Raw genomic sequence first — 57671 nt, 5'->3', positions numbered from 1 at the left:
TGGTGAGTTCGACTTTTTCCTTAGGAACGCCGGGTAAATAGAGGTCTAAACGGAACTGATTGTTTTCAGTCACAACTCTGATCGTTTGTTCCTTATAATAAACCTGCGTGGGGTCTTCATTGCCATAGAGGGTTTCCTTTAAACGTTCCAGTGCCTGTAAACCACACATTTCTTCGGAATACAGAGGGATTTCTTTCACAGGTAAAGGATGGAAATCTCTATGAATCTGTTCGCAATATTGCTTTTGTGAATCTTTCCAAGCTTTAAAGAAGGGATCTGTAACCGAATCTGGAATGATGCGATTGGCGATTACCATATCTGTAGCGACATTATAGAGGCTGAGGTAAGAGTGCGCCCGTAGAGATTCATTAATCACCATTTTCTCAGGATTGGTCACCAATCGCACTGTCGTTGTGGTGTTATCAGTGAGAACCTTCTCCAATGCTTCTAGCTCTTCATAAAATTCATAGGGGGCATCCATCACATCTTTATTGGGTAAAGAGAAACCTGTCACCCGCTTAAAAATTGGATCGAACACAGGGCTGAGAATCTGTGCCATACCTTGAAGGGGTTTGTAAAATTTCCGCATGTACCAACCCGCTACTTCTGGCAAAGATAGGAGTCTCAAGGCTGTGCCTGTGGGGGCAGAATCAATAATCAGAACTTCATAGTCCTTTTCGTCGTAATGCCGTTTCACCCGCACCAGTCCAAAAATTTCATCCATCCCTGGGAGGATTGCCAGTTCTTCGGCTTGGACACCTTCTAATCCTCTTGCCTGTAGGACTTCACTGATATATCGCTTCACGGCTCCCCAGTTGCCCTCTAGTTCTCTGAGCGCATCTAGCTCGGCTCCCCATAGATTGGGTCTAACTTCTCTGGGGTCATGGCCTAGCTCGATGTCAAAGCTATCCGCAAGGGAGTGGGCAGGATCGGTACTCAGTACTAAGGTTTTGTAGCCTAACTCAGCACAACGCAACCCAGTGGCAGCCGCAACAGAAGTCTTACCAACTCCCCCCTTACCCGTCATTAAAATAATTCGCATAGCTTTGTATTCAGACCATCGGTCTGGAACTTTAAAAATCTTTACATTTTATTGAATTAATTCTAACACTGAGTTAGGGCGGACTTGCAGGGTAATCAAGAAAATCCACAACTACTCACTGTATGAGTAATTTCTCTATGATTTCTCTAGACTAATTGGGCAGGCACGGGGGCACTGCCCCTACATTCGGTGTTTTGTCGGGAGGTGTTTTGTCAGACTACTCTTCTACAATTCCAAATACCTGATTGAAGGTTTTTTGTACCTTGTAGCCCGAATCGATCGATTCTAGGGGGTCTTTACGCAGGCGGTGGCGCAAACAGAGCGGAATTACCCGTCTAATATCATCTACCGTGACTTCTTGATGACCTTCGAGGGCAGCGATCGCTTTGGCAGCGCGGTTGGTGACAATATCGCCTCGGAGACCATCGACATCGAGATCGGCACAAATTTGTGAAATATTTAACCGATATTCAGGCGAGATGGACACAGAACTGAGTAGGGTTTGCGCTCTGACGATTTGAGCTTGCAGTTCAACCTGACTGTCAAGACAGGTACTCAAAAACTCTTGAGGGTTCTGATCGAAATCGGTACGTTGCTCCACGATTTGCACGCGCAGTTCGGGTTTCTTTACCGTGCGGATTTCGGCGTACATGCCAAAACGATCTAATAACTGCGGACGTAGTTCGCCTTCTTCGGGGTTACCAGAGCCAACCAACACAAATCTTGCAGGGTGACGAATCGAAATCCCTTCGCGTTCTACGGTATTCCAACCCGATGCGGCTGAGTCTAGCAGTACATCGACCAGGTGATCGTCCAGCAGATTCACTTCATCAATATAGAGAATGCCTCGGTTTGCCTTTGCCAACAGACCGGGTTCAAAAGCTTTGACGCCTTCAGAGAGGGCTTTTTCGATATCGATCGTGCCGCAAACTCTGTCTTCGGTTGCACCCAGCGGCAAATCTACCATCGTCACCTGACGACTGGTAATGGCGACATGTTCGCCTCGCATTAAGCGTTGTCGTACTTCTTCACTTTGCAGGTCAGCATCGGTGGGGTGGCTACCAAAGGGATCGCCTGCCACAACTTCAATCTCAGGCAAGAGGTCGGTTAAGGCACGCACGGTGGTTGATTTGCCTGTGCCGCGATCGCCCATGATAATTACCCCACCAATTTTGGGGTCGATCACATTGAGTAGCAATGCCAGCTTCATTTCCTCTTGCCCAATGATGGCAGTAAACGGAAATACGGCACGTTTTTTGATCATTGGCTGGTTAGGCGATAGGGTTTGTGCTTGAAATTGAGTTGCAGTCAAGGTTCTAAACTTTAATAACGGTAAATATTATCCTAGCAATATAACGTAAAACGGGTAGCAATGAGCATTTAGGGCTCGGGGTGTGAGGTTTAAAGCCCAAGCGATCGCGAATTTATTGCCGCTCTCAATGCTGCATCAATCTGCTTTACCAGAAATAAGCCTGCTACCGAGTTACCGATCGCATCTAGGGTGGGGCTATACACCGCGATCGCGCCCCGATCTGGGATGAGGGATAAAATGATGCCACTTACGGCTGATTTAGAAGGCAATCCAACTTCTTGCATAAACTGAGCCGAGGCAGCATACATGCCGCAGGTTGTCACGATTTCAGCAACAATTTGACGATTTTTCTTGGAAATATCAGAAATTCGCCTAGATAAATTTTGCCCAGATAAATTTCGATTGGATGGGATGCGATCGCAGGCTAACAGCAAGCCTAAACGGGCACAGTCCTCAACGGTTGCCGATAAGCAGCAAACCTGTTCGTAAATCGCTAACGCAGCATCGGCATTTTCGATATAGCCAGAATCTTCTAAAACTTGGACAATTTCTTGATTGCGCCGATGGGAAAGCGATCGCACGGATGCCAACATCCTTTCGTCCAAATATAACTGCGTGCCTGCCTGCTGATTTAACCATTCACAAAAGCGATCGCAGGAGGGTAACAGAGAGGCGATTGTGATCGCGCCAGCATTGAGCATCGGGTTTTGCGGCTTACCCTGGGGGATGACATTAAATGGCTCCGTAGAAGCAACGCGATCGACGCGATCGAATACCCGTTCTGCACCCACAGTTTCTAACACATACAGCAAGATAAAAGGCTTCACCACACTCATAAGTGGAAACCTGCGATCGATATTCCCTGCCTGCAAAATTTCCCCATGAGAATCAGCGATCGCCACTGCCACCCAGTTGGAATCTGCTTGTGCCAATAGAGGAATATAGGTGGGAAGCTTGCCTTGAGAAGCGATCGATCTAACTTGCTCGACCCATGCCGCTAGCTGCGGGGTTGTAAATAAATTCAAAAAACTTTGCGATGACATTGATAAAAGGCTACTAATCTGACTACTGTTAATCCAACCAATAAAAGGTTATGAGGTAGATTAGCCTCTTAATTCGCAATAAAACAGAAGAGGCATATATTATCTATTGCCAAGGATTGACCAGAGTTAGCTGACAGTCGCAAAAATCTGAAATATTACGAGTTGCCAAAATAGCTTTTTGGGAACTCGTAATCGCTGCAATTTGAGCATCCGCTTGGGATATTGGCTTACCATTTTGTCTCCGCCATGCTGCCAAGTTTCCATACTCCATTGCCGCCGCACTATCGAACTGTAAAATCCGTTGCTGAAAATCCTGCTCGAATACTTGACGCACAGCCCTTTCCAAATTGGTGCGACGTTTCCCCACAGGCAACAGTGCCAAGCCATAATACATTTCTGCTTGGGTAATCGTCGTGACAAAAAGCTCCGATGTTTCTTGTTGTGCCACCCAAGCCATTACCACAGGATCAGGAAGTCCTCGCATAAACTCTGAGAGCACATTAGTATCGAGAATAATCACAGATCGTCAAATAAGGGGCGATCGCGAATCTCTTCCCGTGCGATCGGGGGCAAATCAAAACCACCCAGTACCGCAAACCGTTGATGAATAATCTCACCTAGATTTCGCGACGTATCTTCTTCCGCCAAAACAGTCCTGAGAATTGTACGCACCTCTTCCTCCATCGATCGCCCCAACCGCGCTGCCCTAATCCGCAGTTTTGACTTAAGCGCATCGTCTAAATTTCGAATTGTAATGCTAGCCATCTTTACAGCAATCATCTGATGCTACCAATGATAGCATTCATTGATAGCATCGATCAACAATCAATCTTTGTACGCTCGTTTCCTTTATTTGATTGACACGAATGGAAAAATGTATGAGAAGAAATGCGATCGCTCTAGATCGCTTTAGACATAGGCAATCGCGAATCTCTTCCCATGCGATCGCGATTAAACCGTAGCTGCCACCACTGGAACCGCATCCGTCGCCTCAGGACTATTTGCCTCAGAGGGCGGTACGACCTGCCAAAACAGGGGTAGATAGTACGACCAGTTACTGAGAATTTGCTTGGCTTTAGGACTACCCGTGCGATCGCTACTGGCTTGAATCAATTCCTTGAGTTGTCTTTCCCCAGCAGCAGTCGCAACCCGTTGTACCTTAAGGGTTTCCTTACTGAGCTTAGAAGTAAAACTAGAATCTTCATCTAAGAAGTAGGCAATTCCGCCAGTCATACCAGCGCCGACATTGCGACCCGTCTTGCCCAAAACCACGACAACGCCGCCAGTCATGTATTCGCAGCAGTGATCGCCCGTGCCTTCTACCACGGCTTTTGCGCCAGAGTTCCGCACGCCAAAGCGTTCGCCTGCCTGTCCGTTGACGAATAGGTAGCCACCCGTGGCTCCGTAGAGACAGGTGTTGCCCGCAATCACATTCTCCGCAGGGTCGTAACTGCATGTGGCATAGGGCTTGATACTGATTTCTCCGCCATGCATGCCCTTTCCAATGTAGTCATTCGCTTCACCCACGACGCTCAAATGCAGACCGCCAATGTTAAACGCGCCAAAGCTCTGTCCCGCAGCACCATGAAATTCCAAATTCAATTGACTGGCTAAGCCAGAGTTGCCGTATTGCTTGGCGATCGCGCCCGATAGCCGCGTGCAGACCGAGCGATCGGTATTCACGATGGGGAACGACTTCGACAGATCGGTTTGGTTGGCGATCGCCGCTTGAATCTCAGGATCGGCAAGAATCTCGTCATCCAGGACGGGCCCATTACTGTGCGCTTCGGTGGCATGATCTAACCAACTGCGATCGGTTTTGGTATCGGGTAGGTTAATCAGACAGCTCAAATCAATGGCTTGAGGTTTGGCGAGCTTGACATCCGTGCGTTGTACCAGCAGGTCAGAGCGTCCAATGATATCGGTGAGAGAGCTATAGCCTAACTTCGCTAATAGTTGACGAATCTCTTCGGCGACAAAGCAAAGGAAGTTCACCACATGTTCGGGCGTACCGGGGAAGCGTTTCCGCAGTTGCTCCTGTTGCGAAGTCACACCGACAGGACATTTATTCGTGTGGCAGACCCGCGCCATGATGCAGCCCTCAGCAATCATCGCTGCCGTACCAAAGCCATATTCTTCACCACCGAGCATGGCAGCGATCGCGATATCCCAGCCCGTTTTGAAGCCACCATCGACGCGCAATAGCACGCGATCGCGCAGTTTATTTTGCATCAAGACACTATGAACTTCTGTGAGACCGAGTTCCCAAGGCGAACCCGCATGTTTGATCGAACTTAGGGGCGATGCACCCGTACCACCATCGTGACCAGAGATTTGAATGATGTCGGCATTCGCTTTCGCTACCCCTGCGGCGATCGTACCGATACCAATCTCTGCCACCAGCTTCACCGAAACCTTGGCAGTGGGATTGATTTGATGCAGATCGTAAATTAATTGCGCGAGGTCTTCAATCGAGTAGATATCGTGGTGGGGTGGTGGTGAAATCAAAGATACACCGGGCTTAGAGTTCCGCAACATGGCGATATAAGAACTCACCTTGGGCCCGGGCAACTGTCCGCCTTCACCGGGCTTCGCCCCTTGAGCCATCTTAATTTCCAGTTGATTAGAACTGGTCAAGTAGGCAGGCGTGACGCCAAATCTTCCCGAGGCAATTTGTTTGATTGCTGAGTTTGCCGTATCGCCATTCCTTAAGCCCTTGAGATGGGGAAATGTGGGGGAAATGCCTGTGGAATTATCCACATCCTGAATTTGTAGATAGCGAATCGGATCTTCACCACCCTCACCACAGTTAGATTTTCCACCGAGTCGATTCATGGCAATCGCTAACACCTCATGGGCTTCGCGACTCAAAGCGCCCAAGGACATCGCTCCCGTACAGAAGCGTTTGACAATTTCGGAAATTGGTTCCACCTGTTCGATGGGAATGCTAGGGCGATCGCTTTTAAATTCCAACAGATCTCGCAGTGCTGTCGGCGTGCGGTTCTGCAACTGTTTCCGATAGACTTCGTAGTGGTCGTAGCCATCACCTGCTACCGCTTTGTGAAGTGCCTTCGCCATTTCGGGGCTATTCATGTGGTACTCACCACCGTTGCGATATTGCACGAAGCCGTAGTTCTCTAATTTTTTATGGTGCAGCTCAGGAAAAGCTTGTTTGTGGAACGCCACCACCTCGGAAGCGATATCCGCCAATTGCATGCCACCAATGCGCGAGGTCGTGCCTCGGAAGCATAGATCGACAACTTCCTTGCTAATCCCGATCGCTTCAAAAATCTGAGCGCCGTTATAACTCGACAAGAGCGAAATTCCCATTTTTGAGAGAATCTTTAACAGGCCGCCTTCTACGGCTTTGCGATAGCTATCCTGCACCTGAGTCATCGTCATTTTCTTAACCTTGCCCTGTTCCATTTGCATCTGGGTTTTGGCTTTACCCCACCATTGGCGCGTGGTTTCATAGGCAAGATAAGGACAAATCGCACTGGCTCCGTAACCAATCAAGCAAGCAAAATGGTGGGTGCTCCAGCATTGCGCCGTTTCCACGACAATGGAAGCTTTCATGCGCAGGTTCTCGCGGATCAAGCGATGGTGCACAGATCCCACTGCCAATAGAGGGGGTACGTAGGCACGATCGGCATCGAGCAAGCGATCGGATAAAATCAGGATTTCGCTACCTTGGCGCACTGCCTCGACGGCGGCATCGCAGAGGGAAGCGATCGCTTCCGCTAATCCGTTAGTACCACCACTTACAGAGAAAAGCATATCCAGCTTAGTTGATGCAAATCCCATCTGTTGAATTTGCTCCAACTCTGCATCGTTCAGCACGGGACTCTCGATCTTCAGTTGTCGTGCCGCTTCGGGATTTACTGCTAAAAGATTACCGCGCCCGCCCAAGCACATCGCCAGAGACATCACCATGCCTTCGCGCAGCGGATCGATGGGAGGATTGGTAACCTGAGCGAAGCGTTGTTTAAAGTAGTCGTAGAGCAAATGCGGACGGCTGGAAAGCACCGCCAAAGGCGCATCATCGCCCATGCAAAACACGGGTTCCTTCCCTTCTTGAGCCATTGACTCAATGACCATATCGACATCTTCGGAAGTGTAACCAAAGGCGGTTTGATATTTGAGAACGCTGGTTTCATCTAAAGCCGTAGCCGTATGGAAAGGCTGTGCGGTCAGGGTTTTACGGTATTGTTTTATCCATTCGCCATAGGGATGGGCTGATGCTATGCGCTGCTTGATTTCCCAGTTTTTGAGAATCTCTTGGCTCTCGAAATCTACGGCAATCATTTGCCCAGGACCAAGTCTGCCCTTTTCTAGAATTTCCGCTTCGGGGATATCTACGGTTCCTGCTTCGGAACTGACGATCACCATGCCACTGCGGGTAATTACATAACGAGCGGGGCGCAGACCATTGCGGTCTAAAACGGAACCGATCACCTTACCATCGCTAAAGGCAAGCAGCGCCGGCCCGTCCCATGCCTCTTGTAAGCCGCTGTAGTATTCGTAGAAATCAACGATTTCAGGATGATCCTTAAGGTCGGGTTGGTTATCGTATGCCTCAGGAACCAAAATCATCATGCTTTCCAAGGGGCTGCGACCTGATTCCACCAGTAATTCCATGACGTGATCGAGGGTGGCAGAATCGCTTTCATTGGGCTTCACCACAGGCATAATCTCGGGTAAGCGATCGCCCCAACTCGGATGAGCCAAATCGGCTTGACGAGCCAAAAACCAGTTGATATTGCCAAGCAACGTATTAATTTCGCCGTTATGTCCCAAAAATCGCATCGGTTGGGCGAGCGGCCATTTGGGCATGGTATTGGTGCTAAACCTACGGTGATAGATCGCAAAGTGGGAGACATAGGCAGGATTTCGGAGATCCTCATAAAATTCACCAAGAATTTCCGATCGCACCATGCCTTTATAAATAATCGTGCGCCTAGACAAGGAGGCAACATAAAATTCTTGCCGCCAGGAGTAATACAAGCGCTCAACTTCTAACTTAATCCGTCGGCGCGTCAGGTGAATCGCCCGTTCCACACTATCTAGCGCTGCGTCTGCATGAAAAACCACCTGCTCGATATGGGGTTGATTTTCCCTAGCCTGAGCTCCCAAAACCTGTGGCTGTACGGGAACTTTACGCCAACCTACGAGCGTTAGCCCTTCTCTAGCGGCACAACTTTCGGTAATTTGACGGCATAGCGCTTGACGCTCGGGTTGTTGGGGCAAAAACATCATGCCCACGGCTGCTTTTTTAGGCTCGATCGCAGGCAGATCCTGTTGTAACAATTGCCAAGGAATTGCGGTCATCAAGCCTGCACCATCCCCAGAGTCGCGATCGGCACTGCAACCACCACGATGTTCGACGCAGACTAAAGCTTTGAGGGCAGCGGTAATCAACTCATGGCTCGCCCGACTGGCGCGATCGGCCAACCATCCCACACCACAGGCATCCCGCTCTTCTACAAGCCAAGATGGACCAGGAATATGGGTAGATTGCTGGGTGGGTTGAGGATCGTTGGCGCGGCTATCTTCCATCAGAGTTAGGGATCGGGTTTAATAGGGGTTTTTTAATTTTAGGTCAAGCAAAACAATACCTTGCTCCTGAAATTATCCCGAAGGTAAGCAGAGGCTGTTACTTAATGTTTTTTTAAGTAAGTTTTTTAAGTATTGTTAACTTCGATCCCAATTATAGGCGATCGAAGAGGGTCAAGTGTCACTGTAGTTACACTTGACCGATCGTAAAATCATTAGCAAGGTATGCATTGCTGTTAACCAAGTTCTATTTCCCTATGCACCATAATCCCATTGATATCGAGAATCTTAGTTATACCTATGCAGATCGAACCCACGCCCTCCGAGGCGTGGACTTATCGATTCGGTCGGGGGAAAGCGTGGCACTCGTGGGTGCAAATGGTTCTGGGAAATCAACACTACTGCTGCACCTTAATGGAGTATTACTACCACAGCAGGGAACTGTAAGTATTGGTGAGAAATCAGTCAATTCCAAAAATCTGCGCTGGGTGAGGAACTTTGTGGGTTTGGTATTTCAAAATCCTGACGATCAGTTGTTTATGCCCACTGTTTGGGAAGATGTCGCCTTTGGCCCAATGAATCAGGGACATCGCGATCGCGAGCTCGAGCGCCGCGTGCACCAAGCTATGACAGCCGTTGGTTTAGATCTAGAAACCTATAGACATCGCCAGTCTCAAAATCTATCGGGGGGCGAAAAAAAGCGGGTAGCGATCGCAGGGGTAATCGCCATGCAGCCGCAAGTGTTGGTGTTTGATGAACCTTCTGCACAGCTCGATCCGCGATCGCGCCGCCAGTTGATCGAGCTATTACAGAGCTTGCCTGTGACCCAACTGATTGCAACCCACGATCTAGATTTAGCATTAGAGATATGCGAACGTACCGTTGTGCTGAGTCAAGGGCAGGTCGCCTATGATGGTCATACTGAAACTGTGCTGAGTAATGCTAAGTTTCTCGCCAGCCATGCCTTAGAGATGCCGCTCAGCTATAGCCGCCCCTATTGCCTCATCGAACATGCTCCAACTTAGGTTTACATAGGCGATCGCCATATAATGAAAACATGATTATGATTGAGGGAAATTGAATGGAGCCTATAACGACTCTTGGTACTGCGATCGCGACAGCATTTCTCACAAAAGTATTTGATAAGGCAAACGATAAATTGAGCAAGGCATTGATCGATAAGACTGGACAAGCTGCAAAAATCCGCGAACATTCTCCTGAGACAGCAAAGGCATTAGAGACAGGCAATGAGGGTGTGTTGAGTGTTGAGATTAAAGCGTTCAATATGTAAATTCAGGAAAACTTTATGAAATTATTCACAGCAGTGATTGAAAAAGATTCTGATACCAATCTATATGTGGGCTATGTTCCTGGATTTGTTGGGGCGCATTCTCAGGGGGAAACTCTCGATGAGTTGCGCGAAAATCTGCAAGAAGTGATTGAGATGCTTTTGGAGGATGAGGTAATTCCCCTCAAGTCAGAATTTGTCGGTACACAACAGATTGCGATCGCCTAAATCAAACTTATGGGTAACATTCCCGTTTTGAAGCCACTGGAAGTAGTGCGGCTATTAGAGAATCTGGGATTTGTGGAAGTGCGTCAAAGAGGTTCGCACAAGCAATTTCGCCATCAGGATGGTCGTGGCACTACAGTTCCATGTCATAAGGGGCGTGATATTTCGCCAACACTGTTGAGAAAGATCGCCAATGATATTCACTTGACCGTAGAAGAACTTTTAGGAGGCGATCGGTAATTGAGTTGAGCGATAATTTTCATGAAAGGACAATTTTATTTAACCCATGTGTCTGTCGCGAGTTTGCAGGGAATGAACCGTAGCTTTTTCTGTAGACACAAAAAGCGATCGCAAATCCTGCACTGGGCATATTTTGTGATCGCTTTTTGATGGAAGCCAAGTTTAGTTTTTTAGTTCTTTAAGCACAAGCTCTAGAAATCGTTTTTCGTCTAAAGTTCGCACTTCTTTGATTAGGTTTAGTCGATAGGCTTGTTTAGCTTGTAGCCTCTCAGTTTCAGCTCTATATTGGTTCGCGTTCGCATTCGTCTCATCTGAGCTACCGCCAAATCCAAATTGAAGTGTTCCTAACAGTTCTGTGCCTTGTGGTGTATGCCTGAACCCTATATTAAAGCAGCTATTGGTGCGACAGGTTTGTTGCTGGAGTGGCGAGTAGCCACTATTGTTAAATTGCTGCTGAATTCCTCCTTGCTGTTGCTGATCAAAGTTATTTGTGTTTACTGGATTTGTTTTGCCCAGTTCTTGACTGTTGCCTGTAGGCGAAAACGAACTAGCATCTGTAGGAATGGAAACTTCTTGGGCGATCGCTCTTCCATTAAGGCTCATACAACTTAGCAGAATACCTAGTGAAGCACCTTGAATAGTTGTTAAAATAATTTCTAAAGATTTTCTTCTCATATAAATTTCCCCGTGAGCCTAGAATTACAAATTGAATGTGAATTGTACGGGTGTCGCTCTTGAACCTCTCCCCAACTCCTCTCCTTGCAGGCTACGGTGTGCACACAAGTCCTGCCTGTCTGCATTTCAAGCTCCCTAAGTTCCCCATTCTGGGGGGCTTTGAAATCCCTTCCCATTGGGTGCTAAGGGGCGGATCGTCTGAAGCATGAATAGATTTCGATACTTGTGTACACGACAGCCTTTCAGGAGAGGGGCTAAGAATAAGAAACAACTTCTTGTTCCTCCCTCGCCTAAGAAGCGAGGTTGGGAGGGAGAGGTCAATTGGCGACTTCTCAAGTTCTTTGCCAAATTTTTTTATTGCAAATTTCTCCATCTCATGATTTTTAAGCAGAGCTAGCGACGGAAAACAAAAAAGCGCTTCCAATAGTCAGGCAAGTCTGAGTATTGGAAGCGCTTTGGTAATTCACTAACGGCGATAGTTAGTAGAGCGAAGCACTGTACCAACACGGAGGTTGGCGATGTTAACACCATCAACTACAGGAGAACTCGGGCTAACCCCAAAGTGCAAATGAGCACCCGTAGATTTCGCACAGTTATTCCATGGGCGATCGCCTGCGACAGTTCCGATCATCTGACCTTGCAAATAGGTTTTCCCAACGTAAATATTTGCTGTATTGACGTGGATCAGGGAAAAGTAACGTGTACCTGCTCGGAGCTTAATCGCTCGGTGGTTGTTGCCAGCGTTACAGGTTGAGATAACTACAGCATTTTCAGGTGCAAGCACAGGAGTCCCAGCAGGCAATCTAAAGTCAACAGCCTTAAGTCCATAACCATCGTTATGTGTTCCCTGTGAAGTGGAAGCACTTCCTTGAAATGGCATTTTAGGATTTGCAGAAGCTCCTTGAGCCAAACCTCCGCTAGAAAGGAGGGGCATGGCTACAAGTAAGGCAGCCCCGATAGCTTTATTGATATCAGTAGCTTTTCCTTCAAGAAAACTAGAAATCATTTGAATTTACCTCTTAACTAATTTAACTATTTGTGAGAGTTAGGCAGAACCCTGACAACCCAAGTGTTTGAGCTAGCTATTTCCCATCTATTTGTTGTTCAAGGTTAATAACTAAAACCATGTGCTAGAGTTGAGTGTTTGGCTCGTTTCGCTTTTTTGGCTTTGAGTTGTCTGTCAGGACAATACGAAAATGCCATCAAATCAACAATTTGAAGATCGGAACAGTTGGGAAAAACTTTTTTTACCTTGCTTGAAACCCAATTTTTGAAAAGCCTTAAACAGATGCATAAAATTTCCGATCTTCGGATCCAAAGATCGGAAATAAGCTAAAATTTCAAAGGGGTTTTACTCTGTAGCCATGGAAAAAACAACTTATAGATTAACTACGTATGGTTTGCAAAAGTTTGTAGAGGCACTGGAAAAGAAAAGTGCAAATTACTTTAAAGGAAACCCAAAGAGTGCTAAAAATATTAACTTCGCTGCGCTTGAAAGGGCAGCGAAACTTCAAGGATTAACTACTACTAGGGAAACATTTGAACGAATTTTCAAAAATGATCTCGATCGCGGAAACGATTTAAGCAGTTTAGAGAAAATAGCTAAATGGTTAGAAATCACCCTTGGACCACGTGATTATCGTGAGATAAAAAAAACTTCATCTCATATAGCCCAGCAGAGAGAAGAACGCGATATTACTACAACACGGGAATCTGTTCTGAATAGCTTGATCGCTACGCCCCGAATTCCCGAATCATGTCCTTATGTAGGTCTAAATGCCTTTGATGAGTCAACCGCACAATGGTTTTTTGGGCGCGACAAAGCCTTTAAACAACTACTAGACAAGATTAAAAAAAGTTCATTTGTTTTTGTGGTTGGAGTTTCGGGAAGTGGCAAATCTTCACTGGTCAAGGCGAAATTGATTCCTGAGATGGCACAACGCGGCTATCAGATTTTGTTGATGAAGCCTTGGTCTAATCCAATTCAGAGATTGAAGGATGCTTTGACCGAAGGAACCGGGGCAGATGTCGTCGAATTGGAGGAACGGATTGATCGCGATGGATTATTAGCAGCGATTCCCACCCTGCCCACACAACAAAATTTGCTAGTCATCGATCAGTTTGAAGAGGTGTTTACGGTCTGTTCGCGTGAGGATGAGCGCAGCAAATTTATTCAGATGCTAGTGGATATCGCTCAACAAGACAATCCAGATTTTATGATCGTTGTGACGATGCGTATTGATTTTTTGGCACACTGCAGCAGAGCAAATCTGAACAAAATCGTGAACGAGCAGATGGTCGTAATTTCTGAAATGAGCGAAAATGAGTTACGTGATGTGATTGCCAAACCTGCCGAAACTCAGGGTTATCAACTCAGCGATGGTTTGCTAGATTTGATTTTGCGAGATATTGAAGACGAGCCCAACTGTTTGCCACTTTTGGAATTTGCGTTGGAAGAGCTTTGGGAAACCCGCGATCGCCAAAATCGCCTCTTAACTCTTGATGGATATCGCCAAATGAATCGACTCAAGGGAGCCTTGAATTGTCACGCCGATAGGCTCTACGCTAAACAATCAAAAAATGGACAAGAATGGATGCGGCGAATTTTTTTGAAGTTGGTGAGAACAGGGAAGGATACCAAAGATACTAGGCAACGTGAACGTCGGCAGGAACTTTTGGGTTTAGCTGGTCAGGATACGAATGCAAAAAAAGAAATTGAGAACATGTTGAAAATTTTAGTGGGTGAGAAAGGTAGGTTACTCGTAGCAAGTGATGAGAAAGGAGATGAGATTATCGATCTTGCCCATGAAGCCCTAATGGATGGTTGGCAAAGATTTGCGGAATGGCGAACTTGTGATCGCGACCTGCGGCGGAAAGCTGATCTAATACAAGATGCTTTTAATCAATGGAATGAGACCAAAGACATAGAAATGTTCTCAATGTCTGAAGGATTTTTTGAGGAAGTTGAAAAAGTGGAAGATGTGATTAACGTCCACCTCACAACCGAGCAGCGAGAATTTTTGCAGCGAAATCGTTTCAAATATAGACCTTGGCTTGACCCCAAACACGCCATCGAACTTGTTGATATTCCTGGTGGCACGTTTTGGATGGGTTCGCCCGAGGGTAAAGGAAACAGCAATGAAAAGCCATATCATAAAGTCACCGTACCTACGTTTTGCATGGGCAAGTATCCCGTAACTCAGGCGCAGTGGTATGCCGTGGCAAAGTCGCCGAAGGTCAATCGAGATTTAATCTCAAACCCTTCTTTCCATAGTGGAGAAAATCGTCCTGTAGAGCAAGTGTCTTGGCTTGATGTGCAGGAGTTTTGCAAGCGCCTATCAAACCTAACAGGGCAACTCTATCGCTTACCCAGCGAGGCTGAATGGGAATACGCCTGTCGTGCAGGGAAGGAGAAGTATACTGAATATTGGTTTGGCGATGATGCAAGCTAGCTAAGCGAGTATGCATGGTTTGGCAACAATAGCGGCAAGTTCCCTTTGGATGCCCTTGCGATTCAGCAGGAAGTTCGTAATGATAGTAAACTATACTCGAAAAGACTCAGAGAAAATGGCAACAGTACGCTCCCAACAGGACAACAGCCTCCCAACGCTTGGGGGCTTTGTGATCTGCACGGTAATGTCTGGGAGTGGTGTGAAGACGACTGGCACAGCAACTATGACGGCGCACCAGACGATGGCATCGCTTGGATAGATAGTGATCGCACAAATTCTTCTCATCGCCTTCTACGCGGTGGTTCTTGGGATCGCAAGTTTGACATATGCCGCTCGGCTCATCGCCACGGGTACGATGCAGACTATAGGAGCTTCAGTGTAGGTTTTCGTGTTGTCGTCTCTGTCTTAGCTTCTTCGTAATACTTTGCCAAAAAACTCAGCGAAGCCGAACCGCTCTTTCTGAGATCGCTCGAAATCTACGAACGCCAACTGGGAGAAGACCATCCCCATGTCGCCAGAAGTTTGAGAAGTTTTTACCCTCTCTAGCTCCCCCTTGCAAAGGGGGAGTACCCTACAGGAAACTGCTACGTGGAAGCGTGCAAGGGAGATTAAGGGGGGTAAGAGTGGCAATTCATAGGAGATACTAGACTGCTCAAATGCTTTCTAAGAAGCATGTTGGCGATACCAGTCAATTGTATTTTTTAAACCTTGACGGAAATTGACCTGAGCTGTAAATCCGAAAGCCTGCTTAGCACGCTCAATATCAAGACAGCGACGGGGTTGACCGTTAGGCTGATCGACTTGCCAAACAATTTCCCCATCAAATTCCATCAGTTCGCAAATCAGTTCGATTAGTGCTTTGATCGAAATTTCATAGCCCGTTCCCAGATTGACAGGCTCAGCTTCATTGTAGCTCTGGGTTCCCATGACAATACCACGCGCCGCATCTTCCGAATAAATGAATTCGCGGGTCGGTGTTCCATCTCCCCACACATAAAGCTGGCGATCGCCTCGTTGTTGCGCCTCATAGACCTTACGAATCAACGCAGGAATCACATGGGAACTCTTGGGATCGAAGTTATCCGCAGGTCCATACAAATTCACTGGCAATAGATAGATCCCATTGAAACCATATTGCTGGCGGTAGGATTGCAATTGTACGAGCAGTGCTTTTTTTGCGACCCCATAGGGCGCATTGGTTTCTTCGGGGTAGCCATTCCAAAGATCGTCTTCTTTAAAGGGAACAGGCGTAAATTTGGGATAAGCACAGATCGTTCCCACACAGACAAACTTCTGTACGCCTGCCTGATAGGCAGCATGGATGAGTTGGGTTCCCATGATCAGATTGTCGTAAAACAATTCAGCGGGTTTTTCGCGATTTAAGCCAATTCCCCCAACATGCGCGGCAAGATGAATCACGATTTGCTGCTCTTGTACGACTTGCTCGCAAGCAGACAAAGAGCGCAGATCGTAATCGCGCGATCGCGGAATTGAAATTAGGTCTCTATTTGCACCTGCTGCCAATAGCTGCGCGACGACTTGCTGCCCTAAAAAGCCAGCACCACCCGTGACTAAGATTTTTTGCGTGCTTAGGTTACTTACTAGATTACTCATATGATCTTTAATAGTTCGTTATAGTTCGTTTGATGCTTCCAAGTTATGGATTTACCTCACCTATTCTCCCTTGAGAAAGGACGGATAGCAGAAATCTGGTTTCCTTCCCTTACCAAAGAGCGAACTAGGAAGGAATGCCTCTCTACCAATTTGCAGTGCCAGAATTTTGACGCAATGTGGCAATATCATCAGAAGGTTTGCCATTGGGTGTTTCCAGTCCCAATGCCTGCATATCAGCATCCACCATCAAATAGACGAGATCTTTAAAGGTGACTTTGGGCTTCCATCCTAGTTTCTCTTGCGCCTTGGTGGAATCGCCCAACAATAAATCTACCTCAGCAGGACGGAAGTAACGTGGGTCAATTTCCACATAGTCCTCCCAATTGAGATTGACATAGGCAAAGGCCATCTCTAAAAACTCGCGCACGGAATGGGTTTCACCCGTTGCAATGACATAATCATCGGGCTTGGGCTGCTGTAACATCAACCACATCGCCTCTACATAGTCTTTGGCATAGCCCCAGTCTCGTTTAGCATCGAGGTTTCCCATATATAGCTTTTTTTGCTTCCCTGCAACGATACAAGCGATCGCCCTTGTAATCTTACGGGTTACAAAAGTCTCGCCACGTCTAGGACTTTCATGATTGAACAGAATGCCATTACAGGCAAACAAGTCGTAGGACTCGCGATAATTGATGGTTTGCCAATGGGCATAAACCTTAGCACAGGCATAGGGACTACGCGGATAGAAGGGCGTTTGCTCGTTTTGAGGAACTGCCTGCACCAAGCCATACATTTCTGAGGAACCCGCCTGATAAAACCGCACCTCATCCCCAGTCCGTTGCTGATATTCACGGATTGTCTCTAACAACCGTAACGTTCCCATTCCTACGGTGTCTACCGTGTACTGTGGCGAATCAAAACTCACCCGCACATGGGATTGTGCCCCCAAATTATAGATTTCGTGGGGTTGAACCGCTTCTAAAATACGTCTGAGGGTTGTGCCATCGGTGAGATCGCCATAGTGCAAAAATAGGTTGGTCTCAGGCAGGTGAGGATCTTGGTAGAGGTGATCGATGCGATCGGTATTAATTGTAGAGGTGCGACGCACAATGCCGTGAACTTGATATCCCTTAGACAGTAGAAGTTCCGAGATATAGGAGCCGTCTTGTCCGGTAATTCCTGTTAAGAGGGCACGTTTTGAATTACTCATGTAGATTGTGAGCGGATATTTAATGAATGTTTAAGTATGAACAAATAATGAATCATAGGCTTCTTGAATAGCATACCTTTCAAATCACGACAAACCCACTATAAGTGTTTACCCCCCATCACCATTTTTTCAAATTCCTCGGGGGGAACAGGACGACTAAACAAATAGCCTTGCATACGATCGCAGCCATTTTGGGTTAAAAACGCTAGTTGTTCTTCTGTCTCAACGCCCTCAGCGATTACATTGAGCGATAGATTATGAGCCAGATCGATCATCGCGATCGTAATGGCGGCATCATGGCGATCGGTGGTGACATCTTGGACAAAACAGCGATCGATTTTTAGCGTGTCAACGGGAAAATGCTTGAGGTAGCTTAACGAGGAGTAGCCCGTGCCAAAATCATCGATCGCAATGTGGATACCAATATTTCGCAACTCAGACAAAACTTGAATCGTGCGATCGCTGTTTTGCATGATTTCGCTTTCGGTTAGTTCAACTTCAAGGTGAATCGGTGAAATATTATAATCTCGTAAAATTTTGGCGATCGTGTGACGCAGGCTGTCTTGTAAACGAAAATGTTGCCCCGAAAGGTTGATGGCAATGCGTCCATGGGGTAGTCCCTTTTGCTGCCAAGCCTGAAGCTGCTGACAGACCGATGTAATCACAAACTCGCCTAAACGCAAAATCAACCCTGTTTCTTCAGCGATCGGGATAAATTTACCAGGCATGACTAAACCCAACTTAGGATGTTGCCATCGAATTAATGCTTCAGCGCCAACAATTTGTTTGGTTTTTAGATCGAGCAAAGGTTGGTAATGGAGTCGAAATTCATTCTGCTCGAACGCTTGGTGCAAGCTATTTGCCAGCGCCATGTGCTCCGAAGACTGCGTGTTAAGTTGCGAACTATAAAACTGATAGCTATTTCTGCCTTGAGCTTTGGCATGATACATGGCCAGATCGGCATTTTTGATCAACTCATCGGCTTCATGGTGGTCGTTAGGGTAGAGTGTGATACCAATACTGGTCGTAATAAAAATATTTTGACCACAGAGGCTAAATGATTTAGACAGCAGATCTAGAATTTTTTGAACTTTTAGTTTGACTTGCTCGGCATTGATGGGGTCAACAAAGATCACCGCAAATTCATCCCCCCTAAGTCGGGCAACGACGTCAGAGGGAGAAACATGTCTGCGCAATCTCTCGGCAATGGCTTTAAACAATTGATCGCCAATGTCATAACCCAAGGTGTTATTAATGATATTGAAGTTATCAATATCTAGAAAAAGTAAGGCAATCTGTTTATGGTTGAGTTGAGAATGGAGGATAGATTCTCTCAGCAGACTATGGAACAAAATCCGATTGGGCAGTTGTGTAAGATCGTCATAGTGAGACAGGTGGGCTAGTTTGACGGTGGCCTGCTCGTTTTCTTCTTGGTAGTGTTCCTTAATCGAATCATACTTACGGAGCCGCGCCGCGATCGACCCTAACAGTTCCTCTGAGGTAAAGGGCTTGGTCAAGTAATCGTCAGCACCTAATTGCATGGCTTGGCGCATATCCGCTTTTTCAGCTTTTGCGGTCAAGAAAATAAACGGAATCATTCCCGTTTCTGGGTTTTGGCGTAAAATGCTCAAGGCTCCATATCCATCTAGTTCTGGCATGGCTACATCCGAGATAATCAGATTGGGTAAATGGGTCTGAGCCATGCGCACACCCACCAAACCATTCTCTGCGCCCAAAACATTAAACCCCTCATAGGTCAATGTCTCCATGATTTCCTCACGGAGCGCATCGACATCCTCAATTACCAAAATTGTAGTCATAACTGAACGGGAAGTAAGAAAGTAAACGTGGTACCAGCGTCAACCTCACTTTGCACGCTGATTGTTCCACCCAGTAGCTCTGCCGATGCCATGGCGATCGCTAAGCCTAGTCCAGTACCAGGAATCTTGCCAACATTACGAGCGCGGAAAAAGGGCTCAAAAATATGTGCTTGGTCTGCGATCGCAATCCCTACACCTGGATCGGAAACTTGAAATGCCAAGCGATCGGATTGTTCGGACGGTTGCATGATGGTTAGCATAATCTCCCCCCCCATTGGAGAATATTTGATTGCATTAGAAAGTAGGTTGATTAAAATTTTATGCACAAGATTGGTATCGGTAACACAGGTTTCTTGTTTACATAGCTTCTTAAATTTTAAGCTATGCTGCTCCGTTGCCATAAAGCGAATTTCCTCGATCGCATTTTTGCAAAAACGCTCTAATTGAATCTCTTGAGGATTTATGGGCAAGCGACCTGACTCAACCTTGCCAATGGTTAGCAATTCTTCTAACAGGGCAGTCATATTTCTGATCTCCTGTTGAATTTTATCAAAGTGGCTGAGTTTTTTCTCTTCAGACATTCTATCGCTGTAATGCCGTAGTAGATCGCTTGCTACTTGAATGGTTGCAAGCGGCGTACGAAATTCATGGGATGCCATTGCCACAAATTGTGACTTTAATTCATGTAATTCCTTCTCTTTTTGTAAAGATCGCTTAAGCTCATCCAAACTTGCTTCTAGTTGTGTTGTGCGCTCTGCGACTTGTTTTTCGAGATTGCGATTTAGTTCTTGAATGCGGGTAAATGACTCGGCTTGTTGAATCGCGATCGACACATGGCTAGCAATTTTCTGGAGGGATTCAATCTCAAATTGTTGCCATTTCCGAGGTTCGTAGCACTGATGGGCAACCAGCAAACCCCAGAGTCGATCGCCAAATCCGATCGACACCACAAGGTTGGCTCGAATCTGAAAACCAATCAGTAATTGTTTGTAACACTCGCTAATTGGCTCTGTCTCGACATCATTAACAATGCTGTGGGCGCCATGGTAATACTTAGCAATTCGCTCTGAGTTAAAACAAGGATCGTAGATGGTTTCACCTAAAACGGCGATCGCGCGATTGATCGCAGACTCAACCACAAATGTGCCACTCCAATCTGGATGAAATCGATAAATGAGCACCCGATCGGCTTGCAAAAGTTGACGGGACTCTTCAACAGCAACTGCTAAAATCTGGTCGAGATTAAGTTCCCGTTGAATCTTAAGCGCGATCGTCCCAAGTAGTCGTTCCCGCTCATTTTGGTAACGCAGCCATTCTTCAGTGCGTTTGCGCTCGGTAATATCTCGTAAAGAAACAATTGTATAGGTAACTTCTCCATTCTTTTCCGTTTCAAAAAAACGCATTTCTGCGGATATCATTTGACCATTGGCATGAAGAATATCTATGTCTGTTCTTTCTCCAGCCATAATCGGCAAACCAAATTCTTCTCCAATCAATTCTTTAGCTTTGCGATTAAACAGAACTTCGGCGGCATGGTTGACATAACAAACAACTCCTGCACGATCCACGACAACCACAGCATCTAAGTGTTCTTGGATTAAATCAATTTGATCTAAAATTTCCTGCATAGAGGTTAGCGACTGTAGGTTTATCCCAAGCTTGAACTACCTGTTAAACCCTAAAGTTGAACGACAAAATTAACTACGGGCTGCTACTCCCAACTGCGCAAACAGAATTGCAGGAACTAATGCACCACCACCAACCCATTCAGTTTCGCTGCTCAAATCTATTAAGTCTTTAAAGGCTGCAAAGATATTGCCAGCAACCATGGTGTTTTTTACACGTCCGACAATCTTACCTCGTTCCACTTTATAGCCGAGGTCAAGGTTGACCGAAAATTCACCCGCTAGCTGATTGGACTGACCTGCTCCCAGGACTTGATCGACAATTAACCCCTCCTCCATCTGTGCAATCAGATCGGCATAGCTCGTCTTACTTGGCGCAATGCAGAGATTGATCGTGTTAGGGAAGGGACGGGATAACCCTCCTCGAAAACCATTGCCTGTCGATCGCCTTTCAGCCTTTGCTGCCCAACGTCTATCCCAGTAAAAGCATTCTACCGCACCTTGGTTGATAAAAGTTTTGGCTGAAGTTGGCGTTCCTTCATCGTCAAAACGACAGGCGGAGACACCGAGGCTAGGGTCTTCAAAGATGGTCAAACGTCGATCAAACAGGGTTTGTCCCAATTTATCTGCGAGGGGTGAGGCTTTTTGCGCGATCGCTTGTCCAGAAAGGACGGTGTCAAATAGCCCTCCAATTGTGCTAGCTACAGCTCTAGGTGTAAATAACACGGGCAAAGTGCCACTATGAACTTGGGCTAGGGTCTCCGACCATCGATATTTTTGAATGACTTGTTCTACAAGGCGATCGTAATTGGGTTCGCCCTGACGCACGACTTCATAGCTATAGGCTTGAAGAAAATCTTCGCCCTTGACCAAATTACCACCCAAGCTAGAACTAGTGGTGTGATTGCGCCTTGTTGCCATTACACCTGAGTTGGTGGCGATCGCGGTGAGACGCGATCGGAGATGGAAATCGACATTAACCAAAATTTCAGGATTGTATGCTCTGACTTGGCTAATGAGGCGATCGCCTATGGTAACCAGACGATCGGTTGTCGGTTGCGGGCTTAATTCAACTTCAGAGACAGTATTTGAGGGGATGGCTTCTGAGGCAAATTCAAAATCGGCAGGCTCACCGATCTCGGCGGTTTGAACTGCGGCAGCAACAAGATCGTCAAGGCGAGATAAATCCGTAGAGCTGGCAAACCCTATTTTGCCATGGGCAATTACCCGTAAAGCTACCCCCTGCTGTGCTTTTGTTTGTAGGCTTTTGAGTCGATTGTTTTCAAACTCAATCGGTGTATCTTCGGTGCTGAGATAATAGGCCTCAGCGGACTCGGTGCAGGTTTTGGCTTGGGTTAACAAATAGTCTAAGGTTTGCTCGGGTGAGAGCTTGGCGATCGCAGATTTCAAGGTTTTGTTAAATCCAGTTTTGTTAAATGTTTTACACTCTTACCAGTATATCCATAGCCATTTGATTTACCGTCTATCTTCTCGGTTAGAATTGGTTTTTGGCTAATAGGATTAACGGTCATGGGGTAATCAGTTTTACCGATGTCCTGTATTCTAAGAGAACCTTCAAATTAGAACTTCTGAACTTCAACATTTCGGAGAATCGCTTTATGTCAATTGAGTTAAAGGTTCCATCGATCGCCTGTTCGGGTTGTTTAGATACGGTCACTAAGGCAATCCAGTCTGTCGATCCCACTGCTACGGTGACAGGCGATGCTACGACCAAGATCGTATCGGTTCAAGCTCAAATTAGTGAGGACGAAATTAAGGCGGCGATCGCTGCCGCAGGTCACACAGTTGCGTAATTGGACTTAGGCTTTGAACTTAGGCTTTGAACTTAGGCTTTGAGCTTAGGCTCTGAACTTAGGCTCTGAACTTAGGCTCTGAACTTAGACACTGGATTTAAGCTCTGAATTCCCCTGTAAGCAGCGGCAAATGCAAGCAAGAAGGGAATTCACCACTATGATAGATCTGCTGCGTTGCCTCGATGAAATCGCTCACATTAGCAGAGGTAGGGGATTGCTTTGTGTTGGAATGTCGTTCGATCAGGGGGAATGCGGCTGAGGCGATCGCCACACCAATGCGATGTCCTGAGAGAAAGCTATAACAGGTAGGACGCAAGCGAATTTTATATTCTGTCACGAGATCGGTGTCGATCCATTCTGCGGCTTCCCAAGATTTATGAAATTTGGCACGCAGTACGCCCATGGATACGAGCATCTGCTTTCCATCTGGATGAATATCTAATAATTTAATTACCCAATCAGTATCGGGTGCAGAAGTCACAGCATAGAGGGTGAATTCTGCTGTGCCAGCTATGCTTAAATTTTCTGCTAGCACATCGCCCTTGTAGACTAAAACATCCCAACGTTGATGGGTGGAACGCTGATCGCAGGGTACATAGGCTGTGCTGGGATTGGGAAGGCGGGGGTCGTAAACGTAAATATCGGGTAAAGATTCAATCGTTGCTTTTTCGGCTTTCAGTTGATGCTTGTCATGTAGGAATAGATCTTTGTTCTTTCTGTATTTATCCAGATTAGAATTCTTATCATTAAAATCTTGAAGAATGAGCCAACGATTTTCTCCCATCAAAAATAGTTGTGCAGTTGGTTTCCTGTCGCTGCGCAATCGCGAGCCTTGACGTTGGGTGACGATACCGTTATCAATTCCTTTGAGCCAGTAGTCAAACCAGTCGATTTGCAGTTCGTCAATGTGGGAAATCGCAGCTTCACCAAAGTCAACCTCTCCGACCTTGGGTAGCCATGGCATATGTTGCCATGGGGCAACAACTAAATGTTGAGGCTGTCGTGTTGCTAGTTTTGCCATATGGTAGGTGTTCAGTGTGGCTTCGATAAACAAATCTGACCAACCTGCTATATGTAAAGCGGGGATATCATAGCGATCGAAATAGCTGACAGGATTTAATTTCTGCCAGTAAGGATCGTTCGGCTGCTGATTGCCAATCCAATCAAACCAAAAGTGTTTTACCGATTCTTGAGCTTCTGATTGGAATAGCTCTAAGCGATCGAGGGGCGCGAAATTTAGCCATCGCTCCATTTGTTTTTGCGCCTCAAACAACTGTGTTGCCTGTGGCTCTTGTTTGAGGAACTGCGCCCGATTTTGAGTGAGCTGTAACGCCCAAGTCAGGACGAAGTCTAAGCACAGAGCGCCACCAAAATAAAACCAACCATGATAAAAATCTGCTGTTGCCATGGCTGGACAAATTGTTGTCAGTCCCGCTGGTTGCATCACCGCTGCTTGAAACTGAGTTACCCCTTGATAAGAGAACCCATACATGCCGACTTTCCCATTTGTCCCTGATAAGATTTGAGCGCACCACTGTACTGTGTCAAACCCATCTTCATACTCATGGCGAAAGGGATAGAACTCGCCGCCCGAAGTGCCGCAACCTCTAACATCTTGGATGACGACGATATAGCCTCGATTGGCATACCAACTCGGATGGGCGTAGGTAACCGTGGAAGCGATCGCTCTCCCATAGGGCAACCGCATTAAGAGCACAGGTAGGGGCACATCAACACCTTTGGGACGGTAAATATCCGCAGTGAGGTTAACGCCATCTCGCATGGGGATAGGAACCTTGCGCTTGATCGTGACTTTAGAATGGAAAGAAGATAGCTTAGGTGTCATGGGCTGGGTTCTCTCACTTAAACGCTCTAGCTTGCATAGAAGATTTCCAATATTCTCGCATTCCCCAAAAAATCAGATTGGGATCGAAATGCCAATCCAGAATACCCCCAAAAATCCCCCAATCACAGAACCTTTCCCCATCGCCACCTGTGACCACGATGTGACTGTGAGGAAATCGCGATCGCCAGTCTTGCACAAAAGCTGTTACCGAGGCGATCGCACTGTACGCAACACCACTTTGGATCGCAGAAATGGTATCGATCGCCCAGCGGGGTGGTAGCTGTGTAGGGAGGTCTACAACAGGTAATGCAGCCGTTGCTGTCTGTAGACTTTGCACCTGTGTCCGCAACCCAGGCAAAATTGCGCCACCGACAAACTGGTTAGCGGCATCCACACCTGTAAACGTCAGCGCTGTGCCTGCATCAACCACCAACATCGGTAAACCATAGGTAGCCGTTGCCCCCCACAAAGCCAAAGCACGATCTACGCCCATCGTGGCATAAATGCCCTGAATTGGAATTTGTTGGGTGGTCACGATCTGGGTTTGTGGCAAGCCATGCCAAGGCGTAATGAAATCGGGTACGACTGAGGCGATCGCGATCGGGACAAATTGGCTTGCGGTGTGAGTATCTGGGAATAATTCTGCGAGCTGTTCGGCTAAAAGCGAAATTTCATCATGCTTACAGGCGTAGTTTGCGATCAAGTCAGAGGCTTGAAATACCCCTACCTTTAGTCGAGTGTTACCAATTGCGATCGCTAACCATTGTCTGTTACGCATATTTAGGCATAATATGACGAGAAATTACTTAGTATACGAATATGCCAAGAGAACCCAGAAAACCAGACGAATATATCGTACATCTCAAATTGGAAGGTGGGCATGAAGTGCATATACGGTTTAACACCATTGAGGAGGTTAAGACTTGGTATGCATCTCAGTTTAAAGCCAAAGCCAATGAGGACGATCTATTACCCTTGCCTGTCAAAGCCGATCTAAATGAGATCCTCTTGGTTCGTCCCAAACGGGTATCGGCAATTCATGTCGAACCAAATTTCTCATCTAGCGTTGAGATGTTTTAATCTCAATCACTCAACTTACGGGGGACTAGAGCATGTAGCGATTAACAGCTACGCAAAAGAAACTTGCATCAGCGAGTTAGGTTAATGCTAGATTTAATCCGCGCAGAGCGTTCGGTGAGCGCTCAGTTGAGGCATGGATTTTGTCCATATTTTTAGGTGTGGTTTCACTGCAAACCATTTTTTGCTGTAAGGTTTAAGAGATTTCAGGCACTAAACCCAATCTGTCACAAATATTTAGGGAATTGGTATAAGAGGGGTAGGAATACTTGGCACAATCGCGTGCAGCGCTTTTTCGGTGGACTCAAAGCAGTTGTCTCGACCGATCTCTGCAAGTAGCCCGCTACGCTCTAGCAGCCGCTCTACCTCTGGGCGTAGGGCGCTAAATATCAACTGACAGCCATGTCGTTTGAGGTCGCGATAGATTTCTTCTAGTGCGACGAGTCCAGTAGTGTCCATAATCGGAACATAGCGCATTCTCAAAATTAAATATTTCACATCTGGGGCATCTCGTAGAAACGAGACGAATTGCGCCGCAGCACCAAAGAACATGGGGCCATCTAGCCGATACACGGCAATCTGCTTGCTAAACTCCAGCGGTACACCAGGGGGAAACACGCTCTCTTCTGGCATTTTTACGAGACTCAGTTCGCTCATGCGCTTGATAAACAAAATTCCTGCTGCAATCAGACCCACCTCAACTGCTAGTACCAAATCAAAGCAAACCGTAACGAGCCAAGTCAACATCATGACGGAAAAGTCGGCGTAGTTTGTATGCACTAAAAAGCCGATCGCTTTCCATTCCATCATGCGTACGCTCGTCACCATTAATATGCCAGCGAGTGCCGCTAGAGGAACCTGTGATGCCAGCGGAGCCAGTGCTAAAACGATCGCTCCCAAGGCTAAGCCGTGAATCACGCCCGAAAGACGGGTCTTGCCACCCGAACGCACGTTCACCGCTGTCCGCGCGATCGCACCCGTAGCAGGAATGCCCCCAAAGAATGGGACGACGATATTGGCTAATCCCTGTCCGATCAGTTCTCGATCGCTGTTGTGGCGATCGCTGACGGTCAAACTATCGGCAACCACTGCTGACAGCAACGATTCGATACTACCTAATGCTGCCAGAGCGATCGCGGGATTAATCAATTCTCGAATTAGCCCAAAATTATCCCAATGGGGAATGAAATGCGGCATCGGTAATGATTGCGGAATCATGCCAATTGTCGGCACATCTAAATGACAAAAAGAAGCAACCAGTGTGGCTACGACCAAACCGACTAAAGAGCCGGGAATAGATTGATTGATGCGATTCCAGAGTAGCTTGGTGGCGATCGTCAGCACCGCCAATCCCGCTGCCGCCCAGTTGATGCCTTCTAAATGTATTATCGTTTCCCAAAAAGCAGGGAGAAAATGCTCTTGACGTGGCAACTGTAAGCCAAAAAAATTGTTTAACTGACCGCAAAAGATAATTACAGCAATCCCGTTCGTAAATCCTGCGGTAACGGGGTAGGGAATAAATTTCACCATTCGGCCTAGTTTGGCGATGCCCAGAGCCACTTGGATAATCCCTGCCATTACACCTGCAATCCATACTTTCTCAATGCCATACTTGGCAACGATGCCCACCAGCACAACCGCCATCGCTCCTGTCGGCCCCGTGATTTGCACGGGAGAGCCACCAAATACTGCTGCAACAATCCCTGCGACGATCGCGGTATAAAGTCCTGCTTGGGGCTCTACACCACTTGCCACCGCAAACGCCAATGCCAAAGGCAATGCCACCACTGCTGCGGTGAGTCCTCCTGCTAAGTCCCCCCGCCAATGAGAAAACAACCCATGGGGGCTGAGGTGCTCGCGCTCGGCTGTATTTGTTTGTGTCATGTTCTCCTCATTCCTACGATGAATTTTGTTACTTCAGCTTTTTCCGAAATTCTCACAGTTCAATCCCAGATTTTCCTTGGAACGTAGGGGCTGAAATGAATTCAGCGTCTATATTGGGACGAGCAACGATGGAATTTTTACGACTTCCCGAATGCGATCGCGCGATTCCTTTTGGTTCTGGCAGGCGATCGCGCGTCTTCATTGCTAAAATCTCCAATGTTGAACAGGTTGCAAAAAACTTTGGTGCAGTCATGCAAGAAGCGATCTTCAAAGTAATTGCAACGTTTTTGTAGCTTTACTTAAGTATAACTAATTGGTTTTAAAACAATAAAGTGGATTTTAGCTAGGTGATCGCTTCGGAAAAAGGCCTTCATGAGTTGAGAAGTCTGGTGGCTTTTAAAATACTAGACAGGTGGGAGAGTTAAAGCCGCAAAACATCTAGTTCTTATGATTTTCACGAAAATCCAAAACATTATATGATGTAAAATTCGGGAGCAGAGCATCTTTGAGGTAGCCGTGAAAAGTTTGTGGGACGATCGCGAAGCGAAGCAGTATCAAGGGGATTTAGCCCTGCGGGTCTATACATCACGTTTGTTGGGACGCGATCCTTCGTTGGTGCTGCATGGAGGTGGCAATACTTCAGTCAAAATTCGCGAACAAAATCTCGTCGGTGAAGAAGAAGAGATTCTCTATGTCAAAGGCAGTGGTTGGGATTTAGAGACAATTGCCGAAGCTGGCTTTGCCCCCGTCCGCATGGCTCACCTATTGAAGCTAGCGAAACTTCCTGTTCTCTCAGACTCGCAAATGGTGAACGAGTTAAAAACCCAGATGACCCGTGCCAGTGCGCCTGCACCATCGGTCGAGACCATTCTACATGCTAGTTTGCCCTATAAGTTTGTCGATCACACCCATGCCGACGCCGTAATCTCTGTTACCAATACATCGAATGGATGGGAACGCATTCGCGAGATTTATGGCGATGATGTCGTGGTGATTCCCTACGTGATGCCGGGGTTTGACCTAGCCCGAGTCTGTGCTGAGAAGTTCGCTGCTGAAAAGTGCGATCGCACGATTGGCATGGTGCTCATGAATCACGGCATCTTCTCTTTTGGTGCAACTGCTGCTGAATCCTACGAGCGCATGATTGCCCTCGTCGATCGCGCTGAAGTCTATTTGCAAAAGCATAAAGCTTGGGAAATTTCACCGATAGCCCCATCCCAAACTTCATCTAAGCCTTTATCTAACTCACTAGAACCTCAGCCGTTACGCTATGCCCTCGCCCAACTGCGTGCGAATGTATCAAGGGTAGCGGGATTTCCTATGATTTTGAGCCGACAGGTCGATGAGAACAGCCTAGCCTTTGCCCAACGCGAAGATGTCGGACAGATTTCCCAGCAGGGGTGTGCCACACCCGACCATGTAATTCGCACAAAGCGTTTGCCACTGGTTGGTAGGAATGTCAGAGCCTATGCAGAAGCCTATCAAGCGTATTTTAACGAACATGCCCAAACTGCAACACAGCCAGTTACTATCCTCGATTCCGCACCACGAGTCATCCTCGATCGCGAACTGGGGTTATGCGCGATCGGGCGATCGGCAAAAGATGCTGCGATCGTCGCGGATATTTACCAGCATACGATGGAAATCATTCAGCGTTCCACCAGTTTAGGGGGGTATCAAGCGCTCCCTGCCAGCGATATCTTTGCTGTGGAATATTGGGAACTGGAGCAAGCGAAGCTCAAAAAAGGAAGTTCCTCTCCAGCATTTACAGGAGAAATCGCCCTAGTCACGGGAGCAGCATCGGGGATTGGCAAAGCCTGTGTGGATTCGCTGTTACGGCGTGGTGCCGCAGTGGTCGGTCTGGATATCAATCCTGCCATTGAGACTTTGTACGATCGCTCTGATTTTTGTGGCATTACTTGCGATGTTACCGATGAAGTTGCGATCGCTGATGCCTTGGAACGAGCCGTTCAGACCTTTGGTGGACTCGATATGTTGATTCTCAATGCTGGCATTTTCCCATCTGGATGCCGCATCGATAGCCTTGACACGGCAACTTGGCAGCGAGTGATGCGCGTAAATCTTGATGCCAATTTAATCTTAATGCGCGAAAGCTATCCTTTTCTCAAATTGGCTCCAAAAGGTGGACGCATTGTTGCGATCGGCTCCAAAAACGTTCCCGCTCCAGGTCCAGGAGCCGCTGCCTATTCGGCTTCCAAAGCAGCATTGACCCAACTGATGCGGGTTGCGGTTTTAGAATGGAGTGGCGATCGCATTCGGATTAACTCGCTCCATCCCAATGCCGTGTTTGATACGGGTATCTGGACGGAGGAGGTATTGCAGTCCCGCGCCAAGCATTACGGGTTGACTGTGGAGGAATACAAGACCAATAACTTACTGAAGGTCGAAGTCACCAGCCGCGATGTTGCAGAGCTAGCAGCAGAAATGTGCGGGTCGTTGTTTGCCTGCACGACTGCCGCTCAGGTTCCAATCGATGGAGGCAATGAAAGGGTAATTTAAATCCCCAACTTATCTTTATTTGGGATATCTAGCCAAGCGATCGCGACGAATTATCATTTCTGCTTTATGCTAAATTGCTTTGGCTCGATTCTCTTTCGGAAAACTACCAGAGCTTAATTTGTACACATCCATATCTTAAACTTCGTATAAACAAGGCTTTAACTTCACCTTCTACCATTCGGTTAGTAGTGAGGATTTGTTTTGGAAATTATTAAAGCAATTACAGCAATTTGGCTTTTACTTCTACTTGGGGACTTCTTGTCTACCTTTCTGTATCATGTACCTGAGCATGTATTTGGCAAGTTTCACACAATTGTGCATCACGGCAAAAACCGCAGTTTCCTTCATTATGCGGTCTTAACTAGAAATCCACTCGTTATCCTTGACGGAGTTCTTGGTGCACTGCCCTACTTTATCTTTACCCCTTGGTTGTGGCAGCTATCTCCAGTTGGAACGGTGATTGGGCTTTTGTTGGGTGAATTTCATGTGGTTTGGCGACATGTTTCTATTTTGAAATGGAAAACCCCTGAGCCTTTTCTTACCCTATGTAATTTACTATTTATCACCACACCCGAACGGCATTGGCAACATCATCTCAATGCCTTTGCCGCCTATGGAGATATCTTTACTTTTTTTGATGCGCCAGCCCAAAAATGGTTGACCTTTCTCCGTTTTGTGAGGCGTAAGTTTAAGCAATCTAATCATGTTAGAACGGCTAGTTAACGTAACGCTCTTTTTTCTACAAGCATCTTTGTGACTTCGTCTGCGGGAAGTGGCTTGCTAAATAGATAGCCTTGAATCGCATCACATTTGAGTGATTGTAAGAAGTTTAATTGTTCCATGGTTTCTACGCCCTCGGCGATCGCTTTTAGCTTGAGACTATGAGCCATGGCAATGATTGCAGTGGTGATGGCAGCATCATCACTGCTTATGTTTATATCTCGAATAAACGAAATATCGATTTTTATCTTTCTCACTGGGAACTGCTTCAGGTGACTGAAGGAAGAATAGCCCATGCCAAAGTCATCAATCGAAATCTGTATGCCCATTTTATAAAGTTTCTGAAGCAATGCGATCGCGGTGGCTTCATCCTTCATAACCACGCTTTCGGTAATTTCTAATTCCAAATATTTTGGATCTAGACCAGTCTCTTCTAAAACCTGTGCTATCGTTTCTACGAAATCAGGAGATTGAAACTGGCGCACGGAAAAGTTAACGGACATACCTATCGGTAGCAGTCCCATATCCTGCCAAGCTTTATTTTGCGAACAGGCTTGACGCAATACCCACTCCCCTAAGGGCACAATTAACCCATACTCTTCAGCTTGAGGAATAAATTTTCCAGGCTCAAGCAGCCCAAGTTCGGGATGTTGCCACCTAACGAGTGCTTCCATTCCTATAATCTGCCCTGAATTGAGTTCTACCTGTGGCTGATAGAACAGGCGAAACTCAGCATGATGGAGTGCTTTTCTAAGACTATTTTCCATAAAAGCATGTTCAAATACGCTCATGCCGATCACATGGGTGTAAAGCTGATAATGGTTTCTTCCCTGTTCTTTAGCGCGGAACATAGCGGTGTCAGCATTTTTCATTAAAGTCTCTGGATCTACTCCATCATTGGGATAGAAACTAATGCCGATACTCGCACCAATATGAACTTCCTGTTGGTTAAGGATAAAAGTTGCTTCTAAACTTCTTAAAATCTTTTGTGCGACGCTAATCGCATCTTCTGCTCCTCTAATTTCTGGCAATAAAATCAGAAACTCATCACCTCCCATTCGGGCGAGGGTATCACTTTTGCGGATAGATTTGAGTATGCGTTGAGAGACCGCTTGTAAAAGCGTATCGCCTGCCGCATGCCCTAGGGTATCGTTGACAAATTTAAATCGATCTAGATCGAGAAATAGAACCGATAGGCTCGGAGCAGATTCATCGGGGGTGACGTGACTGTTCTGTGCGTTTCTCTCTTGCCATTGCCTTTCTGCTAAAGCGATCGCTTGGTTTAATCGATCTCTAAATAGCGATCGATTGGGAAGATCGGTTAGGGAGTCATGAAAAGCTAAATGGGCAATCTTGGCTTCGGCTAGCTTTCGCTCTGTAATATCCTCGACAGTGCCTTCATAGTATAATAGCCGTCCTTGAGCATCACGAATCGCACGGGCATTTTCAGAGATCCAAATTTTCGTACCATCTTTACGCCGAACTTGAGATTCAAATCGCCAAATCACATCTTGGGCTCGGAGCGTCTCAACAAATTCGATTCGTCGTTGCGGATCGACATACAATTGAGTTGAGATATCCGTCAATTCATTCATTAAGTCTTCGGGTGAATCATATCCATAGATACTGGCAAGCATAGGGTTTGCCGTGATGTAATGCCCATCCTCTGTTGACTGAAAGATACCTCCGACAGAATTTTCAAAGATACTGCGATACTTTGCCTCTGCTTGTTGGAGCGCTGCTTCGGTAAGTCTTTGTTCGGTAATATCATGAGCTAGAACAATTCTTGCAGGTTGTTCGTTATAGGGAAGGGAATGGGAAGTTACCTCCACAAAAATGATGGTTCCATCCCGTTTGCAATGTCTTGACTCTTTTGAGAACAGGGTATCTTCAGGCACTGTCTTGAGGCGCTTTAACAATGCAGGTATATCTTGCTGAGGGCAAATATCTTGAATGGTCATCGCCAAAAATTCTTCGCGACTATAGCCATAGTGCTGAATTGCCGATGTATTTACACTCAAAAATCTGAGTGACTCTGTATTGTAAATCCACATGGGATTTGGATTGCTTTCAAATAAAAGACGACTGCGCTCTTCTGATTCTTTGAGAACCTTCTGCGTGCGATCGCAATCGGTAATATCTTCAAATTTATAGAGAAAGTACCACTCGCCACGCTTAGACTGCAAAGGATAAATGCTAAACAGGATATTGACACTTTGACCTCCTTTACGCAGGCAACGCATGGTCATATGACAGATGTCAATATCACCAATGAGTAGCCGATCTTTGGTGAGCACATAGGTGGCAAGATCGTCGGGGTAAGCGATCGCAGCGAAGTTTTGCGTCTTTAATTCGGCAGCAGTATAGCCAAGGAGTTCGCAAAAAGACTGACTGACTTCCCAAAAATCCCCATCTAAAGATGATGAAAACACACCAATCGTGGCATTTTCTGTTTCCTGAGCAATGCGTAGGATCTTTTTGAGCTGCTCTTGCTTGATCAGTTCCTGATAAAACGGCCTTAAATTATCTAACCTTTCCTCTGACAATGGCTTATCGACTACGAATGTCTAAATATTAAGGAACTGAAAATTTGCATGTGATGATCGAGGTATTGATTGCCTACTCTCTACATTCTATTTCTCTATATTCTATCGTTGATTAGGAAGATGAATATTTACAGATTTCAGGAGTCATTTGCCCAAGGGTATACCTCTATAAACCTTTAGATTGGCATATATACAATCTATTTATGCAAATGGTTAAGTCGTTATTATCCAAAAACGAGTATCCAAAAACGCCCTCTTTCTAAGAGGGGTCAGGCATCATCTTTTCCGTAGAATTTACCTGTTTGTGATTTCTGAGACATGATAATAGCATTGAGCGATCCGTATTTATTCACGAAAAAATTCGTTTGAGATATTGGTTCTAATGGCTTCTGATTGTTAATGAATTTAGGATGAAATTCTGGATGAGATTGTATCTAAAAGAGCTAAAGTAACCTCAGTTCAGGATAAGAAAACCTGAAACGCTATACATCCCAAGAATCCCCCCCAGCCCCCTTTGAAAAAAAGGGGGGAGAACTTACTTGTCCCCCTTTTTTCAAGGAGGATGCCCGATAGGGCAGGGGGATCAAACCTCTCGGTTCCAGCAAGTCGGCTTGATTTGTTCCGAAATCCTTAACCCGAACGCAGGTTAAAGTAGTAAAGATAAAAGATTAAGAGATTGTGCTTTCCCATTCTACAAATGGAAATGCATGAGATTTGGACGAAAATAGACTACGTTAAATCCTTATGGGTAAAGGTTTTGGCATCCTTGCCGCTGTAGCTTGCCACAATATGACCATCACCAATCAGTCGATATTTGTAGGTAATCAGTCCTTCTAGTCCCACAGGACCGCGTGGGGGCATTTTTTGGGTGCTAATGCCCACCTCTGCACCAAAGCCATAGCGAAACCCATCGGCAAAGCGCGTAGAACAGTTATGAAAAACACCAGCAGCATCGACATCACTTAAGAAGGTAGCAGCGGCATTTGGATCCTGTGTGACGATCGCTTCGGTATGTCTCGATCCGTAGGTGTTGATATGCGCGATCGCCTCTTCCAACGAATCCACAATCCGAATCGCCAGGATCAAGTCGCTGTATTCAGTAGCCCAATCACTATCCGTAGCTTGCAGAAGCTCTTTCGTCTCCCCACCGCACTGTTGCATGATTTGCAACGTCCGATCGCATACGCGCACTTCCACACCATGATTTTGCAAAGCTTGAACCGCAAAGGGTAAAAAATTGGCTGCGATCGCAGCGTGGACCAAGAGTGTTTCAATCGCATTACAAGCCGCAGGATATTGAGCTTTGGCATCAACCGCGATCGCGATCGCTTGGGCAATCTCTGCACTGGCATCGACATACAAATGACAAATGCCCTCCGCGTGACCTAACACAGGAATGCGGGTATTTTCTTGGATGTATCGGACAAATTGATTAGATCCTCTGGGAATAATTAGATCGATCAGCGAGTCCATTTGCAAAATTGCTAAGGTCTCAGCACGGGTCGTTAAAAGTTGGATCGCATCTGGAGAAACAGACAGTTCTTTCCCTATCTCGGCTTCCTTGAGGGCTTGATGAATTACCGCCACGATCGCTTCACAGGAGTTAACCGCCTCGCTGCCACCTTTGAGAATGACACCATTCCCAGATTTAATTGCCAAGGCGGCGATTTGTGACACTGCATCAGGTCGAGCTTCAAAAATTACACCCACAACACCTAAAGGACAGGTAATGCGCTCTAGGGTTAAACCCGTATCCAGCTCTCGATGAATTTGGGTAATCCCCACGGGCTCAGCCAATCGCACCATATCCCTAACTCCCGCAACCATACTCGCCAACTTGTTGCGATCTAACTTGAGACGATTGAGAATGGCAATGGGCAACTGCGCAGATTTAGCCGCCTCAACATCTTTTTGATTGGCTTGTAAAATCCGATCGCCGTTTTGTTCCAAAGCAATGGCGATCGCTTCGAGAGCAGCATCTTTGGCTTGGGTTGGCAACTTAGCAAGGGTTCGCGCTGCTGTACGCGTGACTTGGACAGATTCAGCCAGCGATCGGGTTAGAGTAGTAGTCATATAGAAATTCAGTTGTCAGAGATTTAGAGCCCATTAGGGCTTAGGAATTTAGTCGTTTAGGCATGAGGTGATGGGTTTGCTTACATGCTAAAGGCTAATAGCTAATTATCCACGATCTCTATGCGATCTTTAGGCGCTCATGGTCTAATCAACAATTTGGATGCGACCTTTGGCAATGCAGTCAAAAACATGAGAAATTTGGGAGTTTTGCTGTTCGCTGAAGGTGCGATTAGAAAAAATCGAGTTGTATAGAGCCTTACTGAGATATAGATACCCTTTACGGCTAATCTTACCTGAGTTGAGAATCCGAAACACGACTTCTTCAACGGTCAACTGATCGGTCGGTCTACCTTTGGTTGTCTCTTCAGGTAGTTCAAACCGATCTGAAGGCGGTGGGCTGTCTAACTGGAGTGTTGTCTTGAACGTACCCACCCGACTAGGGAGAGGAGTCTCTGGCACCGAATTCGTGTCTTTGGGAATACACCGCGCGATCGCTGCTTTCAATAAAACGGGCTCAAAGGGTTTGGTGAGATAGTCATCTGCACCGAGTTCCATGCATTTCATCACACTTTCCATCTCCTCGATCGCTGAGATCATGATCACGGGAATTCCACTCATAGCTTCGTTAGACTTGAGTCTAGAGAGTACGGTGTATCCATCTATTTCAGGCATCATAATATCCAGCAAAATCAAGTCATATCGCCGCGATTTTGCCATTTCTAAAGCTTCTCGTCCATTCACAGCCATCGAAAAATTGAAACCCTCGTTTTTTAAGCGACGCGCGAGCGTTTCACGATTCATCTCATTGTCATCAACAATTAAGACATTAATATCCCTATTTCCCATAGATAGCGTGCTTCCCCTGTAGCAATTGGACTATGTTTAGTGTTTCTCTGAGCAATTGCAGGCTCAGTAGGCTCAAGCGATCGCCAACCTGTAGGCATGACATCGCCTCGTTAGGCCAACTCTCGAATCACCAAAGGTTGATCTGAGCAAACGACGACGCGATTTCGTCCTTCTCGCTTAGCTTGATAGAGGGCTTTATCGGCATTGCCAATCATTTGATCGGATGATGATGTTTGGTATGCAATATTTGTGGTTACCCCAATACTAATCGTGACGTACTTGCTCACTTTAGACAAAGCATGAGGAATTTCCAGAGCCTCAACACTATCACATAATTTCTGTGCTATGAGCATAGCACCGTCAGCACTGGTATCAGGCAAGATCACAGCAAACTCCTCGCCCCCATAACGCGCTGCTACATCCCTAGGACGACAGATCGTCCTTTCTGCAACCATCGCCACTTTCCGCAAGCATTCATCCCCAACCAAGTGTCCATAGGTGTCGTTGAACTGCTTAAAAAAGTCAATATCAAAGATAATCAACGAAAAAAATTCTTGATTGCGCACCGAAGTTTTCCACTCACGAATGAGGGTCCGATCGAAGTAGCTGCGATTGGCAATACCTGTCAGTCCATCTTGTCGCGTCATCAGCTCAAGCTTATTTTTGACCTCTTCGAGTTCCTTATAGGCTTCTCCAAGTTCCTTATAGGCTTCTTCGAGTTTTAGGCGATTGAAGGTCTCTTGATCGCGCAAGCACTTTTTTTCTAAGCTAGCACTGATACGGGCTTTGAGAATAGTGCGATTGTAGGGTTTGGTTAGATAATCTTCAGCGCCAAGCTCTATACAAGCTGCTATGCGATCGACTTCATCGAGGGCTGAGATCATGATCACGGGGATATGTCGCAAATGAAGATCGGCTTTGAGGTATTCAAGCACTTCATAGCCATTGATCACAGGCATCATAATGTCTAGGAGCACGAGATCGATCTTCTCGGCATTGAGAATTTCGATCGCCTGCTGACCATCTACTGCCATCCGAGTTTTGCCATACCCTTGGTGTTTAAGATGACGCTCTAGTAGATCGCGGTTCATCTCATTGTCATCAACGATCAGTAGAACAAAATCCTTAGTTGGTGACATATTTTGTTAGTAAAGCTTGGATTTTGCCTAAAAGCCGTGCGAACTCTACAGGTTTCGTGTCGTAGTCATCACATCCAGCATTGATGCCTTTTTCGCGATCGCCTGCCATGGCATGGGCAGAAAAGCCGATGATCGGAATTGTTTGGGTTGAGGGCATCGATTTGAGCTGCTGCGTTGCTTGCCAACCATCTAAAACGGGCAAACTCATATCCATCAAAATTAAGTCAGGATTTTCCGTTTGAGCCATGGTCACACCTTCTGCACCATCCAAGGCAACAACGATTTGAAACCCTTTGCGTTCTAAGCGACGCGAGAGCATATCTCGGTTCATTTCATTGTCTTCGACTAGTAATATCTTTGGCATTACCGCTGTTTCTTGTTTGATATTTGTCGATGGCGTCGAAAGGCGTTTTATGCCTAGCAAACTAGTGATATTTCAGTGCCTAGAAGCAACTAGCACTAGCAATAATGACTAGGGAGGAACACACCCTAGATTTCTTAAAAAAGTATAGTCCCCTCTAAATATATATAAGTATAATGCTATACCCTAGAAGCATGGAGTATAGCGGCTTTCATTGCAAAAACGATCTAAAGCTAATTATCTGCGCCAAGATACCTTGGGTAGGATTTGAGTTAGATCGATGCGATCGCGATATTTCACGGCAAAATTTAACAACGAATCCAATAAGGCATCAGACAGGAAATGCGGTTGTAAGCCAAGGTCAAGCAGATTCGTATTCTTGGCATTGAAATAATGCTCTTCCAGCTCTACGCGAGGATTATCGAGGTGATCGATTTCTACCTTGATACCCATGGTTTGACCAGCTTTTTGCACCATATGGGCGAGGTCAAGTACGGAGAACATTTCGGTAAATTGGTTAAATACGCGCAATTTGCCCTGTTCGGCGGGGTTAGCGATCGCAATTTCAATACAACGCACCGTATCGCGAATATCTAAAAATCCGCGTGTCTGACCGCCTTTACCATAGACCGTGAGTGGATGCCCGATCGCCGCTTGAATGCAGAAACGATTTAAAGCCGTGCCAAAAACGCCATCGTAATCTAGTCGGTTAATCAAGAGTTCATCCATACCTGTTTCTTCGGTGAGAACCCCATAGACAACGCCCTGATTTAAGTCCGTTGCTCTTAGTCCCCAAACACGGCAAGCAAAGTGAATATTAAGTGAATCCTGACATTTACTAACGTGGTAAAAACTGCCTGGCTGTTTAGGATAGGGCAGGGTATCTTTGCGACCGTTGTGCTCGATCGTGATATAGCCTTCTTCGATGTCAATGTTAGGGGTGCCATATTCGCCCATCGTGCCCAATTTGACCAGATGACATTCCGGGCAATGCTCTTTGATCGCGTAAAGAATATTGAGCGTACCCACCACATTATTCACCTGCGTAAGCACGGCATGTTCGCGATCGATCATAGAGAAAGGAGCCGATCGCTGTTCGCCAAAGTGCACTACTGCGGAGGGTTCAAACTTCGCGAAGGCATCTTGCAAGAAATCGTATTTGGTAATATCCCCAATAAATAGGTCGATCTTTTTACCTGTGAGATCTTGCCAATGGGCGATCCGCTTTTGAATCGAGGCGATCGGGGTAAGTGTGTCTACCCCTAACTCGCTGTCCCAGTAGCGCCGAATCAAGTTATCGACGATGCCGACTTCGTAACCTTTATTTGCTAAATGTAAAGCCGTAGCCCAGCCACAGTAACCGTCACCACCAATTACTAGTACTTTCATGAAAATTCCGCTTCCAGCTTAACTAAAATCTTAAAATTTGCTTGTTTTTGGCTTAAGATTTACCCTATCAGGAATTGCTCCTCTTGCTGCACGAAAATCCATATTTTTGTGATTAAGATTACATTAAGGTGGTAAGTAGCGATCGCTAGACCAGCTCTTCAATTCATCCCATTTTCAAAAAACTGAGACCTCTATTTTTTAGCCACCACTGCCATAACTTAGGAAGCAGAACTTAGAATCTCGATCTGTCGCAAAGGTCATTAAAATTAGCAACACTTATAAACAAGCGTATAGAAAGAAAAAAGAAGCTTGTAGAAAAAAAGAAGAGGAAATCAATCTAGGCTATTCTCTAGAGCATTGCAGAACTAAAAATGGATGGAACCTATGGCGACAGATGATTTAGATAGCAATTCCAAACATATTCATCAGGTCGATGGTCAAACAGCGATCGCCCATGTCAAAGCTGGCGAAACCTATTTGGCGAAAGGCAATATTCTAGAGGCGATTTCTAGTTTAGAAAAAGCGATTCAGCTAAATCCCGAACTGACCATTGCCCATATCACGATCGGGAATGCCTATCAACAGCAAGGATGGCAGGAACTCGCGATCGCACATTATCAAATTGCCCTAGAACTTGAACCCAAAGCTTTCACACCAGAGTCCCATTTAAATTTAGGCGATACACTACAAACTAGAGGAAAGCTAGAGGAAGCAATCAGTAGCTATCAACACGCGGTAAGTCTAGAGCCGCTCAACACAAAAGCCTATCGTGCACTCACTGCAATTTTTATCGCTCAAGGGAATACAGAGGCAGCAGCGGAGGTTTATGCCCAAGCAACGGCAGCAGATATCGATTTAATCGGTGCAAAAGACTATAACGATTTGGGAATTGCTTGTTTGCAATTAGGGCAATTCGATCGCGCGATCGATCACTTTCACCAAGCCATCACTGCCCAACCTGATTATGCCGATGCCCATTGCAATTTGGGCAATGTGTTTGTGCAGCAAGGCAATCTGCGGGACGCGTTGATCTCTTACCAAGAAGCTTTGGATATCGATCCCCGATTCGATCAAGTTTATTTCAACTTAGGGTTAGTCTTGATAGGACTCGATCGCAAAGAAGAAGCGATCGCATGCCTACAGGCTGCGATCGAACTCAGACCCGGCTGGCCGGAAGCTCAAGAAAAACTGAACCTTTTGCAAGCCAATACCAAAAAGTGAATAAATACTGAAGGCAAAGCAAATCCTGTGTGGGATATGAAGAATGCTTCTGTGGGTTAAAAAGTTCAAGGAAATAACCTCTGCATTTTCCAAAACTCCCCCTCCACAACCAACCCCGAATTCCTCAAACCTTAACGACGAGGCGTCGCAAATACCTGTACCCAGTAATACCGATAGCGAGAGTCTGGAGCACTGGCGTAGCCAAACCCAATTTCTGTAAACCTAGGATTGAGAATGTTAGCGCGATGTCCCGCACTATTCATCCATTGTTGAAGGGTGTCCGTGGGATTTTGTCCGCCCGCAGCAATGTTCTCGCCTATAAAACTGTAGGTATACCCTGTGGCTTTAATTCGACTTGTCATACTGGAACCATTACGACCTGTATGACTAAAGTAATTGTTTTTTGCCATATCAATCGCATGATTTTGAGCTGCTTTTCTTAATTGTGAAGATAGCTTGAGCGGTGCTAAACCGACCTTCTGTCTCTCTAGATTGGTTAGCCGCAAAAGTTCAGCTTCATAGGCATTTTGGCTCGTATTTTGAGCGATTGGGGTGTAAAGGTTGGTTATGGGTCTGGCGATCGCAGGGGTAGCCGTCCATGCGGCAATCCAGAGAATATGTACGGGAATTGAGGCGATCGCCATCCTTAACAATTGTGAAGAGCGCATTGCGTTTTAAGTGACTGTGATTGATAAGTACTTGAATTTAGCCTTCAGACTGCTTATACGGCACTCAAGTTCCAAGCTGTTGAAATTTAAAGGGTTTGCTGGCTAGATCGGTTCAAATCTCGCCGTTATGTATGCCCAATTATTTAAAGCCACCCCAGCATTTTTGAAACGTTTACCCTGCTTAAATTTTCATTGCCATAAACAAGCAAATCATTGTATGGTATTTTGATAGGTGGCGTGAAAACGTCAAAAAAAGTTAAATGTTATACAACACGCAGCACATTCGATTTTAAGTTTTAAGTGCACAAGTCTTTTTAGTCATTGCTGCTGCAACCCAACTCTTGAAGATTTCAAAATATAGAGGTTTCTCAGTATCATGTCCATTCGTCTTTATGTTGGCAACTTGCCATCCGAATTAGATCGTCAAGCGTTAGAAAAGATTTTTAATGAATCCGGTGATTCGGTTTCCTTAAAAGTAATTACCGATCGCAAAACAGGTAGATGTCGTGGGTTCGGCTTTGTGACCGTTGGCACGCCCGAACTAGCAGACACCGTAATCGAAAAGTTTAACGGCTTTGACTTTAATGGAGCCGTCCTAAAACTTGAGAAAGCACTTCCCCGCAGCAAAGGTAAGTCAGAAGATGGCGAAGGTGGTGAAGAGTCACCTCCCGATGCTGAAGGTACACCAAGCGTAGCCGTCTCAACTGTTCCTGCTCCTACCCCCAAGACTGCTGCTAGCAAGCGCAGCAAGTCTAAGCGCTCAGGTGGTGGTCGCACTGCTTCAACCTCTTCCTCTTCAACCTCTCTCGAAGCACACCAACCCGATCCCCGTTGGGCTAACGAACTTGAGAAGTTCAAGCAGCAACTTTTGGCAGCCCAAGCTGTGAATTAATTCGTAACCTCTATATAAATCTTCAAGAAACAAAAAGGGAGTAAGTTTATCTTGCCCCCTTTTTGTGTTTGTGTTTGATACTAGGACTTAGATCGTGGAAACCCTTTATGTTGCCTTACCTGTTGGTGTGGGCAGATAGGGACGTTGATCGGTAACAGGTGGCTGCATCCAAAATCTGAGCGTGTATACAACGAGCTGTTTAAATTCATTCCAAGCTCTCTCGGAACGTAGATAGGACTCGGCACTAAAGAGAAAAAATTCAGGTTTAATGCGCAGACTCGGTTTGAGTGGCCAAGGTCGATCGTCCGCATTTCTTCTGGCCGTCTCAGTGGGATAAATCGTTCGTAAAGTAACATTTAAGCCTTGATTCCGAAAGGATAAAAAAGTACGGCTACCCTCTAGGGGTGTGGCTAGGAGCAAAATTTTGGCGTGAGTTTTAGGATCGACACCAATAATTTTTTTCTCTTCTAGCTTTTTGATTTCCTCTCCGCTACTGCGGATGGTCAGACCACTAGCTTCAACTAGGATGGAAGATCGAGGTATCGCGTTTGGAAGTCTAGTCAGAAAGGCACACATATCATCAGCATCGGTCATTGGAACTTTGTTTAAAGGCTCTGTGGGCGCCTTGCGATCGCTAAAATATCCGTCATAACGCGCATCATACTTAAGTCCAATATTTGTAACTCCCGCACGCGAGGCAATTTCATCTCTGACGGTTTCACGAGTACGAAAGGGTGGGTTTTCAGGCGCAATGGCGCAGGGATAACCAGCGGGGAGACCAGTCTCTTTGCCCCCACTGACCAGAATAATTGGTTTGCGAATAGCATTCTGCCAAACCCTTGCAGCCTCTAGTAAACTGGGCTCATAGGGAGTGTTATCGGCAAGTACGACAATCACTTCAAATACATTCCGTTTAATATCCGCGAGATCTTGTTCGGTGAGGTTGACAACTTGCCGTCTCTGCGATTGCTCCATTGCATTATCGCCTTGCTGCTCTAGATAGCTGATGAATAAGGTAGAAAAGGCATTATTGCTGGCGATCGCAAAAATAATGAAAGCAATCAAAATCTCTAGACTAACTTTTTCAAGTTTAGCGAGGGCATTTTTGTTATCAACTTCTTTTCCACTTTTGACATAAGACTTGGGATTTTTGAGTCTGAGTAAATTAAAAAACAACAGGAGTAAAATAATTCCCGTAACGGTGAAGGGAAACGTGAACAGATCGATAACGAGTTTAGGAACGGGCTGATCGACAAATCTGAGATTGACAAAGCCAATAATGAGAACTACACCAAAAATAAATAGCCCAATATAGCGAAACCACTCTTTGGGAATGATATTAAATAGATTGATCAAGATTGGAATGGCAACAATCCAAACCAGAATGTTTGTCAGAAGATCAAACATGATCCCTCATGAAATTTTTACTAGCCCGCAATAGGGGAATATCCTAGTTAATCAAGTCCGATCTGTAAAGGTTATCGTCTAAAGTCATGCTAGTTCTGTCCAAGATTTTGCCTCTGTTTCTTGCACCTTTAGGGTTGATTTCAATTTTATTGGGTGCTGCGTTGATTAGCCTGTGGTGCGATCGCAGAAAGCTCAAAAGAGCGCTTGGTTTTGTCAGTCGCAAACCCAGTCGAATTCCGATGATTTGTGTGGGGATGGCTTTAGTGGTGTTGTTAGTTAGCAGTAACGAAGCTTTTGCGAATACCTTGATGCGATCGCTAGAATGGCAAAACCTACCACCGGTCGAATTGCCTAAAGCCGATGCAATTGTAGTTCTGGGGGGTGGCACAAAGCCTCTGATCGCACCACGCCCTTGGTATGAAGTGAATGAAGCTGGCGATCGGATCATCCATGGCTCCAGACTCTGGAAACAGGGCAAAGCCCCTTGGTTGATCGTCAGTGGTGGCAGAGCCGAGTGGTATGGCGAAGGTGGCAACCCAGAATCTCAGGATATGTCCGAAATCGCTCAACTCTTAGGGGTTCCAGCCTCAGCAATTCTCCAAGATTCGACCTCATTAAATACGAGAGAGAATGCCGTCAATGTTCAACAAATTTTGCAATCCCGCAAGATCAATAGGATTCTACTCGTAACTTCAGCGTTACATATGCCGCGATCGCTAGCGATTTTTAAACGATTAGGGATCGAAGCGATCGCCGCACCGACCGACTTTTGGGTTGTCAATAATACCAATGAAAAAGGCTGGACAGCGATCCTCGATTTTCTGCCCAACGCTGAAGCATTACGAAAGACCAACAATGCTCTCAGAGAAATTGTCGGTCTTTGGACTTATACGATTTTGGGTTGGGCTTAAATATCCTTTTTGCTTTAGAACGTCGAACCGTTCCATCCCCAGAGATAACCTTTGGCATCGGCAAATTCAATATAAATGCGGTTTTCGGAGGCACTCAGCGATTTAGCTAACTGTTGGCAAAAATCTTTACTCATCGCCTTAGTTTGCTGTGCGGTGATACTACCTACGCTTTTGATCTCCACATAACAGGTCGGTTCTAGCGTTCCACCAAAGGTCATTGCTACATTTGGCTCAAAGGCTGCCATGACATAAGATTCAGGCTTACCTAAGTGATTTGCTAAAGCCGCAGATAGTTTTTTAAGCAGGGCATCTAAGTCAGGCTTTGCTGGTGCAGAAGTTGAGGTTTGAACTTTAATTAACGGCATAAATTTCAAGAACTAAGAACTGAATTTAAGTATCCATCATGGCGCTAGATCCTAAATCTTTAGACAAGCATATTTGTTACAGAAATATTTATAGGAACTGTGTATTTTAATACCATTACTGAAATTGCTTAGAATAAGAAAACAAAAGCTCACAATCCCTAAAGTAAACAATTACCCGATCGCTCACACAAAACGCTGAACTCATTGGTAACATGGTCTCTTCTCTTCCCTATTTCCCCCCCTCTACTGAATTTCGCATTCGACCCGAAATTTTAGCGTTGCAGTCCAGCTTAGTGCAGTGGCGACGCGAGTTGCATCGATGGCCCGAGTTGGGCTTTAAAGAAAAGCGCACGGCAGAATTTGTTGCCAATAAGCTCACCGCATGGGGAATTCCCCATCAGACAGGTATTGCGCAAACAGGTATCGTCGCCACGATCGCAGGAGGTGGAAAAGGCAAAGGCAAGGTACTGGCAATTCGAGCCGATATGGATGCTTTACCCATCCAAGAAGAAAATATTGTTTCCTACCGATCGCAAATCGATGGCATGATGCATGCCTGCGGTCATGACGGACACACGGCGATCGCCCTCGGGACAGCCCATCATCTTTGGCAACATCGTCACAGCTTTGCAGGCACGGTCAAAATCATCTTTCAGCCTGCTGAGGAAGGGCCTGGCGGCGCGAAACCGATGATCGAAGCGGGTATTCTAGAAAATCCTAAGGTTGATGCGGCGATCGGACTGCACCTTTGGAATAACCTTCCCCTTGGGACAGTGGGCGTGCGTGCAGGCGCTTTGATGGCAGCCGTAGAATTTTTTCACCTACACATTTTGGGTAGAGGCGGTCACGGTGCAATGCCGCACCAGACCGTTGACTCGATTTTAGTCGCAGCTCAGATTGTGAATGCCATGCAAACAATCGTTGCACGTAATGTAAATCCGCTGGATGCTGCGGTTGTAACCATTGGGGAACTGCACGCGGGTAGTGCTATCAACATCATTGCCGATAAGGCGCGAATCAGTGGCACAGTGCGCTATTTCAACCCAGCTTTAGCCGATTTAATTCCCAAACGAGTCGAACAAATTATTGCTGGGGTGTGCCAAAGTCATGGGGCTAGCTATGAGTTTGACTATCAAAAGCTCTATCCACCTGTAATTAACGACCATGCGATCGCGGAGTTAGTGCGATCGGTAGCAGAGTCGGTTGTAGAAACGCCAGCGGGAATTGTGCCCGAATGCCAGACCATGGGTGGCGAAGATATGTCGTTCTTTTTGCAAGCTGTGCCTGGATGCTACTTCTTTTTAGGCTCGGCAAATCCTGAAAAAGATTTAGCCTATCCACACCACCACCCTCGGTTTAACTTTGATGAAACCGCACTGAGCACAGGTGTAGAGATTTTTACCCGTTGCGTCGAGAAATTCTGCCAATAGGCTCAGTTACATGAATACGTATCCCACTATACTTAAAGTTAAATAAATTTAATAAAAAGGTTTAACATGACAGCCAAAATTCAATTAGCGCGTGGTGTAGATGAGGAAGTTTCGGATGTAAGGCTGACCCGCTCTAAGGATGGCAGTACTAGTACGGCAACATTCATTATTAACGAGCCGAACTGTACGAGTTCTGCAAACAGTGGCTTAACCGATATTACAGGCTTGTTTATGATCGACGAAGAAGGTGAGTTGGTTACCCGCAACGTCAATGCTAAGTTTATCAATGGCAAACCCGCTGGCATTGAAGCCGTCTACAAAATGGAAGGCGAAAGTGAGTGGGAGCGATTTATGCGATTTATGGATCGCTATGCCGAAGCCAATGATATGGGATTTAACAAAAAATGAAACCCTCGAATCCTTGTCCAGATCCGCCCACCTATCAGGTTAACTGTGCAGTCATCACTGTCAGCGACACCCGCACGCCCGAAACAGATAAGAGTGGGAACTTTATTAAGCAATCGCTATTGAATGCAGGGCATTTAATCGGCAGCTATATCTTGGTTAAGGATGAGCCAGACCAAATTCGCCAACATATGCTGGAGTTGGCACAAATCCCTGAAATTGATGCTGTGATCTTGAATGGGGGAACAGGGATCGCGCCTAGGGATACAACCTACGATGCGATCGCAGGCTTATTAGAAAAGACCCTGCCCGGGTTTGGTGAAATGTTTCGCTATCTGAGTTGGCAAGAGGTTGGTTCTAGGGCGATCGCTTCTCGTTCTGAGGCAGGGATTTATCAAGGCAAGCTGGTGTTCTCATTGCCCGGCTCTAGTAATGCGGTGAAATTAGCGATCGAGCAGCTCATCTTGCCTGAAATTATCCACCTCGTGCGCCAATTAAAAGGCTTACATTAGCTGCTGAACTATCAGTGACTGAGCGGAGCCAAACTCAAGAATTGGGTCGCTTCTCCACGATTTCCAGTAAATTTCCATCTGGGTCGGTAAGAAAAATGATTTTCTGTCCCCAAGGCATCATCTTGGGTGGGTTGACGTTTTGCACTAGACCTTGAGTTTGGCATTGAAGTAGATGCTGATAGATCGTCTCTAAATGGTCAGCGGTCATGGAAAGTAAAAAGGAATGGCTATTCATTGCAGAGTCCTGATTTTCGCCAAATAATTTAGCTAGCCAGATCCGATCGTAAATGCCAATTTTTAAGCTGCCGCTAAGCCCTTCAGTCCCATCTTGCGCGATCGGCTTGTCAAATTGAAACCCCAAAACCTCGCGATAAAATGTCACAGAGAGATTGACATCTGAGACAAATAAGGCAATATAGTCAATTTCCATGGCAAATATTCTGTTTGATAATTGATATGCCCTCTGCTAGAATTATCATCTAGGTTTTGCGCTGGTGTAGCTCAGTGGTAGAGCAGCTGATTTGTAATCAGCCGGTCGTAGGTTCAATTCCCATCACCAGCTTAAGGGTTTCTCTAATCATTTGCAGCAGGGGCGTTCAAATTGAAGGCAGCTTTGCTTTGTCACACGACATAACGAACGCATACAAGGGAATTTCAGAGGTATTTGGAATCACTCCAAAACCTCTATAGCAATCCTCAATGAGTTGTATTCATTTGTAGCGCAGGCATCTCGCCTGCAAGGGCTGGAAACCCCTAGTACGTTCACAAACAATTAAGAATCGCTATAGATGTTAATTTATGCATCAGATAGTCCTAACTCTATCCAACTAAAGCGTTAGGATGTAACCGAGTAGTCATTTTTGCATCAGCGTAATGGTAATACCATTTTCAAATTCAGATTTGTTGCAAATTCACTTGAAATTGATATAACTACTAGTCCTTAATTTATTGATTTTTCATGTATGTCTTCTTTTAAATCAGAACCGTTTTTGTGGATTCACTTAGCTGGAATTGTTACTTTTCCCGTCTTTTTAGGTATCGTTTGGTTTGGTTTATCGGTAAGCGATCGCTTACCGATCCTGTGGCTAGAAATTCTGCTCATGGTAGGGGTGGGAGTTCTTCCTATTTTTTTGATGCAGTGGGCTCGTCCTTTTGAAATTTTCAGCCTTCTCGTTTTAGCGATGAAGCCTGATAAAATCACCTTCCAACAACGACAGATCTTGAGTTTATTTAAAACACCAAGACAGCAAATCCTCAGCGCTGCAACAGCACTGGCGATGGTGGGAATATTGTATGGGCTATATCAATTGCCCCCCTTAACTGCGATCGCATCTTCTGTACTCACGCAATCTCGTTTTGTCGGGCTATTGATTGCCTCTATCGCATTTGCGGCTGCGAACCTATTTTTGCAAGTACCCATTAGTGTTTTAGGGGTGTTATCGACTGGCGAACAACAATTTGCCAAGATCGAACCCTATCCAACGGAAAAAATCCCTCAAGATTTTACATTGACTGGCTTTCGGGTTGATAAAATTATACCTATTAAGCCAGTTCCTCCAGAAAAGTAGGGCATGCACCCCGTTAGGCTGCTGTCCGAATTCGCCAGATATACAATGCAGCCTTCAACCCTTAAAGTTATGAAGTTTCAACCCCACAATCATCATGAGTCCGCTAGGGAGCTTAATAACGAACTGAAGAACGAACTGAAGGACGAGCCAATCCTATGTCCCCATTGCCGCCGCACTGCCAGTAACGGTATTAAATGTCAGGGCATATGTGTTGCTGACAGCAGCTATTGATTTTTGTTAGGGGTTTAGGGGTAGGGAAATAGCAACTTTTCTCTCCTCTGCGTAGGTAGATTGTAGGTCAGGTAAGGGATGGGAAAGTTCGCCGCCATCTGCGATCGCAGGTGGTGTATAGGTTGTTGATAATGGAAGCTCTATAGGTGGATAAAGCCACGATGCAAACAGCTTCGTCATCTGCGGCATCAGGAGATAGGTCATGGTAGGAACAGCGATCGCGGTGATGACTGCTACGCGCAATACGAGAGGCAATAAGACCAATAGCTGCTGGAATGTTACCGAGATGATGGTAATCAATGGGAACACAGTCAGCCAAGTCACCAAAACCATCTTATAGCGAGGTGGAGGGGTAATTGTGGGTTTGCCGGGAAGCGTGAACCAAGTTTCTAAGCCGCTTAACACCTGAATCTGAGGTGGGCTAATCGTAAGGGGTTCGGCTATGGCGAACCATTGCTGGCGCTCCGCCGAGTTTTCCCAATGGCGTAAGTTACTGAGGCGATCGAACTTAAGAATAATGCGATATTCAGGATCGTCAGCATTGACTGGACGAAAAATATTGCTGCCCAAGTGACCGGGAAATTGCGCGCAGGCTGTGGTGACACCAACCAGAAATGCTTCAAATTCCGCTATGCATTCAGGCTTGACCCGTCGCGCGATCGCAACAGTCACGGATGGGTCGCTAAAGCTATTTTGGCTTTCCGACATTATGAAAATCTTGATTTGATAATTCTTGGCTACCCTACAATGGGCTCGAATACTACTATAAACCAGCTCCTATTCTAAGGTTCAATTCTAAGATCCAAATTCTAAGCTTCAAGAGAAACAATCTGTATTTTTATTTCTTGTTTTTTTCGGGCAGGTTACGGGGTGCGATCGCTTGTCCATCATAAAAACGTCTTTCCAGCTTGCTCAGACCGTACCATGCGGCTCCTGAAACTAGCGTTACTAGGATGAGGAGAACTCCAATGGGAGTTGGAAGTTGAGTGTGGAGGAAGGCAAATAGAGAAGTACTTGCCCAGGCGATCGCACCCAAGATTGCCATACCCAGTTTGAGCCTTTGGATGTTCTTGAGTGCGGCGCTACAACTGGCACATTTAACCGTATGGGAATGGTAGCGATCTAAGAGCTTCTCTGTGGGGATTGCAGGCGGCAAGGTCTGCCCAGCAAAGGGATCGGCATGATATTGATTTACCCAGGTTCGCAACTCTGTGACAAAGCGATCGGCTCCTGTGGGCAGATAAAATGCTTTTGCGAAGTTAGGGCTTCCTCCCTGTGCCTCTAGATAACGCTCTTGAAAGTGCAAAAAGATTTGGTCGTCTTCCAAAATCGCATTCTGGTTAGTATGGGAATACCAACGGGGGGCGAGTTTCAGGAAAAATGCTGGAACTTTAGAAGAGAACTTAAATGGAAATATTGCAAACAAACGACATTCTCCTTTACGGATCGGCGTAGCGTAGACCACTGTGAGCGTTCTACCAAATTGTTTAGAGGTGAGATCGTGCCACATTAATGAGGGCGCGACGAATGTGGTGTCTTGTCTTCCTAATTTTCCTCGCCGAGGGCCTTCTGCCCAAGTACCGACAAATCCCTGTTTACTGGATGCTACTACCTCTAGATCGGCAGGACTGGCATTGGCACGATTGCCGACGGAACGATGATGAGTAAAGGGAAGGTGGCTGGAATCCAATACGTTCTCTAACAGGGTGAGCGCATCATAGGGCAAGTCGCGGAATGTTGTGAGACAGACCCACTCGTCTGGCGTCTCTAGCAGTGGCTCAACTAGAGGAACCTTCGTTTTCAAGGCATTCTCGGGCTGACCTGCATAGACAAAGAGCAAACCCTGTCGAACTATGCTGGGTAATGTCTCGGCACAGGCACGTTTAGACTTTTGGGCTGTGCCATGCTCGGGCTGTTGGGGAATGCGATCGCAGGAACCATCCCCAGTAAAAGCCCAGCCGTGATAGGGACATTCTAGCAAGCCCGCTTCGGTAATTCTACCCTGAGAGAGAGGCGCAAGACGATGGGGACAGCGATCGGCGAACACCTGCCAAGTTTGAGCCTGTTTATCCCACCAAATCACCAAATCTCTCTCTAAAAGCGTAAATGTGGCCAGTTTCGCTTTATCTAAATCCTCTACGTAAAAGATGGGATACCATGCTTCTTTGCCGTCGAACTGTGTGGGATCGCTTCCCCCTGCGGGAATCGTATCAGTTTCTAAAAGATTCAATCCGATCGCGCCATCTGCCAAAGTTATCGTAGAAGTTGTCATGAAAAATTGTGAAAGCTAGGAAGTTCCAAAAATAGCCTAACTCATTATCTTAATTCTTGGTGCTAGAGCGACTCTACCTTTTGACAGGTTGTCGTTGTCTTGGTTGGGGCTGACGCGATCGCGGGTACTCAGACGGCCGCTTTTTCTTGGGCTCAGGTTTAAACCATACCTTCCATACCCAATCGAGAATGCTATCGAGCAGGGTCGCTAATTCTAAAGCAGCTTTACCGATCTGACGGACAATGCCTGATTTTCTGGGTTGGACAGGCTTAGCTCTGCGGCGCTGAGGGGCTTGACGAGGTCTAGATTCGGGCGAGCCTAGATCTGAGCGACGGATGACTTCGCGGGACTGTGAATTTTGGGATGGACGGCGGGGGGAGTTCGATGGTGTTCTGGAATACCCTTGAGAAGCGTCATTGGATAGCTGCGATGATGAATATAGCTGCGATCGCTCGTTATAGGATTGCTGATAGAACTCATCATCCGCCGAACTGGGCAATACTGGGCGTGGGGCAGTACGGGGCAGCACGGGCATTTGAATTTCCTTATGATTCGCCAGCGAATTGGGGCGGAGGCTGCGAGGCTCGCGGTACGAAGCATTGGCAAGATGGGTTTCCAATTCCTTGGTGTTGGGAATTTGGCTCATGACCACATTCGTTTCAAAAATTTCCACGATGCGCTTTTCTGGCATTTCGGGAACAGCGATCGCTGGCCAATCCTCCTCGACAAAATCTTCGATAAAGGGTTCGTTGACAATGCCCTCTAGCGACCAGTAGCGCATGGCTTTTGCCGCACCTAGCCGCAGACAATTCCCCGCATGATCGAGAATTAAGGCTTTGTTCCCATTCTTGGGGCGCAGCCCCCGCCCAATCATCTGTAGATGTAGCGCCACAGACTGAGTAGGACGGCAAAGCTGTACGACTTCGATTTCAGGCATATCGAAGCCTTCCGTAAATAGATTGACATTGGTGAGAACTTTGGTAGCACCTTTACGAAAGCGATCGAGCGTGGCAAGACGGTCTTTGGCGGGGGTGTCACCATCAATGTGTTCCGCTGGAATTCCCGCTTCCTGATAACCCAAGGCGATCGCTTTGGAATGCTCGATATTGATCGCAAAGGTGACGCACTGCCGACCTAGGGCATATTGCTGGTAGGTACTGACGGCTTGCCCTGCTACATAGCGTCTGTCGATCTGTTCGGCTAAATCTCCCTGATTAAAGTCTCCCCCTGTAATGCGGATGCCTTCTTGGGGCAAAAAGCTCTCTGGAGCCAAGACATCATAGTCGGCAAGAAAGCCCCAACTAATCAATTCATGGGTGTCGGGACCTAATACCAAGGATTGATACACCTCTTGAAAACCCTGTCCATCCAAACGGCAGGGCGTGGCGGTTACTCCCAAAATGTAAGCATCGGGAAAGTAGGTCAAAATTTTGAGATAACTGGGGGCGAGCGATAGATGCGCCTCATCAACAATTACGAGCTTGACATCTAGTAGCTGAAACTGTCGTTGTTCTAGCCGTTTGACCAATGTTTGCACCGAAGCACATTGGATCAGTAGGTCTAGATTGAGCGGTTGTCCTGCTTTGATCGTGCCGACGGGTTGCCCCGTAATTTTTTCTAAGGTTTTTTGCGATTGCATCAGCAATTCTTCGCGGTGGGCAAGCACTAAGGACTGTTCGCCGCGATCGCAGAAATGCTTGACGATCTCGCTAAATGTGCGCGTTTTCCCCGATCCTGTAGGCATGGACAATAGGACTTGTCGCCTGCCTGCCTGCCATTCGCCATAGATATCTTGGATAGCTCTATGTTGGTAGTTGCGAAGCTTTGACATATTCAATCGTCCCAGTTGCTGACAATTCGTCCGATAGCATACTAGATGATCGCTTGAATGTCGCTGTTCTCAAATTTTTAATGTTTTTAGGGGCTTTTACTGGTTAGACGACCTCGGAATTTTCTGTTTCTGAATTTTCTGCGAAGATACTTTTCCAAACCCGTTTCAACTCCCCAAAAATTCTCCAGAATTATTTCGGGTTTATCGATCCCCAATTGCCCATACCCGATCGCCATGCTCGAATTTTGATAGACAAAGCGATCGCAGCCATCACTCATGAAAAGGTTCACAACATGTAATAAAAAAATTCACGATTACCAAATCCCGTGAATCAGGCATCAATCTAGGTGCAAGCCTAGAAGCAAGGAATATCGTCTGAGCTAGTTTAAGCCTTTATCCTTAAACCGCTTATTCTGAATGGATTTCAATATTTTTGTTTTTTGTTTTATATTTTATATAATTTAAAACACAAAATTCTAAAAAAAGCATTTATCAGGCTTGAGCCCTATTCAAAGATGCTAGGCTTTTTCAAAGAGCTATATAAATCTTCGGAAACTGAATTAGGGATAGATCTGATTTTCTAGAGTCTTTTCTTTCACCCGCGCATAGTCAATAATTCATTCAGATCAACTTAGGAAGCATTGGAGCATACAACGTGAAATTAGCAGTCTACGGAAAAGGTGGTATTGGTAAGTCCACCACAAGTTGCAACATCTCCGTTGCCTTAGCAAAACGGGGTAAAAAAGTCTTGCAAATCGGTTGCGATCCTAAGCATGACAGCACCTTCACGCTAACGGGTTACTTAATTCCTACGATCATTGATACCCTTGCCGAAAAAGACTATCACTACGAAGATGTCTGGCCCGAAGATGTAATTTACAAAGGCTATGGTGGTGTGGATTGTGTAGAGGCAGGTGGGCCTCCTGCGGGTGCTGGCTGTGGCGGTTATGTGGTTGGTGAGACCGTCAAACTGCTCAAGGAACTCAATGCTTTTGACGAATACGATGTGATTCTGTTTGATGTTTTGGGCGACGTCGTTTGTGGTGGTTTTGCCGCACCGCTCAACTATGCTGATTACTGCCTGATCGTTACGGACAACGGCTTTGATGCTTTATTCGCTGCCAATCGCATTGCTGCCTCGGTACGGGAAAAGGCACGGACTCACTCGCTACGGTTGGCTGGTTTGATCGGCAATCGCACGAGCAAGCGCGACTTGATCGACAAGTACATTGACAATGTTCCCATGCCTGTTTTGGAAATCTTGCCCCTAATTGAAGACATTCGCGTTTCTAGAGTCAAGGGCAAAACCCTATTTGAGATGGCAGAAAACGATCCAGACCTCAACTATGTCTGCGATTACTATCTCAATATTGCCGATCAACTTCTAGCCATGCCCGAAGGTGTCGTTCCTAAGGATGTCGCCGATCGCGAACTATTTACCCTACTCTCTGATTTCTACCTCAACCCCGCCGCACCCCAAAAGTCTGAAGAACTTGACCTGATGATGGTGTAGGGAAAATTGATTTAGATATAAGATTTACCCCACCCTAGCCCTCCCCTTGCAAAGGGGAGGGAACAAGATCTCCGATAACTGACAACTGACAACTGACAACTGACAACTGATAACTGATAACTGATAACTGATAACCTAGTAACTTATGACTCTTGCTGCTGAACCTCAAGCTTTGAACTTTGAGTGTGAAACTGGTAACTATCATACCTTTTGCCCAATTAGCTGTGTCGCTTGGCTTTATCAAAAAATTGAAGATAGCTTCTTTTTGGTAATCGGCACAAAGACCTGCGGCTATTTTCTCCAAAATGCGATGGGTGTGATGATCTTTGCTGAGCCTCGCTATGCCATGGCTGAGCTAGAAGAAGGAGATATTTCCGCACAACTCAATGACTATGAAGAACTGAAGCGCTTGTGCTTGCAAATCAAACGCGATCGCAACCCCAGCGTCATTGTCTGGATTGGGACTTGCACCACTGAAATCATCAAAATGGATCTAGAAGGTCTAGCGCCTCGATTGGAAGCTGAGATCGGAATTCCAGTTGTGGTGGCGCGTGCCAATGGTCTCGACTATGCGTTTACGCAGGGCGAAGATACCGTACTCGCAGCCATGGCAGCGCGTTGCCCAGAGAAAGCGCTAGAAGGCGAAAAGAAAGAGCGACTTGCGATTAGTTCTTTGCTTAATTTTGGCAAAAAAAAGGAAGAAGTCGATGCCGATGAATCTGGCTATGTGAAGCATACGCCACTGGTTCTATTTGGTTCGCTCCCCGATCCTGTTGTCACTAACCTGACCTTAGAACTCAAAAAACAAGGGATTAAAGTGTCAGGCTGGTTGCCTTCTAAACGGTTTACGGAGTTGCCAGCGATCGAAGAAGGCTACTACACCTGTGGCGTGAATCCCTTCCTCAGTCGTACTGCTACAACGCTGATGCGTCGTCGCAAGACAAAGCTGATCGGTGCGCCATTCCCCATCGGCCCTGATGGCACTCGCGCTTGGATTGAGAAGATCTGCTCGGTCATGGGCATCACGCCTCAAGGCTTGGAAGAACGGGAACAGCAAATCTGGGAAAGTATGGAAGACTACTTGCAGTTAATTCGTGGCAAGTCGGTATTCTTTATGGGTGACAACCTATTGGAAGTCTCTTTGGCTCGCTTTTTGACCCGTTGCGGTATGCACGTTCAAGAGATTGGCATTCCCTATATGGATAAGCGCTATCAAGGGGCTGAGTTAGAACTTCTGCAAAAAACCTGTAATGACATGGGTGTTCCCTATCCCACGATTGTAGAGAAGCCCGATAACTACAATCAAATTGAGCGTATTCACCAACTCAAGCCCGATCTCGTAATTACGGGTATGGCTCATGCGAACCCACTCGAAGCACGCGGCATCAATACCAAGTGGTCTGTGGAATTTACCTTCGCTCAAATTCATGGCTTTAGCAATGCCCGTGACATTCTAGAGCTAGTAACCCGTCCGCTCCGTCGCAACAATAGTCTTAAAGACTTAGGTTGGGACAAGCTGGTACGCGAAGAAGCCAAGGTCTAGTTCTCATTAAAAAAAGGAAACGCCTCCATATGGAGGTGTTTCCTTTTTTCTTTACAACCCATTTCCAATTAGGACAAATGCTGACCAGTAATAGGGATGATTGTAATTAATCTCTCCCTGCTTTACGGGGCGGCGAATCATGGTTAGCTGTGCTTCCCTGAGCGAAGTTGACATACTGACATTTCCCTTTTGTAAGTTGCCATAAAATGACTCCATCAACAACTGCGTGCCGCCATCAGAGACCGTCCAGAGGGAGGCAATGGAAGCTTTAGCCCCTGCTCTTTGCACCTGATAGCCAAAACCGAGAATTTCTGCGCCATTCCCAGAACCGCCTAATCCTGTCTCACAGGCACTGAGAATGACTAGATCGGTGTCTTTTAAATTCCATTCGTTAATTTCGGCAAGCGTCACCTTACTCCCATCACCAAACAACACGTAGGAATCTAATGGGCTACCCGATTTGAACTGAGCGTGCGTAGCAAAATGCACGATCGCCTGTCCTACAACTTTTGATTTTGTGGCAGTTGCTGTAAATTCCCCTTCGATCAGCTTTGTCGTATTCGTAAAAATTGCCGCGATGCGATCGACTTCGGAAATGGTTGCAGGTAGCCCACTGAAACGAAAGCGAGTTTCACCACCTTTGCCGCCAAATGCACCAGCGAAAATGCGTAAATTTGCTTGAGGCTTACTATCTGGATCGAAAAGACTGTAAGCAATCAAGTTATTGACGCGATATTTTTCCACCAGCCACTGTTTGCCATCATAGAGCGCCGCAAGGGGAATGTAGCGCAACTTACCATCGGGTGCGTAGAGAATCGTGGTAGCTTTGGCAAGTTTTAGATCCGCTTCAATTGGTTTAATCAGAATGTCATAGAGCTTTTTACTAGAGTCTTTCACATCAATAGAGGTGTAGTCTCGCAGGTCTGCGCGATAGTCGGCGATCAGTTTCTCAAATTCTGCTTTTTTAATCGCAACCGTGCGATTGACGGGGAGGGTATTTGCCGAGAAGACGATAATTTCAAGACGATCGTCGAGAATCAGAGGATAGATTAAAACTGCGCCTTGCGGCAACTTTTGTAAATAGTCAGGAACCTTATTAATTTCTGATTTTGGCAATTGCTGAATCTTGTTTGCCAGATCGCGATTCAATTCTGGGATTTTCTCATAGCTAATAGCTAAAAGCTGACCGCTAATCGCTTTTTCTGGCTCTAAAAGTTCAACTCCCTTTGCCGTGCGATCGCTGCCTTTGACATTTTTGAGATAGTCTTCGAGTTCTTGGATTTTGAGTAAGTCGAGAACTTGTAATGCTTCAGTAACACGACCTTGCTTGAGCAAAAGATCGGCAAGGGTACGATAGGTATCGGCAACGGTTTTAGTAAAAGACTGCTGTTCTTCTCGACTGAGTTTCTTTAGATCGTTGCGAATCGATTCGCGTACCTTAACGGATTCTTTAAAGAAAAGAATGGCTATTTCAGCTTGAGACTGAGCATTCAGGGTATAACCAATATTGTTGAGCGTTTTCCCTTCTGTAGAGCGATCGCCGACCTGTTTGATAATTGCAAGGGCTTGCTGGTAATACTCCAGT

Annotated in this window: 51 protein-coding genes, 1 tRNA gene and 2 pseudogenes (1 of these 54 running past the window's edge); 23 read left to right on the top strand and 31 right to left on the bottom strand. The window is 46.2% G+C overall.

Features of this window, described 5'->3' with window-relative positions; genetic code table 11:
- The 6 genes from V2H45_RS06535 to V2H45_RS06510 form a co-directional block, all read right to left on the bottom strand.
- Positions 1–1042: the 5' portion of a TRC40/GET3/ArsA family transport-energizing ATPase gene (locus V2H45_RS06535; RefSeq protein ID WP_330482815.1), read on the bottom strand. 146 nt of this gene lie to the left of the window's left edge; the window shows 1042 of its 1188 coding nt (coding positions 1–1042); the start codon lies at positions 1040–1042; the stop codon falls past the left edge of the window.
- Between the two features lie 217 nt (positions 1043–1259).
- Positions 1260–2306, bottom strand: coding sequence for a magnesium chelatase ATPase subunit I (bchI, locus tag V2H45_RS06530; protein ID WP_330482818.1), 1047 nt, complete (start codon positions 2304–2306; stop codon positions 1260–1262).
- 137 nt (positions 2307–2443) lie between these two features.
- A complete protein-coding gene (locus V2H45_RS06525; protein ID WP_330482814.1) occupies positions 2444–3379 on the bottom strand; it encodes a glutaminase in 936 nt (311 codons plus the stop codon).
- A 121-nt stretch (positions 3380–3500) separates the two neighbouring features.
- Entirely contained in the window at positions 3501–3917 is a 417-nt protein-coding gene (locus tag V2H45_RS06520) for a type II toxin-antitoxin system VapC family toxin (RefSeq protein ID WP_330482813.1), read from the bottom strand.
- Positions 3914–4162 (bottom strand): FitA-like ribbon-helix-helix domain-containing protein, encoded by a 249-nt coding sequence (locus V2H45_RS06515; RefSeq protein WP_408648741.1) that lies wholly within the window; start codon positions 4160–4162, stop codon positions 3914–3916. The genes V2H45_RS06520 and V2H45_RS06515 overlap by 4 nt, the downstream gene beginning before the upstream one ends.
- Positions 4163–4348: 186 nt before the next feature.
- The gene (locus tag V2H45_RS06510; protein ID WP_330482811.1) at positions 4349–8953 is read right to left on the bottom strand and encodes a glutamate synthase-related protein; all 4605 of its coding nucleotides are present in this window, start codon (positions 8951–8953) and stop codon (positions 4349–4351) included.
- A gap of 254 nt (positions 8954–9207) precedes the next feature.
- On the opposite strand from V2H45_RS06510, the gene V2H45_RS06505 reads away from it, so the two are divergent.
- The 5 genes from V2H45_RS06505 to V2H45_RS06485 are packed head-to-tail and all read left to right on the top strand — an operon-like array spanning position 9208 to position 10853.
- Positions 9208–9975 carry an energy-coupling factor ABC transporter ATP-binding protein gene (locus V2H45_RS06505; protein WP_330482810.1) on the top strand — a complete coding sequence of 256 codons (768 nt, stop codon included), beginning with the start codon at positions 9208–9210 and terminating at the stop codon, positions 9973–9975.
- A gap of 56 nt (positions 9976–10031) precedes the next feature.
- Positions 10032–10241 (top strand): hypothetical protein, encoded by a 210-nt coding sequence (locus V2H45_RS06500; RefSeq protein WP_330482809.1) that lies wholly within the window; start codon positions 10032–10034, stop codon positions 10239–10241.
- 15 nt (positions 10242–10256) lie between these two features.
- On the top strand, positions 10257–10466 hold the full coding sequence (locus V2H45_RS06495; RefSeq protein WP_330482808.1) for a type II toxin-antitoxin system HicB family antitoxin: 210 nt from the start codon (positions 10257–10259) through the stop codon (positions 10464–10466).
- A gap of 9 nt (positions 10467–10475) precedes the next feature.
- Positions 10476–10703 (top strand): type II toxin-antitoxin system HicA family toxin, encoded by a 228-nt coding sequence (locus tag V2H45_RS06490; protein ID WP_330482807.1) that lies wholly within the window; start codon positions 10476–10478, stop codon positions 10701–10703.
- Positions 10704–10724: 21 nt separating this feature from the next.
- Positions 10725–10853, top strand: coding sequence for a hypothetical protein (locus V2H45_RS06485; RefSeq protein ID WP_330482806.1), 129 nt, complete (start codon positions 10725–10727; stop codon positions 10851–10853).
- 12 nt (positions 10854–10865) lie between these two features.
- Here the strand turns inward: V2H45_RS06485 and V2H45_RS06480 are convergent, their stop codons facing one another.
- Together V2H45_RS06480 and V2H45_RS06475 are read right to left on the bottom strand one after the other, a co-directional pair.
- Positions 10866–11378, bottom strand: a complete 513-nt coding sequence (locus V2H45_RS06480; protein ID WP_330482805.1) for a hypothetical protein — start codon at positions 11376–11378, stop codon at positions 10866–10868.
- A gap of 466 nt (positions 11379–11844) precedes the next feature.
- A complete protein-coding gene (locus tag V2H45_RS06475; protein WP_330482804.1) occupies positions 11845–12384 on the bottom strand; it encodes a M23 family metallopeptidase in 540 nt (179 codons plus the stop codon).
- 358 nt (positions 12385–12742) lie between these two features.
- Here V2H45_RS06475 and V2H45_RS06470 point away from each other — a divergent pair.
- A pseudogene (locus V2H45_RS06470) lies at positions 12743–15250 on the top strand (nSTAND1 domain-containing NTPase).
- 21 nt (positions 15251–15271) lie between these two features.
- Positions 15272–15376 (top strand): annotated as a pseudogene (locus V2H45_RS06465) (tetratricopeptide repeat protein); the annotation flags it as partial.
- A 117-nt stretch (positions 15377–15493) separates the two neighbouring features.
- Here V2H45_RS06465 and V2H45_RS06460 read toward each other — a convergent pair.
- The 6 genes from V2H45_RS06460 to V2H45_RS06435 form a co-directional block, all read right to left on the bottom strand.
- Positions 15494–16444 carry a GDP-L-fucose synthase family protein gene (locus V2H45_RS06460; RefSeq protein WP_330482803.1) on the bottom strand — a complete coding sequence of 317 codons (951 nt, stop codon included), beginning with the start codon at positions 16442–16444 and terminating at the stop codon, positions 15494–15496.
- Between the two features lie 142 nt (positions 16445–16586).
- Positions 16587–17657 (bottom strand): GDP-mannose 4,6-dehydratase, encoded by a 1071-nt coding sequence (gene gmd / locus V2H45_RS06455; RefSeq protein ID WP_330482802.1) that lies wholly within the window; start codon positions 17655–17657, stop codon positions 16587–16589.
- Positions 17658–17755: 98 nt separating this feature from the next.
- Complete coding sequence (locus tag V2H45_RS06450; protein ID WP_330482801.1) at positions 17756–19477, bottom strand: EAL domain-containing response regulator; 1722 nt, start codon at positions 19475–19477, stop codon at positions 17756–17758.
- Positions 19474–21105: a sensor histidine kinase gene (locus tag V2H45_RS06445; protein WP_330482800.1), complete on the bottom strand. Its 1632-nt coding sequence runs from the start codon at positions 21103–21105 to the stop codon at positions 19474–19476. Before V2H45_RS06445 ends, V2H45_RS06450 begins: the two co-directional genes overlap by 4 nt.
- Positions 21106–21174: 69 nt before the next feature.
- Positions 21175–22512 (bottom strand): TldD/PmbA family protein, encoded by a 1338-nt coding sequence (locus tag V2H45_RS06440; protein WP_330482799.1) that lies wholly within the window; start codon positions 22510–22512, stop codon positions 21175–21177.
- Positions 22509–22634, bottom strand: coding sequence for a hypothetical protein (locus V2H45_RS06435; protein WP_330482798.1), 126 nt, complete (start codon positions 22632–22634; stop codon positions 22509–22511). The genes V2H45_RS06440 and V2H45_RS06435 overlap by 4 nt, the downstream gene beginning before the upstream one ends.
- A gap of 87 nt (positions 22635–22721) precedes the next feature.
- On the opposite strand from V2H45_RS06435, the gene V2H45_RS06430 reads away from it, so the two are divergent.
- The gene (locus tag V2H45_RS06430; protein ID WP_330482797.1) at positions 22722–22916 is read left to right on the top strand and encodes a heavy-metal-associated domain-containing protein; all 195 of its coding nucleotides are present in this window, start codon (positions 22722–22724) and stop codon (positions 22914–22916) included.
- A gap of 97 nt (positions 22917–23013) precedes the next feature.
- Here V2H45_RS06430 and V2H45_RS06425 read toward each other — a convergent pair whose 3' ends face one another.
- Positions 23014–24762: a CocE/NonD family hydrolase gene (locus tag V2H45_RS06425; protein ID WP_330482796.1), complete on the bottom strand. Its 1749-nt coding sequence runs from the start codon at positions 24760–24762 to the stop codon at positions 23014–23016.
- 13 nt (positions 24763–24775) lie between these two features.
- Entirely contained in the window at positions 24776–25540 is a 765-nt protein-coding gene (locus V2H45_RS06420) for a pantothenate kinase (RefSeq protein ID WP_330482795.1), read from the bottom strand.
- 41 nt (positions 25541–25581) lie between these two features.
- Here V2H45_RS06420 and V2H45_RS06415 point away from each other — a divergent pair, with 41 nt between their 5' ends.
- A complete protein-coding gene (locus V2H45_RS06415; RefSeq protein WP_330482794.1) occupies positions 25582–25842 on the top strand; it encodes a hypothetical protein in 261 nt (86 codons plus the stop codon).
- 234 nt (positions 25843–26076) lie between these two features.
- Here V2H45_RS06415 and V2H45_RS06410 read toward each other — a convergent pair whose 3' ends face one another.
- Positions 26077–27723 carry a SulP family inorganic anion transporter gene (locus V2H45_RS06410; protein WP_330482793.1) on the bottom strand — a complete coding sequence of 549 codons (1647 nt, stop codon included), beginning with the start codon at positions 27721–27723 and terminating at the stop codon, positions 26077–26079.
- 95 nt (positions 27724–27818) lie between these two features.
- Here V2H45_RS06410 and V2H45_RS06405 point away from each other — a divergent pair, with 95 nt between their 5' ends.
- From V2H45_RS06405 to V2H45_RS06395, 3 genes are all read left to right on the top strand, one after another.
- Positions 27819–28016: a hypothetical protein gene (locus V2H45_RS06405; protein ID WP_330482792.1), complete on the top strand. Its 198-nt coding sequence runs from the start codon at positions 27819–27821 to the stop codon at positions 28014–28016.
- Positions 28017–28239: 223 nt separating this feature from the next.
- A complete protein-coding gene (locus tag V2H45_RS06400; protein ID WP_330482791.1) occupies positions 28240–30243 on the top strand; it encodes a bifunctional aldolase/short-chain dehydrogenase in 2004 nt (667 codons plus the stop codon).
- 201 nt (positions 30244–30444) lie between these two features.
- A complete protein-coding gene (locus tag V2H45_RS06395; protein WP_330482790.1) occupies positions 30445–30966 on the top strand; it encodes a sterol desaturase in 522 nt (173 codons plus the stop codon).
- Here the strand turns inward: V2H45_RS06395 and V2H45_RS06390 are convergent.
- The 6 genes from V2H45_RS06390 to V2H45_RS06365 all read right to left on the bottom strand — a co-directional run bounded on the left by V2H45_RS06390 (position 30963) and on the right by V2H45_RS06365 (position 39317).
- Entirely contained in the window at positions 30963–33509 is a 2547-nt protein-coding gene (locus tag V2H45_RS06390) for a sensor domain-containing protein (RefSeq protein WP_330482789.1), read from the bottom strand. The genes V2H45_RS06395 and V2H45_RS06390 overlap by 4 nt on opposite strands.
- A 729-nt stretch (positions 33510–34238) precedes the next feature.
- Positions 34239–35582, bottom strand: coding sequence for a glutamate-5-semialdehyde dehydrogenase (locus V2H45_RS06385; protein WP_330482788.1), 1344 nt, complete (start codon positions 35580–35582; stop codon positions 34239–34241).
- 144 nt (positions 35583–35726) lie between these two features.
- Positions 35727–36428 (bottom strand): response regulator, encoded by a 702-nt coding sequence (locus V2H45_RS06380; protein ID WP_330482787.1) that lies wholly within the window; start codon positions 36426–36428, stop codon positions 35727–35729.
- 110 nt (positions 36429–36538) lie between these two features.
- On the bottom strand, positions 36539–37567 hold the full coding sequence (locus V2H45_RS06375; protein ID WP_330482786.1) for a diguanylate cyclase: 1029 nt from the start codon (positions 37565–37567) through the stop codon (positions 36539–36541).
- The gene (locus V2H45_RS06370) at positions 37554–37931 is read right to left on the bottom strand and encodes a response regulator (protein ID WP_330482785.1); all 378 of its coding nucleotides are present in this window, start codon (positions 37929–37931) and stop codon (positions 37554–37556) included. The genes V2H45_RS06375 and V2H45_RS06370 overlap by 14 nt, the downstream gene beginning before the upstream one ends.
- Before the next feature lie 234 nt (positions 37932–38165).
- Positions 38166–39317: an NAD-dependent epimerase/dehydratase family protein gene (locus V2H45_RS06365; RefSeq protein ID WP_330482784.1), complete on the bottom strand. Its 1152-nt coding sequence runs from the start codon at positions 39315–39317 to the stop codon at positions 38166–38168.
- A gap of 384 nt (positions 39318–39701) precedes the next feature.
- On the opposite strand from V2H45_RS06365, the gene V2H45_RS06360 reads away from it, so the two are divergent.
- Entirely contained in the window at positions 39702–40538 is an 837-nt protein-coding gene (locus tag V2H45_RS06360) for a tetratricopeptide repeat protein (RefSeq protein WP_330482783.1), read from the top strand.
- Positions 40539–40669: 131 nt separating this feature from the next.
- Here the strand turns inward: V2H45_RS06360 and V2H45_RS06355 are convergent, their stop codons facing one another.
- Positions 40670–41206, bottom strand: a complete 537-nt coding sequence (locus V2H45_RS06355) for a CAP domain-containing protein (RefSeq protein ID WP_330482782.1) — start codon at positions 41204–41206, stop codon at positions 40670–40672.
- Positions 41207–41582: 376 nt separating this feature from the next.
- Between V2H45_RS06355 and V2H45_RS06350 the strand changes: the two genes are divergently transcribed.
- Positions 41583–42098, top strand: coding sequence for an RNA recognition motif domain-containing protein (locus V2H45_RS06350; RefSeq protein ID WP_330482781.1), 516 nt, complete (start codon positions 41583–41585; stop codon positions 42096–42098).
- Positions 42099–42203: 105 nt separating this feature from the next.
- On the opposite strand, the gene V2H45_RS06345 is transcribed toward V2H45_RS06350, so the two are convergent.
- Entirely contained in the window at positions 42204–43505 is a 1302-nt protein-coding gene (locus tag V2H45_RS06345) for a hypothetical protein (RefSeq protein ID WP_330482780.1), read from the bottom strand.
- An 86-nt stretch (positions 43506–43591) separates the two neighbouring features.
- Here V2H45_RS06345 and V2H45_RS06340 point away from each other — a divergent pair, with 86 nt between their 5' ends.
- On the top strand, positions 43592–44416 hold the full coding sequence (locus V2H45_RS06340) for a YdcF family protein (protein ID WP_330482779.1): 825 nt from the start codon (positions 43592–43594) through the stop codon (positions 44414–44416).
- A gap of 14 nt (positions 44417–44430) precedes the next feature.
- Here the strand turns inward: V2H45_RS06340 and V2H45_RS06335 are convergent, their stop codons facing one another.
- Positions 44431–44781, bottom strand: coding sequence for a phenylpyruvate tautomerase MIF-related protein (locus V2H45_RS06335; protein WP_330482778.1), 351 nt, complete (start codon positions 44779–44781; stop codon positions 44431–44433).
- Between the two features lie 212 nt (positions 44782–44993).
- Between V2H45_RS06335 and V2H45_RS06330 the strand changes: the two genes are divergently transcribed.
- From V2H45_RS06330 to V2H45_RS06320, 3 genes are all read left to right on the top strand, one after another.
- Entirely contained in the window at positions 44994–46211 is a 1218-nt protein-coding gene (locus V2H45_RS06330) for a M20 metallopeptidase family protein (protein ID WP_330482777.1), read from the top strand.
- Positions 46212–46277: 66 nt separating this feature from the next.
- Positions 46278–46619, top strand: coding sequence for a photosystem II reaction center protein Psb28 (psb28, locus tag V2H45_RS06325; RefSeq protein ID WP_330482776.1), 342 nt, complete (start codon positions 46278–46280; stop codon positions 46617–46619).
- On the top strand, positions 46616–47128 hold the full coding sequence (locus V2H45_RS06320; protein WP_330482775.1) for a MogA/MoaB family molybdenum cofactor biosynthesis protein: 513 nt from the start codon (positions 46616–46618) through the stop codon (positions 47126–47128). Before psb28 ends, V2H45_RS06320 begins: the two co-directional genes overlap by 4 nt.
- A gap of 34 nt (positions 47129–47162) precedes the next feature.
- On the opposite strand, the gene V2H45_RS06315 is transcribed toward V2H45_RS06320, so the two are convergent.
- On the bottom strand, positions 47163–47558 hold the full coding sequence (locus V2H45_RS06315; RefSeq protein ID WP_330482774.1) for a VOC family protein: 396 nt from the start codon (positions 47556–47558) through the stop codon (positions 47163–47165).
- 60 nt (positions 47559–47618) lie between these two features.
- Between V2H45_RS06315 and V2H45_RS06310 the strand changes: the two genes are divergently transcribed.
- From V2H45_RS06310 to V2H45_RS06300, 3 genes are all read left to right on the top strand, one after another.
- Positions 47619–47690, top strand: a tRNA-Thr gene (locus tag V2H45_RS06310).
- A gap of 400 nt (positions 47691–48090) precedes the next feature.
- Positions 48091–48696 (top strand): low-complexity tail membrane protein, encoded by a 606-nt coding sequence (locus V2H45_RS06305; RefSeq protein ID WP_330482773.1) that lies wholly within the window; start codon positions 48091–48093, stop codon positions 48694–48696.
- Positions 48697–48765: 69 nt separating this feature from the next.
- Positions 48766–48927 carry a hypothetical protein gene (locus tag V2H45_RS06300; protein WP_330482772.1) on the top strand — a complete coding sequence of 54 codons (162 nt, stop codon included), beginning with the start codon at positions 48766–48768 and terminating at the stop codon, positions 48925–48927.
- Positions 48928–48933: 6 nt separating this feature from the next.
- Here V2H45_RS06300 and V2H45_RS06295 read toward each other — a convergent pair whose 3' ends face one another.
- The 3 genes from V2H45_RS06295 to V2H45_RS06285 form a co-directional block, all read right to left on the bottom strand.
- Positions 48934–49635, bottom strand: coding sequence for an antibiotic biosynthesis monooxygenase (locus V2H45_RS06295; RefSeq protein ID WP_330482771.1), 702 nt, complete (start codon positions 49633–49635; stop codon positions 48934–48936).
- A 130-nt stretch (positions 49636–49765) separates the two neighbouring features.
- Positions 49766–51199: an aromatic ring-hydroxylating dioxygenase subunit alpha gene (locus V2H45_RS06290; protein ID WP_330482770.1), complete on the bottom strand. Its 1434-nt coding sequence runs from the start codon at positions 51197–51199 to the stop codon at positions 49766–49768.
- A gap of 73 nt (positions 51200–51272) precedes the next feature.
- Complete coding sequence (locus tag V2H45_RS06285) at positions 51273–53030, bottom strand: DEAD/DEAH box helicase (RefSeq protein WP_330482769.1); 1758 nt, start codon at positions 53028–53030, stop codon at positions 51273–51275.
- Between the two features lie 655 nt (positions 53031–53685).
- Here V2H45_RS06285 and bchL point away from each other — a divergent pair.
- Both bchL and V2H45_RS06275 read left to right on the top strand, forming a co-directional pair.
- On the top strand, positions 53686–54543 hold the full coding sequence (bchL, locus tag V2H45_RS06280; protein WP_330482768.1) for a ferredoxin:protochlorophyllide reductase (ATP-dependent) iron-sulfur ATP-binding protein: 858 nt from the start codon (positions 53686–53688) through the stop codon (positions 54541–54543).
- 145 nt (positions 54544–54688) lie between these two features.
- Positions 54689–56086, top strand: a complete 1398-nt coding sequence (locus V2H45_RS06275) for a ferredoxin:protochlorophyllide reductase (ATP-dependent) subunit N (protein WP_330482767.1) — start codon at positions 54689–54691, stop codon at positions 56084–56086.
- 51 nt (positions 56087–56137) lie between these two features.
- On the opposite strand, the gene V2H45_RS06270 is transcribed toward V2H45_RS06275, so the two are convergent.
- Positions 56138–57671, bottom strand: a 1534-nt coding sequence (locus tag V2H45_RS06270) for a CHAT domain-containing protein (RefSeq protein ID WP_330482766.1), incomplete at its 5' end; no start/stop codon positions are given.

The organism is Tumidithrix elongata BACA0141 (genome assembly GCF_036349135.1).
Lineage (GTDB): Bacteria > Cyanobacteriota > Cyanobacteriia > Pseudanabaenales > Pseudanabaenaceae > Tumidithrix > Tumidithrix elongata.
The sequence above is the reverse complement of the archived record's forward strand: the minus strand, read 5'-3'. Positions and strand labels throughout refer to the sequence as shown.

What these genes read in the sequence shown, in the direction of transcription:
- bchI (WP_330482818.1), bottom strand. Translation starts at nt 2,306, where the DNA reads ATGATCAAAAAACGTGCCGTATTTCCGTTTACTGCCATCATTGGGCAA.
- V2H45_RS06515 (WP_408648741.1), bottom strand. Translation starts at nt 4,162, where the DNA reads ATGGCTAGCATTACAATTCGAAATTTAGACGATGCGCTTAAGTCAAAA.
- V2H45_RS06510 (WP_330482811.1), bottom strand. Translation starts at nt 8,953, where the DNA reads ATGGAAGATAGCCGCGCCAACGATCCTCAACCCACCCAGCAATCTACC.
- V2H45_RS06505 (WP_330482810.1), top strand. Translation starts at nt 9,208, where the DNA reads ATGCACCATAATCCCATTGATATCGAGAATCTTAGTTATACCTATGCA.
- V2H45_RS06500 (WP_330482809.1), top strand. Translation starts at nt 10,032, where the DNA reads ATGGAGCCTATAACGACTCTTGGTACTGCGATCGCGACAGCATTTCTC.
- V2H45_RS06495 (WP_330482808.1), top strand. Translation starts at nt 10,257, where the DNA reads ATGAAATTATTCACAGCAGTGATTGAAAAAGATTCTGATACCAATCTA.
- V2H45_RS06490 (WP_330482807.1), top strand. Translation starts at nt 10,476, where the DNA reads ATGGGTAACATTCCCGTTTTGAAGCCACTGGAAGTAGTGCGGCTATTA.
- V2H45_RS06485 (WP_330482806.1), top strand. Translation starts at nt 10,725, where the DNA reads ATGAAAGGACAATTTTATTTAACCCATGTGTCTGTCGCGAGTTTGCAG.
- V2H45_RS06480 (WP_330482805.1), bottom strand. Translation starts at nt 11,378, where the DNA reads ATGAGAAGAAAATCTTTAGAAATTATTTTAACAACTATTCAAGGTGCT.
- V2H45_RS06475 (WP_330482804.1), bottom strand. Translation starts at nt 12,384, where the DNA reads ATGATTTCTAGTTTTCTTGAAGGAAAAGCTACTGATATCAATAAAGCT.
- V2H45_RS06460 (WP_330482803.1), bottom strand. Translation starts at nt 16,444, where the DNA reads ATGAGTAATCTAGTAAGTAACCTAAGCACGCAAAAAATCTTAGTCACG.
- gmd (WP_330482802.1), bottom strand. Translation starts at nt 17,657, where the DNA reads ATGAGTAATTCAAAACGTGCCCTCTTAACAGGAATTACCGGACAAGAC.
- V2H45_RS06450 (WP_330482801.1), bottom strand. Translation starts at nt 19,477, where the DNA reads ATGACTACAATTTTGGTAATTGAGGATGTCGATGCGCTCCGTGAGGAA.
- V2H45_RS06445 (WP_330482800.1), bottom strand. Translation starts at nt 21,105, where the DNA reads ATGCAGGAAATTTTAGATCAAATTGATTTAATCCAAGAACACTTAGAT.
- V2H45_RS06435 (WP_330482798.1), bottom strand. Translation starts at nt 22,634, where the DNA reads ATGACCGTTAATCCTATTAGCCAAAAACCAATTCTAACCGAGAAGATA.
- V2H45_RS06430 (WP_330482797.1), top strand. Translation starts at nt 22,722, where the DNA reads ATGTCAATTGAGTTAAAGGTTCCATCGATCGCCTGTTCGGGTTGTTTA.
- V2H45_RS06425 (WP_330482796.1), bottom strand. Translation starts at nt 24,762, where the DNA reads ATGACACCTAAGCTATCTTCTTTCCATTCTAAAGTCACGATCAAGCGC.
- V2H45_RS06420 (WP_330482795.1), bottom strand. Translation starts at nt 25,540, where the DNA reads ATGCGTAACAGACAATGGTTAGCGATCGCAATTGGTAACACTCGACTA.
- V2H45_RS06415 (WP_330482794.1), top strand. Translation starts at nt 25,582, where the DNA reads ATGCCAAGAGAACCCAGAAAACCAGACGAATATATCGTACATCTCAAA.
- V2H45_RS06410 (WP_330482793.1), bottom strand. Translation starts at nt 27,723, where the DNA reads ATGACACAAACAAATACAGCCGAGCGCGAGCACCTCAGCCCCCATGGG.
- V2H45_RS06405 (WP_330482792.1), top strand. Translation starts at nt 27,819, where the DNA reads ATGAATTCAGCGTCTATATTGGGACGAGCAACGATGGAATTTTTACGA.
- V2H45_RS06385 (WP_330482788.1), bottom strand. Translation starts at nt 35,582, where the DNA reads ATGACTACTACTCTAACCCGATCGCTGGCTGAATCTGTCCAAGTCACG.
- V2H45_RS06380 (WP_330482787.1), bottom strand. Translation starts at nt 36,428, where the DNA reads ATGGGAAATAGGGATATTAATGTCTTAATTGTTGATGACAATGAGATG.
- V2H45_RS06375 (WP_330482786.1), bottom strand. Translation starts at nt 37,567, where the DNA reads ATGTCACCAACTAAGGATTTTGTTCTACTGATCGTTGATGACAATGAG.
- V2H45_RS06370 (WP_330482785.1), bottom strand. Translation starts at nt 37,931, where the DNA reads ATGCCAAAGATATTACTAGTCGAAGACAATGAAATGAACCGAGATATG.
- V2H45_RS06365 (WP_330482784.1), bottom strand. Translation starts at nt 39,317, where the DNA reads ATGAAAGTACTAGTAATTGGTGGTGACGGTTACTGTGGCTGGGCTACG.
- V2H45_RS06360 (WP_330482783.1), top strand. Translation starts at nt 39,702, where the DNA reads ATGGCGACAGATGATTTAGATAGCAATTCCAAACATATTCATCAGGTC.
- V2H45_RS06355 (WP_330482782.1), bottom strand. Translation starts at nt 41,206, where the DNA reads ATGCGCTCTTCACAATTGTTAAGGATGGCGATCGCCTCAATTCCCGTA.
- V2H45_RS06350 (WP_330482781.1), top strand. Translation starts at nt 41,583, where the DNA reads ATGTCCATTCGTCTTTATGTTGGCAACTTGCCATCCGAATTAGATCGT.
- V2H45_RS06345 (WP_330482780.1), bottom strand. Translation starts at nt 43,505, where the DNA reads ATGTTTGATCTTCTGACAAACATTCTGGTTTGGATTGTTGCCATTCCA.
- V2H45_RS06340 (WP_330482779.1), top strand. Translation starts at nt 43,592, where the DNA reads ATGCTAGTTCTGTCCAAGATTTTGCCTCTGTTTCTTGCACCTTTAGGG.
- V2H45_RS06335 (WP_330482778.1), bottom strand. Translation starts at nt 44,781, where the DNA reads ATGCCGTTAATTAAAGTTCAAACCTCAACTTCTGCACCAGCAAAGCCT.
- V2H45_RS06330 (WP_330482777.1), top strand. Translation starts at nt 44,994, where the DNA reads ATGGTCTCTTCTCTTCCCTATTTCCCCCCCTCTACTGAATTTCGCATT.
- psb28 (WP_330482776.1), top strand. Translation starts at nt 46,278, where the DNA reads ATGACAGCCAAAATTCAATTAGCGCGTGGTGTAGATGAGGAAGTTTCG.
- V2H45_RS06320 (WP_330482775.1), top strand. Translation starts at nt 46,616, where the DNA reads ATGAAACCCTCGAATCCTTGTCCAGATCCGCCCACCTATCAGGTTAAC.
- V2H45_RS06315 (WP_330482774.1), bottom strand. Translation starts at nt 47,558, where the DNA reads ATGGAAATTGACTATATTGCCTTATTTGTCTCAGATGTCAATCTCTCT.
- V2H45_RS06305 (WP_330482773.1), top strand. Translation starts at nt 48,091, where the DNA reads ATGTCTTCTTTTAAATCAGAACCGTTTTTGTGGATTCACTTAGCTGGA.
- V2H45_RS06300 (WP_330482772.1), top strand. Translation starts at nt 48,766, where the DNA reads ATGAAGTTTCAACCCCACAATCATCATGAGTCCGCTAGGGAGCTTAAT.
- V2H45_RS06295 (WP_330482771.1), bottom strand. Translation starts at nt 49,635, where the DNA reads ATGTCGGAAAGCCAAAATAGCTTTAGCGACCCATCCGTGACTGTTGCG.
- V2H45_RS06290 (WP_330482770.1), bottom strand. Translation starts at nt 51,199, where the DNA reads ATGACAACTTCTACGATAACTTTGGCAGATGGCGCGATCGGATTGAAT.
- V2H45_RS06285 (WP_330482769.1), bottom strand. Translation starts at nt 53,030, where the DNA reads ATGTCAAAGCTTCGCAACTACCAACATAGAGCTATCCAAGATATCTAT.
- V2H45_RS06275 (WP_330482767.1), top strand. Translation starts at nt 54,689, where the DNA reads ATGACTCTTGCTGCTGAACCTCAAGCTTTGAACTTTGAGTGTGAAACT.